Here is a 55,837-nt window from a genome sequence, read left to right as displayed (position 1 = left end):
TTGAAGAGGAATTAGCCGAAAAAAAAGACTGGGAAATCGTTTCTGTGATTCCGCAACTCCACGCTGGTGGAAGTGGTCAAGTTGCCGCCTACCAACTCTTTAAATCTCCAGTTGAGGTAGAACATATTGTTGCCAACGCCGGTTTAGATATTGGTGATACTAGTATTGGAATGCACGTAAAACACGTCCAAATTCCCGTTCGCCCAATTTTAAGAGAACTTGGTGGCGCTCATGTAACAGCTCTTAAATCACGTCCTAAACTCATTGGTGGAGAACGTGCGAGGTACAAATAAATGAAAGAGATGTTAATCATGACCCCAGGTCCAACTGAGGTGGCTGAAAATGTACGATTAGCAAGAGCAAAGGCAACAACGAATCCGGATATTGATTTAGCCTTTTATGACTTTTACAAAAAAACTTGTAGTAAACTTGCTCAATTTTTAAAAACCAAAAACGATGTCAGAGTTTTAGCTGGTGAAGGAATTTTAGGATTGGAAGCGGCTTGTGCTTCGTTAACCGAAAAAGGTGACCGCGTACTTGTGCTTGATAATGGTATTTTTGGTCATGGCTTTAGTGATTTCATTGAGCTTTACGGAGGTGAAGCAATTCTACTGGAGAGTTCAGGAAAAGAAGCATTTTCCTTAGAAATTCTAGAAAAATTTTTAGAAAAAGACCATGACTTTAAATATGCAACAGTCGTTCATTGTGATACACCCTCAGGCGTCTTAAATGACCTCTCAAGCATTTGTCCTCTCTTAAAAAAATATGGAATTCTAACCGTTGTTGATTCGGTTGCGGCAATGGGTGGTGAAGATTTACAAGTTGATAAGTGGCAAATTGACATCGCTCTTGGTGGCTCTCAAAAAGTGATTTCAGCTCCACCAGGCTTAACAATTGCATCTATTTCAACAGAGGCTTATCAAGTGATGACAGAGAGAAAAAGCTCCATCGCAAGTTTTTATTGTAATCTCCTTACTTTTAAAGATTATTATGAAAAAAAATGGTTTCCATATACCATGCCAATTTCTGATATCTATGGATTAGACCAAGCGATAGATAATCTTCTTGCCGACCAAGAAATTTTGAAACGTCATGCGATGATTGGTCATGCGACAAGACAAGCAATTGAAAATTCTCCTTTGGAACTTTATTTGCAGAATGGCTATTCAAACACCGTTTCTGTTATTAAAGTGCCAGAAGGTCTGAATGATCAAGAAATCTTAAGGAAAATGCGTGAGAACTATCGAGTGATGATCACAGGATCATTTGATCATTTAGCAGGTAAAGTTTTAAGAATTGGGCACATGGGAGAGAATGCGAGACCAAATAAAGTGGCTTACAGTCTATATGCGCTTCAAAAAGTATTAGAAGATTTTGGTATTGCATTTAAAAATAATTTACAAGAAGATTTTTTAGAAGCTCTGAATTGAAAAAGAAGTGAAGCTTATAGCTTCTAATACAAATAAAAAGAAAAAATCTGATATTACAATGGTTCATGAAAAATAAAAAAACAGACTTTTGACAAAAAAGGAAAAATCAGATATAATTATTTTCGGGCACTGGTTTTTTATTATAAAAAATCAGTAACGGTAGGCTCCCCTCTGGGGAGCTGTTTTTGTTTTTCCCAGTTATTTCTGTTTTGTAAAAAGATTAGAGGAGATTTAGATGTCAACTAAGTATATTTTCGTCACTGGTGGTGGTACTTCGTCAATGGGTAAAGGGATCGTAGCGGCATCGCTCGGTCGTTTGCTTAAAAATCGTGGGCTTAAAGTCACTGTCCAAAAATTTGACCCATACCTTAACATCGACCCAGGGACAATGAGCCCTTATCAACATGGTGAAGTCTTTGTTACTGATGATGGTGCTGAAACTGACCTTGACCTTGGTCACTATGAACGTTTCATTGACATCAATTTAAATAAATATTCAAATGTTACTTCCGGTAAAGTTTACAGTGAGATTCTTCGTAAAGAACGTAAGGGAGAATATCTCGGAGCAACTGTCCAAATGGTACCGCATGTGACTAACATGTTGAAAGAAAAAATTAAACGTGCAGCAACAACAACTGATGCAGATATCATTATCACAGAAGTTGGTGGAACGGTTGGCGATATGGAAAGCTTGCCATTTATTGAAGCTTTACGCCAAATGAAAGCCGAAGTTGGTGCGGACAACGTCATGTACATTCACACTGTTCCAATTCTTCACTTGCGTGCTGCTGGAGAATTGAAAACTAAAATCGCCCAAAATGCGACTAAGACACTTCGTGAATATGGTATCCAAGCTAACATGCTCGTATTACGTAGTGAAGTTCCAATCACGACAGAAATGCGTGATAAAATTGCGATGTTCTGTGACGTAGCACCAGAAGCAGTCATTCAATCGCTTGATGTTGAACACTTATACCAAATTCCATTGAACCTTCAAGCACAAAATATGGACCAAATCGTTTGTGACCATTTAAAACTTGATGCACCAAAAGCAGATATGACAGAATGGTCAGCAATGGTTGACCATGTCATGAACCTCAAGAAAAAAGTAAAAATTGCTTTGGTTGGTAAATACGTAGAATTACCAGATGCTTATATTTCAGTGACTGAAGCGCTTAAACATGCAGGTTATTCATCTGATGCCGAAGTTGATATTAACTGGGTTAATGCTAATGATGTAACTGATGAAAATGTTGCTGATCTTGTTGGTGATGCTGCAGGGATTATTGTTCCTGGAGGATTTGGTCATCGTGGCACAGAAGGTAAGATTGCAGCCATTAAATATGCGCGTGAAAATGACGTTCCAATGCTTGGAATCTGTCTTGGAATGCAATTGACAGCAGTTGAATTCGCTCGTAATGTTCTTGGACTTGAAGGAGCTCATTCATTTGAATTAGACCCTGAAACAAAATATCCAGTCATTGACATTATGCGTGACCAAGTTGATGTTGAAGACATGGGTGGAACACTACGTCTTGGACTTTACCCAGCTAAATTGAAAAATGGCTCACGCGCTAAAGCAGCCTACAATGACGCTGAAGTGGTTCAACGTCGCCACCGTCACCGTTATGAATTCAATAACAAATTCCGTGAAGACTTTGAAAAAGCTGGTTTCGTATTCTCAGGAGTTTCACCAGATAACCGTTTGGTTGAAATCGTTGAACTTTCTGATAAAAAATTCTTCGTGGCATGTCAATATCACCCAGAATTGCAATCACGTCCAAACCGTCCAGAAGAACTCTACACAGAATTCATTCGTGTAGCGGTTGAAAATAGTAAATAATATAGGCTAAAAAACCTCCGAGATTAGGAGGTTCTTTATTTGTTTTAAATAATCAGAATATTTAAAATATAGCTTGTTTTCCCATACTTTTTGTATTATAATAGATTCAATTTAAATCTGAAGAAAAAGGGGTGAAAAGATGCGTAAAGTAGGTCTAATTGGTTGTGGTCATGTTGGAGCAACGGTGGCTCTTGATATTGTTCAAGGAGGTCTTGTAGATGAGTTGGTCATTATTGATAAAAAAAGAGAAAAAGCTGAAGCAGAGGTTCTAGACCTGCTAGATGCCCTTTCTCTTTTGCCGTTCTATGTCAAAATTTATGTTGGAGAATATACTGATTTAGTAAATGCCGATATCATTTTATCGACCTTAGGCCATATTGAACTAATCAAACCTGGCGGAGACCGTTTTACAGAATTAAAAGCAAATATTCCAGAAATTAAAGAAGTTTCTGAGCAATTAAATAGAATTAATTTCAAAGGAATTCTGATTGCAACAACTAATCCAAATGATGTGATTGTCAATCTCTATTCTCAATTACTGAACCTCCCTCAAAGTCATATTATTGGAACGGGAACATATTTAGATACTGCAAGAATGAAAGCACAAGTAAGTAAAGCATTAAAGATTGATGGGCGGGCTATTGAAGGATATGTCCTTGGAGAACATGGAAACTCACAATTTACCGCTTGGTCAACGGTCAGAGTTGGGGGACAATCTTTTTTAGAGATTGCTAAAGAAAAAAATCTAGATTTAGAAGACCTAGAAGAAAAAGCGCGTCAAGGAGGCTTTGCTGTCTTTAATACGAAAGGTTATACTAATGTTGCCATAGCTGCAGCAACAGTATCTCTGATGAATCTGGTGCTTTCTGATGCTAAGAGTATTGCTATCTGTTCACATTATGATGAAAAGTTTAAATCCTATATCTCTACCCCTGCTTTGATTGGTAAAGAGGGAGTAGAGGCCCTTGTAAAATTTCCCTTAACTTTTGAAGAAGAAGTTAAGCTCAAACAATCAGTCTGTGAAATTCAGGAAAAAATAGATTATTTTAGTTAAAAAAAGAGCCTGTTCATTTGAACAGACTTTTTTAATCAGAATTAGCCATGCCTTCTTCTTCCTCATCGTCAGTATTTTCTTCAATACTGTCAAGAGTTTCTTCAAAACTATCAAAGGTTTCTTCAAAATCATCAAGTTGATCTTCGACATCATCCAAACGCTCACGAATATCTTGGTTTTGTTGATAAACTTCGTTAAGAAGAATTTGGATATCTCCAAGCATTTCGGTTTGAATTTTTTGAATTTGCATATTTGAAGCTTGATCATCCATCATCAAATGGTCAAGTTTTTCATGGAGGGCAGCTACCCCTTTTTCTGATTTAACATTGACTTGGAAGTCATTTTTAGCAGACAAGCGGTCATGGTGTGCAGCACGATTTTGACTCATCATAATCAAAGGGGCTTGCATTGCGGCCGTAATCGATAGAAAAAGGTTGAGGAGAATGAATGGATATTTATCCCACTCGACTCCGAAAATACCAGAAACATTAACAAACATCCAAACGACTAAAATTCCAAGATAAGTTAGAATGAAAGCCCACGAACCGACAAATTCAGTAACTTTATCAGCCACACGTTCACCGATAGTTTCTTGGGTTTGAAGTTGTTCTTCCACGTCATGAATCTCAAAATTTGCCTTAGTTAATTCTTCATTAAGTAAATCATTAACGGTAAAGTTTTTTTGCAGGTCAAGATGAAAAAGGGTATCTAAGACCTCCAAACGGAATTTAACCTGATGTTCATTACAGATGAAATCATGACTGGTTGCTTCTGGGTAATCGCGCATGATAACGGTTTGAAGGCTAGGGTCAAGATTCTCAAGGAAATCTCCTCCTGACCGGCGATGAACACGACCGTTAACAAGACAGACGACTTTATTTTTATTAATTGGAGTTGGAGCCATTTTATAGCATGGTTCAAGCTTGTAAAATCTAATTTCTTATTTTGTGAAATGGGTCAAGTTTTTTGAATTAAAATCAAAAAGTTGGCACAAGAAGAGCGCCAATCTACTCTTGGTCAATTTGACAGAATAAGTAATCATAATAATTGCGGGTTTGGGTCGACCTTTCAAAGCTTGAGCGCTCTCCTTTCATTTAGGTTTTTAAAGGACAGTTTAAATATGTCCATATTAAATTATAAGGTATTTTAAGAAATTTGCAAGCCTCAGGACTAAAATAAAAACTCCTGCAGAGCAAGAGTTTTTATTTTCAAACACTTTTTAGCGAAAGAACCTGATAAAATATCAGTAATTTAGTTTGCTTTAGCCTCTTTTTCCACAGCTACAGCTTGGAAAAGATATACAAAAAGACCAAAGATAAGCGAGATAATCGTTGTCCAAAGTTCAGGGTCTGGAACGCCAGCAAGAGCAGTTGCAACATAACCTACAACTTGTCCAAGAGCAAGCGACCAAAAAAGTGTGACAATAAGTTTCATATTTACGCTTCTTTCCATTATTTTCTATCCGCCTATAGTATAGTACAAATTATGACAAATTTCAAATTTTATATATAAAGGAGAAGATAAAAATAAGCAGGTACTTATCTCTTTACTATTGGTATTTTCCACTATATGGGATTAGTTTAGACTCTAAAAAATCATATTCTTCAACTTGTTCAATCTGGGTGAAGAAAGCTCTATTTCGCTCAGTGAGCATTATATTTGCTGGAATAGTATCTTCAAAACGAATAAGATAGGTTGGTTTTTCTAAAGCAATGGCGTAGCCAAGCTCCCAAGCTGTTCCAGAATCAGTATCTTGATGATCGAAATCAACAATTGCAACAATGATATCTGCTTTATTTACCTCATTTACATCATTTTCCATTGTCGCTTTGGCCCATTCAGGGGTAAAAGCTTCAACTTCTTGTGGTAAAGATTCAGGATGTTGACATCTCATTGGGCTAAAAAAGTTTGCTACTGTTTTATTTTTTGAAAGTGCATTTTCTAAAAGTTCAACTTTTTTTATTTGACTTTCACTAAAAAATGGTGCGGCAAGGTAAACGTTAACTGCTTGATTAAACAACTTGTTCAAGTTTCAAATCTCCTAATAATTCTATGGTTTCTTCGGCGGTATCAACAAGAGAAATGGCATCTATGACTTCTTTAGAAATCATTCCTTCCTTAAGTTGCAAGCGCAGTAGGTCAAAAAGAGGTTGATAAAATTTTCGACCAACAAAAATGACTGGGCGGACAGCGGTTTGGTTGATAGACATCTCAGTTAAAAGTTGAAAACTTTCTTCCATTGTCCCAAATCCACCAGCTAAAATGACAAAAGCTTCTCCTAAATCAATGAGTTTACGTTTGCGCTCATCCATTCCACTTGTTAAATAAAGTTGACTGGCATTTTGACGAGGTGGTTCTAAAGGGAGAATTCCATCAGGATAAACGGCAATAACTTTACCTTGATGACGAATGACTGCATCTGAGACCATTCCCATACATCCTTCTTCGGAACCACCATAGACGAGGGTATGGCCTGATTTAGCAAGTAATATTCCTAATTTTTCGCTTGTATCTTTATAGATTGGATTTTTTCCATCTCTTGAAGAAAGAAAGACGGTGACATTCATTAATTATTTTCTCCTTCAATTTCTTTTAATTTTTCTTTGATTTGTTGCAAAACATGAATTTTTGATTGTTCGTCCTCCACAAAATCATATTTATCGCCATCAATTTGGATTTTGGGACAAATATCAAAGTCTTCAAACCAAGTATCATATCTGCTATTTAATTCTTTATAGTAGTCATATAAACTTGGATCGTATTCCAATTGTTCAAATTGACGTCTTCTTTTTTTGATTCTTTCTAGCATTTTATCAAAAGAAACTTTGACATGAATGAGTAAATCAGGCCTTTTTTTGAAAGATAAACTATCAATTTCTTCCAACATATTGTTAAGTAAGTCATCATAAACCTCGACTTCCGTTTCATCTGCTCGTCCTAAATCGGCGTTCAAATGAAAAAGCAGACTATCTTCATAAATCGAGCGGTCTAATACATTATTATTATCAGACAAGGCTCTTTTGATTGAATCAAATCGCTTATTTAAAAAGTATATTTGTAATAAGAAGGCATATTTTTGAGGGTTCTCATAGAATAATGGCAAAACTTTATTATCGTCAACACTCTCATAAAAAGCTTGTGTTTTCAATTCCTCCGCCAACATCTCAGTTAAAGAGCTTTTTCCTGCTCCGATTGTTCCAGCTAATACTAGCACTGTCATTACACCTTTCCCATTCTATTTTTAGTTTTAGTGATTGTTTAATTAAAAATTAGTAATAAATAAACATGGCTTGCTCATTATAGTGCAAAAAAAAGTTCTCGTCAAATTGCTAAGTTATAACCTATAAATGCTGTTGTTAAAGGATTCTTTTAGTTTTTATAATTTTTTTATTACGATTAATAAAAAGGTGAAACATCTTAGTTTTTTGTAATAAAAACGAATTAAAAATAAGAATGAAAGCAGTTTTAAAATCAAAAAATGTCAAAAATGTTGGACGTTTTCAGCCGTTAAGTTGTTTTTTGATATCAATTTAGTTAAATTTAATTACTTTTGTTTGCGTTTAATAACTAAAATTTGATGCTTTTTTTGTTCTTAGTTTGTCTAAACTTATCCCAAGTTCAAGCTAAAATATAGTATAATAAAATTAATATCTTTTAATTAAGAAATACCAGTCGTTTTAGCAAGAAAGGAGGAAAATATGTTTGCACCCTTGAATACAAAAACTGAATATAGTTTTTTAGATAGTGTCGTTAAAGTTGATGACTATTTGGAAACGGCGCACCGTTTAGGTTATCAAACGGTTGGAATTTGCGATGTTGGGAATCTTCATGCTGCTTTTCGTTTTGTCAGAAAAGCTCAAAAATTTAATTTGCAACCCATTATTAGTATTGAGCTAAATTTTGAATGGCGGGGTTTACCAATTGCTTTTTCTTTTATTGCTAAAGATACTGAAGGTTATAAAAACTTACTTCGGATTTCGACGCTTCATAACTATGGACGCCGTCAATTTTCTGATATTCAAAATCATTTATCAGGAATCGCCTTGATTATTCCTGAAACTTACGGAAGTTTGAGCGAGCTGACAGAACTTTCGTCAGTAGCTGATGAAGCTTTTATTGGGATTGATCAACTGACAGATAAAGGGGCTAAATTTAATTTACCAACACTTCCTTTTCCTGCTATTCGCTATTTGAATTTTGCTGATAATGAAATTTTAGCAATTTTGCATGCAGTGCGTGATGGAGTTTCTTTCGATGAAAGTTTAACAATCAGTTCTAATGAACTTCTTCAAAGACCAGAAGCTTATGAGACTTACTTCCAGAAATATTTTCCACAGGCTTTGAAAAATCTGTCAGCATTAACAGCAAAGATTGCTTATCAGTTCGATGAAAAATTGGAGCTTCCTAGATTCGATAAGAAGAGACAGGCAGTTGAACATTTACGAGAAGAAGCGACTTTAGGTTTGTCAGCTCGACTTGAAGAAAAAAATTTACTGACAGAAGTCTCGTCAGTAAATTTGCAAGATTTGTCAGTTTATCAAGAACGTTTAGAAAAAGAGTTGTCAGTCATTCATCAAATGGGATTTGATGACTATTTCTTGATTGTCGCGGATTTGTTGCGTTATGCCCGTGAACAAGAAATTTATTGTGGAATGGGGCGTGGTTCAGCGGCCGGTTCTTTAGTTGCCTATGTTTTAGGAATTACACAAGTTGACCCTGTTCAACATAATCTTTTCTTCGAACGTTTTTTGAATCCAGAACGTGTTGCCATGCCCGATATTGATATTGACATGCCAGATGACCGTCGTGCTGAATTATTGGCCTATATGAAAAACAGATATGGTTCAGACCATGTCGCACAAATTGTTACTTTTTCAACCTTGGGTAAAAGACAGGCGCTTAGAGATGTTGGTAAAGCTTTTGGAATGACTGAAGCTGAATTATCCAATTTGACTCGGATGCTTGTGCGTCGTTTTGGAACTTTGGCTGATGAGTATGAAAATAATCAACGTTTTAAAGCTGAAGTGTTAAAAAATGGAAAATTGAAAAGAATTTATGAAGTCGCAAGACGAATTGAGGGAATGCCCCGTCAGACTTCAACACACGCTTCAGGTGTCGTTCTTTCTGAAGAATCTTTGGTGAATTATGTATCATTAAAACCGTCAGAAGATTTGGCTTTGACGCAATATGAGGCGCCAGATGTTGAAGCAATTGGACTTTTGAAAATTGACTTTTTGGGATTACGTAATTTAACAATAATTTCTAGATTACGTGATTTGGTGAAAAGACGTCAAAAAATTGATATTGATCCACTAAAAATAAATTTGGAAGATGAAGACACATTGGCCCTTTTTCGGGCTGGAAATACCATGGGAATTTTTCAGTTTGAAAATCCACAAATGCGACGTTTTTTAAGAAATCTTGCCCCAAGTAAATTTGATGATATTGTTGATGCAACTTCAATTTTCCGTCCTGGTCCATCACAGTTTATTCCACAATTTGTTGCTCGACGACATGGGAAAGAAATTGTGCCTACTGTGGATGATTCTATTAGTGAAATCTTAAAGCCAACATACGGAATTATGATTTATCAGGAGCAAATTATGCAGGTGGCTCAAGCTTTTGCTGGCTTTTCTCTTGGGAAAGCTGACCTTCTTAGACGAGCAATTTCTAAGAAAAAAGGGTCTGAGTTAGAAAAGTTGCGTGAAGATTTCTTAGATTCAGCAAGCCATAATGGCCATTCTAAAGAAAAAGCAGAAGAAATCTATGACTTAATTGAACGTTTTGCTAATTATGGTTTTAACCGTTCACACGGTTTTGCTTATGGGGCACTTGCTTTTCAAATTGCTTATTTTAAGGCACATTTTCCTGATGAATTTTATGAAATTCAATTACGTGATCGCAAACGTGAAGTAATGATTTTAGATGCGTTAGAAAATGGGTTTGAAATAGAAAAACCAAGCATCAATCTGATGAAAATTGGCGATTTTGTAAAAAATAAAAAGATTCGTTTAGGATTGGCTCACGTTCAAGGAATTTCTCGTGATTTAGCAAAATGGATTGTTGAAAATCAACCCTACAAAGATTTAGCAGACTTTGTCGAAAAATTACCTAATAATTTTCATAAAAAAGAAAACATTCTCCCTTTGATTCAGATTGGAGCCTTTGATTATGCAGATTCAAATCGAGGGAAATTAGCTTATAATTTGGCTGACCATGCTAATTTATTAAATTATTATAGTGATGATATTTTTATGGCAAGTTCTGGTGGGGGCTTTGCCTATCATGAGGCAGAAGATTATTCAGAAACTGAAAAATACGATTTTGAAAAAAATTTATTAGGAATTGGGGTAACACCACATCCTTTGCAAAATCTAGCTCGCAGATTTGAAGGTAATTTTACACCTCTTGCTCAACTTGTGAAAAATAGGCGAATGACTATCTTGGTTGAAATCAATTACATTAGAACGCATCGGGCTAAGACAGGGCAAACAATGGCCTTCTTAACAGTATCTGATAGTCGTGAAAATTTTGATGTGACACTTTTTCCAGAGATTTATCGTCAATTTTCAAGTGAACTTGAACAAGGAAAATTTTATCTCATCAGTGGAAAAGTAACAGAACGTAATGATGAATTACAGCTGGTTGCTGACCGAATAAGTCCAGCTTTAGAAACGGATAGAAAACTTTGGCTAAATTTAAAAGATGAGAAGTATAATCAAAAAATTTCACAAATTTTGCGTGAATTTCCGGGCTCTCATCAAGTGATTCTTCACTATTCAAATTTGAAAAAAACAATCCAAACAAAAATTTATGTGGAAGAATCGGAGATTTTACAAAAAAGGCTGGAAGGGTATGTTATTGGTATAGTATATAAATAAAATGGTTCTATCAAGGGCCTTTTTATTTATAGTTGTTTAGAAATAGGAAAAGTGGTAATATTAAAAAAAATGAGCAAGAGGGATGTGATGAGAAAAGTAACAATTAAGGATGTTGCGTTACAAACAGGTTTATCCGTGAGTACAATTTCTAGAGTATTTAATAATTATGGCGATATCAGTGATAAAACAATCAAAAAAGTTAATCTTGCAGCTAAGGAATTGGGCTATACTCCAAATAGTGCAGCAAAACAACTCTCGAGTAAGAAGAAAAAAATTATTGCTTTAATTTTAAATGAAATAAATGTTACACCTGGAGTAGCAATGCCTTTAGAGGTCTTAGGTGGAGTGGTTGATAATTTGGATAAGACGGATTATGAATTTGTTTTTTATGCCACAAATTCAACCAAACAAAAGCAAAAAAGTTTGAAGCAATTCTGCAATGAGCGTGATATTACGGGATTGATTATTCAGGGATTACGTATTTCTGACCCTTACTATCAGGAACTGGCAACTTTTGATTTGCCTACTGTTGCGATTGATCTGGATATAGAAAATGATAAAGTTGGAACAGTTTCAACTGATAATGTTAAGGCCGCCTTTGAAATGACTCGTTTATTGATAGATTCAGGTCATAAAAATATTATTTTTATTAATGGAACTAAAGTGGCAACCGTTGCCCAAGAACGTGAGACCGGATATCTTGCAGCAACTGATAATTCACAAATTTTTTATGCAAATTTTTCCGAAACTGAAGCGTATCAATGGGCAATTGATTATGCTAAAAACAAAGGATTTAAAAAGGAAGATGCAGTTTTTGCAGCTTCTGATATTATGGCAATTGGAATTATAAAGGCATTTAGAAAGTTGAATTTAGTCAATCAAGTCGCAGTCGCTGGTTTTGATGATATTACACTTGCGAGTTATATTACCCCTTCTTTAACGACAGTTCGGCAAGATGTTAGTAAAATCACGGAGTATGCAGTGAAGGATTTAATCTGTCAAATCGAGAGTGGAGAGGTTAAACATCGGTTTGTTCCTTTTCAAATCATTGAGCGCGAAAGTACGAATATGAATATGAGTTAATTTAGTAAAAAACTCATATTTTTTTATTGACAAATGAAAGCGATTACTATATAATATTTTTGTGAAACTAAAACGTTTTAGTTGGAGGCGGAAATGAGAATATTATTTTTTGTACAACGTTTCTTAGCAACCTTGATTGATTTAATCATTGTTTATTTGCCAGTTTTACTTCTTGTTCAGCTTATTTTTACCTATAAAGAAGTGGGTGGCATTGGGAATTTTTTGGCAGCTATTCTCTTTGTTTTGTACAATTTAATTTCAGAAAGTAGCTTTCAGGGAAAAACAATTAGAAAATTTTTTGCTAAATTAAAAGTGAAAACAATATCAACAGATTTATTGGAAGTGTGTCAGCGTGAGATGGCTAAGTTACTCTATTTTTTACCAATGGTTGGTTGGATTTTTGTCCTTTTTAGTGTGGTTATGTATTTCGTAAATGGTCAGTTTTTACATGATAAAATTGGAAGAAGTGAGGTGACAGTTAGTGATTAATCAGAACAATCTACCGGATTTTTTTAAAAGTCCAATTTTACCATTAGCTTCAGTTTTTATTTTGACAATCTTAGTTGCTTATTTACTTGCTTGGTTTTATCGAAATGATTATGACCCGATGAAAATGATCAGAGCCTATTTAATTTATGGTTTACCATTTTTCTTACTCGGATTTTTATTGCAGGTAAGATTAATATTAATATTTGGAACTTACATTTTTGGAGTAATCATTTTGATTTTTCGAAATCAACATTATTTTGATCAGTAAAGTTATTAAAAAATTTTAAGAATTCACTAAAACGTTTTAGTTAAGACATCAATAATTTAAGAAGGAGAATAAATTTGAGTTTTATGTATTACAACGAAAAAAATCTTTGGCAGGTTGAGCAAAAAGGATTTGATGAGCGTTATTTGGGAAAATCAGAAGCTACAATGGCTTTGGGGAATGGTTATTTTGGGAGTCGCTCTAGCGAAGAAGAAGCATACATTGGTGAGAAACGAGATACTTTTGTAGCAGGAACTTTTAATTCATTCGATGAAAATGAAGTCACTGAATTACCTAATGTTCCTGATATGTGGGGAATGGAATTTGTTATTAATGACCAACGATTTTCGCTGACACAAGGCCTTGTCAGAAATTATTCTAAACGTCTGAATCTTAAAAATGGCGAACTAAGTCGAGAATTTATTTGGGAATTAAACGATATAAAGTTAAAATTCATATTTCAAAGATTTATATCAAAAAAACGTCAGCACTTGCAGGTCAGTCATTTAGAACTTTCTAATCTTACTGACAGAGCCGTCAGTATAAAAATACACTCAGGAATTAACGGACAAGTTTCCAACGAGGGCAGTCAGCATTTTACTGACGGTGAAAAAGGGCTGATGAATGGCAAATTTATCCAAATGATGTCAATGACAACTCATTCCAAAATTCAATTTGTACAAACGGTCGAGCATAAATTTGACATAAGAGTATCAGAGAGACCAGAAACTGGACGGCGTGCTTTCTTTATGAATTATAATTTTGAACTTGCCGCAGATAGTTCATTCACTGTTGAAAAACGAGGGTCTGTTTATACTTCACTTGACAATGACCTTGAAAGTCAGGATTTGAATGTAATACGTAAACAAGCGGTTCATGAATTAGAGAATATAGAGAAGTTGACTTATCAGGAACTTCTAACAGAATCGCAACTTGCTTGGCAAAAAATTTGGGAAAAACATCCGATAAAAATTGAATCTGAAAATTTCCGTGACCAATTGGCTATTAGATTTGCCAAATATCATTTGCACGTCATGGCACCCGCACATAATGAGCATATGAATATTGGTGCAAAAGGACTTTCTGGGGAGGGTTACAAGGGACATACATTTTGGGATACTGAAGTTTTCATGTTGCCTTATTTTAATTTTACACACCCAGAAATTGCTAAAAATCTTGTCACTTATCGTTATTTGGGACTTGACGGTGCGCATAAAAAAGCAAAAGTCAATGGATATGAAGGTGCCCAATATCCCTGGGAAGCAGCTAATCCTGATGATGGGGAAGTCACTCCTGTTTGGGGAGCAGCCGATATTGTGAGTGGGCAGTCGATAAAAATTTGGTCAGGATTTATTGAGCAGCATATCACATCGGATGTAGCTTTTGGAATCAAGCAATACATTGATGTCACAGGGGATAAAGTTTTTGAAGTGGAAAAAGCTTACGAAATTTTAATTGATACTGCAAAATTTTGGGCCAGTAGACTGGAGTATATTCAGGAAGATGACTCTTATGAAATTCGGAATGTAATTGGACCTGACGAATATAAAGAACATGTCAACAACAACGCTTATACCAATTATACTGCCCATTGGAATGTTAATTTTGCCATAGATTTAATTCAGAAATTAAAAAGTCAAAAACCCGATATTTATGACAAATTAGACCAAAAATTTAATTTGAATTTACTGACAGAAAATCTGTCAGAAAAAGTTGATAAAATTTTTCTACCAAAAGCGACAGCTGATGGAATTATTCCACAAGATGATACTTATCTTAGTAAAAAAATATTAGATTTGCAGAAATATCGAGACTCTGATGGAGTTGATAGTCTTTTTCACGATTATAATTTGGAGCAAGTCAACCAAATGCAAATTACAAAACAAGCTGATGTCTTACTTTTGATGTTACTTTTTGAAGGATTATTTGATAAAGAACAAAAATTGAAAAATTTTGATTATTATGAGCCTAAAACTACTCATGATAGTAGTTTAAGCCTTTCTACACATGCTATTCTTTCGGCGGATTTGGGAAAATTAGAGCAATCTTATGATTTCTTTAACAAAGCCATAAATATTGACATGGGCGAATACATGAAGTCGTCAGACGCAGGCATTCACGCGGCAAGTCTTGGAGGAATTTGGCAAATGATAGTATTTGGATATGGTGGAGTGAGGATGATAGAAAGTCAATTACGCATTGAGCCTCATTTACCAAAGAAATGGAAAGTTCTGGAATATGGGTTTGACTATCATGGAGAGGCTATTCATGTAGAATTAACTAAAGATAAAATGAATTTGTCAAAAGAAAATAATGACCATGTTATTAGTTTTATGAATAAAGGTCAAAAGTATCTTCTAAAAAATCAGTTAACAATCAAAATGTGAGATAAAAATATAAATAATTTCACATCATAAAATTTCCACTAGGAGGAAAAAACATGAAAACTTGGAAAAAAGTTTCGCTCATCAGTCTGACTTTGGTTGGTGCAATAGGATTAGTCGCTTGCGGTAATTCTGCTTCTGGCTCGAAAAATACCCAAACGAAAACGCTGACAGTCGGTTATTGGAAAGGCTCTGATACCGAAAATGCCACTTTTGATAAATTGGTTAAAAATTTTGAAAAAGAAAATAAAGTCAATGTTAAACCCAAAGTCTATACGGATATTACAACCCAACTTCCGACTGATCTTTCTGGTGGAACTGCTCCCGATGTTTTTTACATTGACTCTTCTTTCTGTCCTTATTTGCAAAAGGAAGGTGTCTTAAATGACCTATCAAAAGTTGTCAATAAAGATGATTTTTATTCATCAATTGCTAAAGCATTTGAAAGTGATGGAAAAATTTACGCTGCACCAAAAGATGTATCAACTTTAGCAATTTATGTCAATAAAGACATTTTTGCTAAAGCAGGAATCGATGTAAATTCAATCCCAAAATCTTATGAAGAATTTATCAAATGGGCGCCAAGCGCTCAAGCGAAAATTGATGTAGCTTACGGCAAAGGCAAAATTTATTTGATGAATATGAATGCTGATTTGACCAGAAACTGGCAATTTATCACAGCTGATGGACAAAATCCAATTACAAAAGCTGGCAAAGCAGATTTATCAAATCCAACCATTTTGAAAAATCTGGGAACTGTCGTTGATATGTTCAATACTGGAGCAGTAGCGACGCCTCAACAAGTCGGTGTCGGTGATGAAGGTGCTGGTTTTGGAAATGGAAAATTTGCCATGGCGCTGACAGGAAACTGGAATTTCCAAGTTTTCAATACTCAATACAAAGATCTTCATTACACAATCATTCCTAACTTAACTTACCAAGGAAAAGAAATGACCATGCAATACACGGTCGGTTGGGGTGAATACAAAGATACTAAAGCAAAATCACTTGCTGACAAATGGATTCAATATGTCACAGGAAAAGATGGAATGTCAACTTGGACAAACGGTGTTGGGACACTTGCGACGCGTCCAGATGTTGCTGACAGCTCAACTTTCTTAAAAGCAAATCCTTTACTTCAAGTCCATCAAGATTCAATTAAATTTGCAACCCCTTGGCAAGATGGGACCAATCTGACAACTCTTGTTTCATCATACGGAAACTTTATTCCAAATGTTTTCAAGAAAGGGGCAACCGCTGCCGACTTGAAAGCCGCAATGAAACAGGCAGACCAAGATGCCAATAGCAAAATATCAAAATAAAAGTCATTCTGTCAGTAAAATTTAAGTCCTGTCAGTAAATTCGCTATAGTATAGAAAGCAAAATTTACTGACAGAAGCATGAAATTTACTGACTAAGCTCTATAAAGACAAAAAGAAAGGATTTGCTCACATCATATGGAAAAACAAAAATCGAGTAAAAGAGCCAGAGGTGAAATGATTCAAGCTTATGGATTTTTAGCTCCTGCCCTTCTTGTTATTCTCATATTCTTTGTGCTGTCAATTTTATTTGCAGTTTATTTGTCATTTAACAATGTCAATCTTATTGCGCACAATTATCAATGGAATAATTTTAAAAATTACACTAACCTTTTAGGGGATAAACAACTTCTTCGAGCATTAGAAAATACAGGTTTCTTTGCTTTAGTTGTGGTACCAGTTCAAACGATTATTGCTTTGGTCATCGCTTATATTTTGGCAAATAAAGGCATTAAAGGAAAAACTGTTTTTCGTTTAATTTATTTTTTACCGACATTGACAAGTTCAGCAGCTTTGACTTTAATCCTCATGTTTATTTTTAATCTAAATGGTCCAATCAATGGTCTCTTAGAAAGCCTTCATCTGATTAGCCAACCAATTAATTTTATAAATGACACCAATTGGACTTTAAAGGTAATCATGATAATGAATATTTGGTCAACAGTACCCTATTTTATGACCATTTATCTCGCTTCTTTGGTTGATTTACCAGATTCAATGTATGAAGCTGCTGAAATTGATGGGGCGAACGTTTTTGATAAATTACGTTATATCACCATTCCTTATCTTCGACCAATTACTACCTTTGTGTTACTGACAGGGATTATTGGAACTTTTCAAATGTTTGACCAAGCTTATATTTTTTCGGGTGGAACAGGTGGACCAGCTAATAGTACGCTGACCGTCAGCCTTTTAATTTTCCAATATGCTTTTGGTCAAAATAATCAAATGGGCTATGCAGCAGTTATTGCAATCATTTTGGCAATTATTATCTTTGTAGTCGCTCGAATTGCTGAGAAATTAAACGGAGGAAACGGTTTTGAAAAGAACTAGAAAACAGAGTCTGCTTCGAACGCTGCTCTATGTGATTTTAATTGTTTATGCTTTTATTACTTTTTATCCCTTCATGTGGGCTTTAGCCGCATCTTTTAAACCATTATCTGAGATAACGAGTGGAAGTTTATCACTATTTTCAAAACACTTTACGATTGAGCAATACCGATATCTCTTTAGTCCAGCTTCTGGTTCAATGTTTACGCAATGGTTAGTTAATTCAGTGATAGTTTCGGTTATTGGCACAGCAATCAATATTTTTCTAAATACAATGGCAGGATATAGTCTAGCAAGATTAACATTTCCAGGGCGTAAACAATTTTATTATGGAATTTTAGCCATGATGATGGTACCTGCTCAAGTACTCTTAATTCCCAATTATTTGATTATCAAAAACTTAGGAATGTTAGATACTTTTTGGGCGCTGATTTTACCAGCAGCGATTAATATTGGAAATATCTTTATGATGAGACAATTTTTCTTAAGCTTTCCAAAAGATGTTGAAGAAGCTGCCCGAATTGATGGATTATCTCGTGTTGGAACATTTTTTCGTATTGTAATGCCACTTGCAAAGCCTTCAATCGCAACGCAGGCAGTCTTTGTTTTTATGGGATTTTGGAATAACTTTCTTTCACCAATGTTATATTTACATACACCGAGCAAATTTACTTTAACAGTTGGTCTACAAATGCTCCAGTCAGCTGATCAAGGCGGACAGATGTGGAATCGCGTCATGGCTGCTTCAATCTTAACAATTATCCCAATTATCATTTTGTATATTATATTTAACCGTTATTTCTTACAAGGAGTTCGAATGGACGGAGAAAAATAAAAAAACGTTCATCCGAACGGTTTTTTATCTTATCCCACATAAAGGTAAACAGAGAAGAACATGAGCATTGCAGCCAGTAAAACAAAGAGGTGCCATACCACATGGGCAAAAGGAAATTTAAAGTGATAGATGAGTGCTCCAACAGAATAAACAACGCCACCAGCGACTAAAAGCCAGAAACCTACGGGATGCAGGGCGTTCCATAAAGGATAAATGACAATTAAAATCATCCAACCAAGAACGACGTATAAAACGGTTGATAATTTTGGTGTTTTACCCCATTTTGGTAAGTAGATTGATGTTAAAACAATCCCTAAAATAGAACATATCCAAATAACTGCTAGGACAATCCAACCTAGCCAATTGTTTAAAGCAACTAAACAGTAAGGGGTATAAGTTCCAGCAATCAAAAAGAAAATTCCGTTGTGGTCAAAAACTCGAAAGACTTTGACTGCTTTAGTAAAATGTAAACTGTGCGCTAAAGTTGAACATAGAAAAAGAATGACTAACGAAGCTCCATAGATTGTAAAAGCAACCACTTCAAGTGCAGAACCAGATGCGGCACCTTTAATGACAAGGAGAACTAATGCTGCAATTGCTAGACCAGTTCCTGCTCCATGAGTAACTGCATTGAAAATCTCATTGAGAATCTGATAGGTTTTTGAACCTTGTGTTTCTTCCATTTGGTCTCTCCAATTTATTGATTTATTCAGCTTTTGAGCAATTTTTAATTTCTTTTTGGAATCAAAAAAATAATATTATCAACCTTTTTTGCTCTTTCCAACTGAAAATTTGTTATAATATATGATAGCACAAATTGTATAGAAAAGGAATTGGACTGCCGACTTTCTCCTATGAGAAAAATGGGAGTTCAGATAGTAAATATGCCAATAAAAATTGTGACAGATTCATCCATTACGATTGAGCCAGGAATTGCTCGTGAACTTGACATTACTATTGTTCCGTTGTCAGTAACGATCGATGGAACAATGTATTCAGACGACGACTTGAAGTTTGAAGATTTCATGGTCAAAATGGCTGCATCAAAAAACTTGCCTAAAACAAGTCAGCCACCAGTTGGTGTTTTTGCCGAGGTTTATGAAAAAATTGCTGCTGAGGATGATGAGATTATCTCCATTCATTTAACAGAAGCATTGTCAGGAACAGTAGAAGCAGCACGCCAAGGGGGAATGCTTTCAGGTCGTAACGTAACGGTCATTGATAGTGACTTTACTGACCAAGCACAAAAATTCCAAGTGGTTGAAGCAGCGCGCCTAGCAAAAGCAGGAGCATCTAAAGAAGAAATTTTAGAAAAAATTAAATATATTCGAGAAAATACAGAGCTTTTTATCGGATTTTCAACATTAGAAAATTTGGTTAAAGGTGGTCGTGTTAGTCGAATGACAGGACTATTTGGAAGTCTTTTACAAGTTCGCGTTATTGGAACTTTGAAAGACCGTGAATTGAGTACTCTTTTACGTGGACGTGGAAGTAAAACTTTTTATAAATGGCTTGAAGAACTTTCAGATTCTATTAGTAGTTCTGGACGTAAAATCCGTGAAATTGGAATTTCTCATGCTCAAGGTTTAGAATTTTCACAAAAAGCGAAAGAAGTTTTGCAAAAATTTGTTGAAAAACCTATTTCAATTTTAGATACCAACACGACAATTGCCACACACACAGGTCCTGGAGCTTGGGCAATTATGATTGATTATGAATAATAAATCTAAAAATATGATGAAAAATTTTATACGTACATTTGCCGGCTTGTTGCTGGCAATTTTGCTAATTTTAGGATTCTTTTTGCTTGTTTTTCCAAAGGCAGGTGACCGATTTTCAGCTGACAAAAAAGTTTCAACTCTGTCAGAAAAAAATCTGACTTATGCAGCTTTAGGAGATTCACTGACAGAAGGAGTTGGAGATGCCACAGGACAAGGTGGTTTTGTCCCTTTATTTGCCAAAGATATTGAGAATAAGACAGATAGCTCTGTCAGTAGTCAAAATTTTGGGAAAGCTGGAGATACAAGTACTCAAATCTATAATCGTATGATGAAAAGTAAAAAAATTACTGACGGCTTAAAAAAGGCTGATATCATTACGATTACCATTGGAGGAAATGACGTCTTAAAGGTCATTCGTGATAATGTCAGCAAACTCTCATCAATGACAGAAAAAGATTTTACTAAGCCAGAGCAACTTTATCAAGCACGGGTGAAAAAATTATTAGATAAAATTCGCGAAGACAATCCCAAAGCGCAGATTTATGTCCTCGGAATTTACAATCCTTTTTATCTTAATTTTCCTGAGCTTACAGTCATGCAGAATGTGATTGATAGCTGGAATACAGCGACTGCTGGCGTTGTAAGTCAAGAAAAGAACACTTATTTTATTCCAATCAATGACTTACTTTATAAGGGTTCAGGAGATAAACAAGCGGTTGAATCTGGCAGTACATCCGATGCAGTTTCCAATAACTTACTTTATACAGAAGACCATTTCCACCCAAATAACGTAGGTTATCAACTTATGGCTGATGCAGTATTTGCAAGTTATAAGGAGGTCAACCAAAAATGACTAAGCGCTTAAAGAAAAAAGCAAAACCAGTTGTTTTTCTAGCTCTTGTTCTTGGTTGTGCATTAATTTTATCAGGAGTTCTTGGTTTGGCGGGGCATTTAAACGAACAAGAATCGTCTAAAACAAAAAAGAAAAGTCAATTGTCAGAAACTAAAAGGAGTTCAACTTCCCCAAAAAATATGGATAAAAATATTGAGCAGATGACTTTGGAACAAAAAGTTGGTCAGTTATTTATGACAGGAATGCCAGCAAATAACTATACTCAGGCAACTTTTGATGCGATTGAAAAGTATCAAGTAGGTAGTATTATTTTGACTGGTCGCTCTAATCTCAGTGTCCCAGAAATGAAAGATATTACTGACAAACTACAAGGCTTAGCACCGGCTAATCGCAAACTCTTGATATCCTGTGACCAAGAGGGAGGAAATGTTCAAGTTCTCCAAGGTCAGGGTTTTTCACAGATTCCTGATGGATTAACTCAAGGAAGTTGGACAGCTGATAAATTACAAAAGGAATCACAAACTTGGGGAAGTGAACTTTACGCAGCTGGAGTGAATTTTGACTTAGCACCAGTTGCTGACCAAGTTTTATCTGCCGACTTTGCTCCACAAAATGCTCCAATTGGCTATTGGAGTCGCCAATATGCTTATGATAAAGCAAGTATCATAAGCCATGCTCAAGCATTTACGGAAGGCATGAAAGCAGCCAAGGTTTTGACAACTGCTAAACATTTTCCAGGGCTTGGAGCGGTGACAGGCAATACAGATATCAGTGCAGGTGTTAGAGATGACCAAACGAATTCCAATAGCGAATCTGTTCAAATTTTCAAAGATTTAATCTCTTCTGGGACACCTTCGATTATGTCCGCAACCGCTATTTATGATAAAATTGACCCTAATCTTCCCGGTGCTTTTTCATCCAAAATGGTTGATGGTTTACTACGGAAACAATTAGGCTTTGATGGTTTGGTTATTACAGATGATTTATCAAATGCTGTCCAAGTACAATCATGGACGCCTGGTCAAAGGGCAGTTTTAGCATTGTCAGCAGGAAATGACCTTGTTTTAGCAAATGAGCCTACACAAATTCCAGAAATGATCTCAGAAGTTTTGCAAAAGGTAAAAGCAGACCCAGACTTTGCTAAAAAAATCAGTCAATCAGCCACAAGAGTGATTAAAGTAAAAGAAGAAATGAAACTTGTAGAATAGAGAAGCAAAATGGAAAATAACGAAAATCAAACAAGAAAATCAAAAACAAAAAATTCCACTAAGCCAAAAACTGAAAAAGAAGAAGGCCTTAAAAAACGTCCTATTTGGAAATGGCTCTTTATTATTCTTTTGGCTCTGAATATAGCTGGAGTTGTGTTTATTGCCATTCGCATGACTAGCCCAAGAGATCAAACGGTTCTCAATCAAAAATCAACTAATAGTTCAGACCAAAAGGTTGCTCAGATTACGAGCACAACTTCGCAGCTTAATGAATTGATAAATAGTTATTTAGAAACTTATCAAACTAAAGAAATGACTTATAAGTTTTATATTTCTAATCAACAAGCAGTTCTTGACGCATCTTATAAACTTTTTGGAACCAAAATTCCACTTTATATTTATTTTGAACCTCTGGCACTCTCAGATGGTTCAATTAGTCTATCTGTCCAAAATATTTCTGCTGGAAGTTTGAGTTTACCAACTTCAGAAGTTCTGCAAATTGTTAAGGCATACGACTTGCCAGACTTTGTTCAAGTTGAAAGTAAGAAAAATCAAGTGGTCATTAATTTGTCCAAAATAAATGTCTCAGGTAATCTTTATATTAAAGCGAATCAAATTGATTTAGCCAAAGGGAATTTTGTCTTTGATTTCATGAAAAAAGCCTGAAAAACGCATTAAAATGGCATTTTGACTTGCAAACTAGGCTAAGATTTGCTAAAATGAAAATTGCCTATGTTTAAGGTAAAAAACAAATGGAGGACATTTCTAAAATGGCTAACAAACAAGATCTTATCGCTGAAGTTGCAGCAAAAACAGGATTGACTAAAAAAGATTCAGAAAAAGCAGTTAATGCTTTTGGTGAAGTTGTAACTGAATTCCTTGCAAAAGGTGAAAAAGTTCAATTGATCGGTTTTGGTACTTTCGAAACTCGCGAACGCGCAGCTCGTGAAGGACGTAACCCACAAACTGGTGAAGCAATCAAAATCGCTGCTACAGTTGTTCCTGCATTCAAAGCTGGTAAAGCATTGAAAGACGCAGTTAAATAATTATAGCTATAAAACATCAAGTATCACGCTAGTTCGTGGTACTTTTTGTTTTTTTTAAAATGAAAAATGGGCACAAAAGGGGCATAAAATAAAAGAACTGTCAAAAGCTCAGTTCTTTTTATTTAGTATATCTATTATCGAAGATTTCATATTTTCGGTAACGTGAGTATATATAGCTGTTGTAGTCTTACCTCCGTCTTTATGTCCTACTCTATCGACAATTGCTTTGAGGGGAACATTGTTTTCTGCCAGATAGCTTATTAATGTATGACGGAAGATATGGCTTGATAGATTCTTGTTTATTGGCGATTTAAGGCGAGAATTTGCTCTTTTAATTGCAAGGTTAAAGGAGTTTGTCTGCAACGGAATACCACGCTTAGAAACGAAAATATAGCCCATTTCGTTATAATCGTTTCTTACAGATTTGGACAAATTATTTTGTTCAATTATTTCGTCTAATATCTCTATTTCTCGGTCACTCAAATCTACTGTTCTAAAACTAGATGCGGTTTTAGGAGTTGTTTTAACTCCTTTTGAATAACCAACCGTTTTATCTAAAGTACCGTGAATGTCTATTTTTCGTTCACTTCTTTTATAATTTTCTTTTTTTAAAGCTATCGCCTCTCCCATTCGACATCCATTCAATGACATGAACTCAGCAAGTAAAGCCAATCTACGAGTGTTTGGCCTGCTGTACAGTTCTGAAAGTAGGGCTTTTAATTCGTTTTGTTCAAGGTATTTATTTTGTATCTTCTCTAAATCCTTTACTGTCTGAATCTTTTTTGGAAGTTTAGCTTTTCGAGCTGGATTATATTCAATGTATTCTAAATCAACAGCATAATCAAATATAAGATTTAGGGTTGATTTTGAGCGTTCTAACTTGCTACGAGGACAGTCTGCATCATTTATAAATTTTTGTATAACTTTAGATGTAACATTTGATATTTTAATTTCCTTGTCAAAATAATCAATTATAAAATTAAAAGAACTTTGAAGAGCACTAATGGAGGATTGTTTTATTGATTTTTTATAAAAGCTCCACCATTCTTCAGCTATATCTGTAAATTTAGCATTGGAAGTAGAACTGTTATTAATTTTAGATTCTATTTTTTCAAGGAGTTCTGCCTGTGCAACTTTCTGTGCTCGTGGAGTTTTTTTATCAAGGGTAACAGAAACCTTTTTTAATTTTTCTGTCAATGGGTCTCTATATCTTTCAAAATATTTGTACTTACCATTCGCTAAATCTTCTATCCACATTTGATTTTTATACCTCATTTCTGATAAAATGGTATAGTAAAAAAGCTTCTTAAAAGCTTTTGTACTACTTTATAGTTTAAATCCGCCCGCTCCGTCCAAAGAAAGGGTGGATTTTTATCTATGTTATTTATTAATGTTTGCTATTGCATAGTCAGCTTCAGTTGAGGTGAATTGTTCATAAATTAATTGTTCCCTTAGACCAGCATCGGAAAAAGAATCATAGCTCAAATAATCTTGGGCTTTTTTTAATGCCTGAATATTCCAATCAGTCTTTATATTATCAATTGCGTATTGAGCAGCGGTATCAGGGTACCCTTCGTATAATAGTTGTTCTTTAAGACCCAATTTTGAAAATGCGGTATAGCTTAGATAGTCCTCTCCTTTGCTAAGTGCATCCTTATATTCCCTAGGAAGTGCGGCTTCTCGGGCTGCGGCTTCATCAGCCGCTTTTCTTGCTGCATCCTCTTTTGCTTTAGAGTCAGCCGTGGCTTTTTCTCTTGCTGCGGCATCCTCTTTTGCTTTAGAATCAGCTGTCGCCTTTTCTTTTGCCTTAGCATCAGCTTCGGCTTTAGCTTTAGCTTCTTCATCAGCTTTAGCCTTAGCTTCTGCGTCAGCCTTTGCTTTGGCATCGGCTTCTTTTTTCTTAATTACTTCAGGATTCTGTTTGATAGTAATTTCTTTAGTGGTTTTACCACCACCATTTTTTGCAGTTATTTCAACTATATCTTGATCATTTACTTCGTCTAGTTCATATTTTAAAGTAAAATTACCATCTTTATCAGAGGTCACTTTATCACCTATAATACCATATCCAATTTTTACTTTGGTATTTGGTGTTGTTTTACCAGTAATTTCAGCAGTTTTTGAATTATCTGCGACAACAGACCCAGGAATTTCAAGCGTAGGTTTATTACTTGATTCGGTTGTGCTTTTTTCGCTATTCTTTGACCCCGAATTACTACTCAGAGAACATGCAGCTAATGAAATAGCAGTAAGCATAGTTACTCCAATAAGTGCTATTTTTTTCATAATGTTTATGTTCCTAATCTAGCTTTTTATGAGAATCAAGATATTGCTCGTTTTTATATTTGCATTAAGCATCAAAAATTTTAAAAACTTATTTTATTTATGATTTTCTATAGCTTGTTTAATTTCGTTTTGATATAAAGCGATATCAATGGTGGTATCTATCTCAAATGTACCAGCATCACGAATTTCTATTAGGTTTTTTGTCGCTTTTTGATAAAATCTAAAAACCCATTTTCTATTATTATCATCAATTAAAATTCCAAAATAACTCTTTGTATCACGATAGTATAAACGTGAAGGATCTATGAAGTCTTTGGAAGCAACTTTAAATACGGTGAAAGCTTCAAGTTCTTCAGGAGTCGTAATGATTCCATCGTTAGGAGTATTTTCTGATAATTCTTCAGATTCATCAATTGTCTTTGTTTCTACACTTGTATTCAAAGCTGCCGAAAGTTTTTCATTTACCCTTTCAGTAATAAATTGGTTGAAGCCTTTTTTAATGATTGGAGAAAATTTTTCAAGAGTACTCTTGGTTTTTATTCCGTCGTATATTTGTGATACCAAATAAGCTACAAACCCTTCAGTTGGGTCGTTTAAGTTATCAGATAAGAAATTTTTCAAGTTATTAAGATACTTTAGCTCGGCAGCAGAAGAAGTAATTTTATCTACATCAAAATTTTCTTTATGAAATTTTGCTAATTCTAAAAATTGATTGTCTTTAATATTTGTGAGGTCGATGGTCAAAAAAGGAGTAGAATCCATTTTGTTTTGTTCGTCAAGATCTGTATAAAAGCGATATTCTCTACCATTTGTTAAAAGTCCAAATTTAGAGCTTGTAGTGCCAAAGTATCGGAATAATTGTGAATCATGATTTGTTAAATTTTCATTAATAGACTTACATTCAATTAAAATTTGTGGTGCACCATCAATTACCATAGCGTAATCTACTTTTTCACCTTTTTTAATACCAACATCTGCGGTGAACTCAGGGACAAATTCAAGAGGGTTAAATACATCATATCCCAATGTTTGAAAGAAAGGCATTATAAAGGCATTTTTTGTTTGCTCCTCATTGGTAATGTTTGGTGCAAGCGTCTCAATTCTTGTGCCAAGAGACTTAAGTGCATCTTTTAATTTGTTTATTTCCATGAGACTTCTCCTACCAGTTTAGTGATGGTGCACATTATTTACCTAGCTTTTATTGAGTTTCTGGGCATTGCTCATAAGTCCTATAAAATTAATTGTGATTGATTCTCAGCAGCGATTTGTTCCATCTCCTGAGAGGCCATATCATAAAATTCTTTTACAGATAGTTTAAATCTAGTTAAAAATCGTTCTGGAGTATAGTAGCAAGCGTTATAGTCGATTTCTTCTAAATAATCGACAGCCTTACAATGTATCATGAATCTATTTGCCTTAGCTTCATTAATGATATGCAATTGACTTGGACTTAGTTTAGAAAGTGTACGTCCTTTAATTTTATGTCCGCATTCGTGTAATATTACGCATTCAGTTTCATCTTCACTTAGACCTAGTCTAACAAATACAATTCCGTTTTCCGATTGACACTCTTCGGCATAAGGAACATAAAAACCCTTATCGTGCAACTCAGGAGCCCATATTAAGACTATTCCTGTTTCACGCAAAATATCGTGATAGTCCATATAAACTCCTTATTTTTTGTTCTTACCTGCAAAATAACCAGCTAGAAGGCCTTTTATTATTTCCTTATCATGATCATCCATTGGTTGACCTGAATAACCTTCTGCATTATCAATTGCTTCAAGAAGTTCAGGAGAAAACTGAGGCCCGTCAATTTCTTCTCTACCTAGCAAATAATCTACAGAAACATGGAAGTAATCCGCTATTTTAGCTAAATCCTCACCTTTTGGTTTACGAGTTTTCCAACCGTAAATAGCATTTTCGCTGAGACCGATATCTATTGCAACTTTTTGTAAGCTAATCTTTTGGTTATCAGCTAAATTTTTTATTCTTTCAAACGTAGTCATATCAAGCCTTTCAAGGTATCACAAAAAAATATTTTATAATTTTGAATAAAACACTTGACAATGTTTATGAATTTGTATAAAATAGTTTTTGTAAAGATAAATAGTTATTTTTATAAATGAAAGATAAAGAAAACCTAAATAAATACTAATGAACAACGCCGCCAAGCTAGTTTTATAAAGTGTTTTATAGGCTCTTTAACTATGCTCTTATTTTATGACATTGAATAAAAAAAGTCAAGAGTTAACTACGAAAAATAATAAAAATACTTTACTAATACTTTGAGAGGAGTAAAAAATGACGGAAATTGCATTAGAAAAAATGCGAACAGCAGTGAATAAATACCGTAAAGAATCTGGTATTTCAATTAAAACATTAGCGTTTGCACTTGATGGAATCAGCGAACAACAATTGAGAAATGCACTCAATAAAACTGATGGTGGTCCTAAGGCTATTGAAATGCTTGCAAAATTAATGGAAATTTATCCAATTAAATTTAAGTAAAGAAAGGAATAAAGCATGCCATACGCAAAAATAACATACCTACCTGTAGATAAAGAAGAAGACGCAGAATGGTGTGACAAAAAAGCATCTTATGCAGAAGTGGGAAGGCTTAACTAAAGGCACATTAACAGCTTGGCTCACAGAAATGAGAGATCAACCTGAATTTAAAAAAGGCGTACTCAATCCAACGCATGGTCTTGTCTTTATTAATAAAGAAGTATTTAAAGATTTTGTAGAGTGGAAAGAAGCAACTCGCTATAAAAGTTATAAAAAGTAGGAAGAAATATGCCTCTTGATACAGTAACTATTAAATCCATAATAACAACAAAAAAAGCCGAACATCTCCCCAGATAAACGACTTTAAACTATAAGTAAGGCAAGCCTTGTAGAGCTTTTCTTACTCTAATTATAACAAATTGGAGAATAAAAACAAAATGAATAATACAGCAAACAAAGAAACTTATATCCTTGACGATCCAATCGCTTTTGAACTTATGGACTTATTAAAAGCCAAAGCACGCCACTTTATCCAACTTAATGATTACGTATACCGGTTGTTTGACGGTCAATCAGTTGTGACTTTCACAACTTTAGAAAATGATATTCAAGTAGAAATGGTTAAGGGGTAAGAAAATGGCAACAATAGACGAAAAATTGAATGTACGTACAGAAATCGAGCAGGCAGTCGCAAAGCAATGCGATTATACAGAATTTAATCCATTGTTTGAGAATTTGTTTTTCTCTCTTAACTGGCTTGAAGAACGAGACGGTTTGAAATTAGAAAAAAACGACATCTACAAAGCGTTAATGACCGCTTACAGCGTAGGATTTAATCGTGGTAAAAAAGCTCACAAACCTACAAAATGGCTTGAAAAAGAAACCGAAGAATTTGAAAATTATTGGCAACTCTATGACACCGTAAAAAATCAGGCTATTAAAGATATATCAGGCGGAAGCGTTGCAAGACAATGCCGTGAATTTAATGCTTTAGTCACTCGTAGAATGTACGAAGCAGGAATGTCAGAAGAAAAGAAAAACTGGACTTCTTGGGATAAGTAAGGGGGCAAGACAGGCAAAAAGGATTGAGAAAATGACAAATATTATTAGAGCTTGTCCCTATGTGGCTGGTATTGATAGCTTAGGCGTGCGAAGTTTAAAAACCTATCATGCAGAACTTATAGACAAGCAGATTGAAAAGGTAGACCCATTAAACGCGAATACAGGCACCGTTGATTATTCTTTTAAAGTTCGCAAATATAAGCAAGGTGTCCGATTTGAGGGCGAAAAAGAGGGCGGAGAAATCAGTCTCTTTGATGAGGTGGATAAATGATAGAACACTACCAAGGCTACACGGCTATAAAACGGCACGGACGGAATAGTTTTAGACCGATAGGCAAACACCCGTTTAAGATAATTGACAACGCACGAGCGGTTAAATATGACTTAATACAGCAGTTCGAAGCAAGTACAGGTATTATCTTACCCAGCGGAGTGAAAAGCAACTTATGCACGCAACCAGTCCCCTTTTTAGGTAAAGAGCTGGCTATTATGAAATTACAAATAAAGGAAACTAAACCATGAAAATTACGATTGATGTCCTTGAAAATGAAGGCAATAAGGACAATTTAGAGTATCTTATCAGTGATACAAGCAACGAAGCTATGACTATCTTAATGTTTGCCTTGATTGGCGAAGCTAGACAGAGAGCAAGTTATGAGCAATTCTTAGAAACCATCACTAGAATTTGGGGGTATCTCAATGAAGATAACTGATTTACAGAAAATAGATCAAAACATTATTAAAATACTGGCAGACCATAAAGGGATTGATAAAGCAATTAACGGTAAAATGTTGGCTCAATCTCTAAATGTAGATTTACGGACGTTGCAATCAAGAATTGAATTTTTGCAAGGCAAGGGTTGCGCCATTGGCTCGATTGATAACATTGGCTATTTTTCCCCTACTAATGAAGAGGAGCGCACCAAAGGCATTACGAAAAAAGAAAATATGGCTTATAGCACTCTAAAAGCAGTCATGGGCGTTCGGAGTGCCTCACTTGACTGGTTAGATGAAATGATTGATTAGGGGAGATATGGAACTATTAACAATTCGCCTAAATAAAATAGTAGCTAAAAAATTGATGAAAGGGGCAGGAGAGACACTCATTTTGGAGAAAGAAGATTTCTATCAATATGTTTATCTTGTCCCTAATAATATGAGCTTTAGTGGTCATTTTGATTCAGTGCTTGATATCAGCGTGAGCCAACATTGGGAGATTTTTAACTTTCTAACCTCTAAATATCAAGAACAAGGCTACCAAAAAGTGCATTATAAACATCCAGCGCATCCATCCAATAAATTTATGAAGTTTCTTAATAAGCTGCAGCGTGATCAATTTGAAAAAGTCGCTACCGTTTATCGACAAAATACATTTGAGAAATTTAAAGATGAAATTGTGATGCATCAGGGCTTTTTAAATAGTAAGAACATGATGAAATTCATTATTTTAGGCAAAAAACACGGCTATAACTATAAATATCTCATGATGTGGGCCGTTTCAGAAATTGAAGCGACTTGTGAGGGAACTCAGAAAAAAGCCTTACTGGCTGATTTTATAGGTCTTGCGGATGAATATTTTGATGAAAAAGAAAGAGAGGTGTTGAGTGACTAATGTAGATGATGATTTTCAAACGATGATTAACAGCTACGAGGAAGAAAAAGCAAAAGCAGAGAGTAAGAAGTCAGAACAAAAATCACCTCAGAGCGATAAAATCGTTAAAGTTAAATTTGAAGCTGAAAATTTCGCCGTCAATCAGTATGGTAAACCCAAAGTAAATTCTTTAAAAAACATACGAATCGCCATAGAAAATGACAATATTTTAAAAAATCAATTTGTTTTTAATTCTTTTACACAAGAAATAGAAATCAGAACCCCTTTCAAGTTGAGAGGAGTAGAGATTGAGAATGATGGCTTAAAAGAGGTTTATATTACGGCTATTCTTGAACATTTTGAAGAAAAGTATGATGTTTTATTTGATAGTCGGCTTTTAGTCAATGTGATTAATAAAATTGCTTACGAAAATAAATACAATCCTGTTCAAGATTTCATGGAAGACTGTTACAAAAATTGGGATAAGGTCAAACGTGCAAGAAGTCTGTTTCCTGATTATTTGGGGGCGAAAGAAAGTGATTTAACCGAACGAATGACCAAACTGTTTTTTGTTGGGGCTGTCAGTAAGGTTTATCATCCTTATGATAAGTTTGACTTTGTTTTGGATTTGGTAGGAGGACAAGGCTCTGGGAAGACGACCTTTCTTACTAAAATGGGGCAAGGGTGGTACACAGATTCAATGAAAAACTTTGATGATAAAGACCAATTAGTTATGATGTTACGTGCTTTGATTGTGAATGATGATGAAATGGCAATCAGTAACAAAATACCCTTTGCGGATTTAAAGAAGTTTATCACTCAAACCGTGCTTTCTTTCAGGGCGCCCTATGGCACAAAGGTAGAAAATTATGCCAAAAACTTTGTCATTGCTCGAACAACTAACCATGAAGAATATCAAAAAGATAGAACAGGGGCAAGGCGATTTCTTCCCATTCATTGTTCAAAAGAGTTACAAAAATATCATCCTGTTTCTGATTTAGATGATGCCACCGTCCGCCAAGTTTGGGGTGAGATGGTTCACTACTACAAGGAAGGGTTCAGCTTTAAACTCTCAGAGGAAGAAGAAAAGCAACTCAATTTGGAACGGTCAGATTATGAATATTTTGATGAACAAGAAGAATTACTTGAACAGTACCTTGAAATTCCAATTCCTACAGATTTTTATAAAGTGCAAGGGAATAATACAAGAATGCATGAGCGGAGAGCCTATATTGGTTTTATTCTTCAATCCGGAGAGACTCCTAAACATGAGTTTAGAGGAGAAATCAAACCAAGAGAGTTTGTGACGGCTACATATTTCTATTGGGAAGCGATGGGGATTGAGACAGGGAAAGGAAGTTCAAAAGTAGTAGCCAAATTCAAAAATTCAATGAATAATAAAAATGGTTGGCAAAAAGCAAAAAGAATGGGAACAAGAGGCTATAAAAGAAAATAGGGGCATTTTAAAAGCCCCTAAAAGTTAAATGCCCCTAACAAATGCCCCTAGTTTAAACCATTGATATATAAGGTGTTAGATATACTAAGGGGCATTAGGGCATTTATATCTTAGTAAAATAATAGTTAGTGTTAATTATAAAAAGGGCTTGCTTATCACGGACACATAGTAAAGTTTTCAAAGTAAATGCCACTAATGAAAATATCGCTTTCAAAACTTGTCAAGCGTTGGTGCTATTGAGTTTTCCGAGGGGCATTACTAAATGCCCCCGTGGAATCAAATGCCCCTAAAAATAGGAGAAAAAACATGAATAACAGTTACCCCAAGACATGGTCAAGAATCATGACTCAAACAATCGCAGAGTTAAATAGAAAAAAGAATCTGACTCGGCTAGACTTAAAACGTGGAGCATTAGCCCTTGTAAAAGGCTTGAATGTACGAAACAAGAAAATCAATGCGGAAAGTGAAGCAGATTATATCAAAGCGGTTTGGGATAATTTCCAACTTTATGAAATGGCTTTGTCAGTCATTGGGATGCTCACGCCTAAAGAAATCATTGAAACCTTCCCGATTTACAAAAGATATGATGGCCATAAATACGAGACAAAAGATTACTTTAGTGTACAAAAATCTTTAGCAGCTTATGACCTGAATCAGCCCATCAATGCAGTGGATGATAAAGCTTTTGAATTTCTTTGGGATTATGACAACGATGATTTAGTAGAGTTCACTGTAGATTTCATGGGAGCCATGAGTCATATTAATCGCTTAGAAAAAGGCAAAGATTTGTTTTCTCAATTCTTAGAGGAAACGCAAGGGATAAAATCTCGTGTGATTGAAATTAAAGGGATTGAAGTCATTACTTTTGATAATGATGAGGAATTAGATTAAATAAAAAAGGCTGTCAATAAAACAGCCATAGGGAGGATAAAATGTTAAATTTTAAACCACATTCTAACATTCAGCGATTGAGATTAGAGAATCAAAAGAAGCTAGATAAAATAGATAAGACAATTAATCAATCTAATCACACAAAGCGCCACGGATTCAACGCTCTGTTTGGGGGAGGGATTCCAGTCAGGCATAACCGCTTGTCAAAGCCTGATTGGGTGAGTATCAAACAGACATTAAATCATGCTGCTCAATTACATCTAGAAGCTAAGCATTGCAATACAGTTGAACGTGAGGAATATATCCAGAAAGACATTGCAAAAGATTTAGATAAGATAATTAGAAACCTAGGGTTGTCATAGTACTCCTTTCGATATATCTATTATATCACGGAGGAAGCAATGTATATCAAGAAACCAAAGGCGAACTACTTGGGATTAAGTCATGAGCAATGGTTAAAGCTCAGGGACATCTTAGCTATCATCATGAGACATAAGCCACAGCCTTATCAATCCAATCTGATTATGTCAGCTCTTAATAGGATTGAAGATAAAGCACAACGAAGTATCTTTGAGTGCTACTACTTTAAACGTGAGGGGATTGTTTCTATTGCTAAGAGTAGAGGGCTAACGGAGCGAGTGGTTGGTCAGCTCCTTATACGAGCCGTACAAGCGTTCATTGAACAGTACGACGATGGACACTTACTCTTAATGTTTAAAGATTCCGAACTAGAAAACGAAGAAACAGAATAAATCTTATCTTTTCTGTCAAATATACCCCCGGGTCTAAAATAATTGGGTCTATTTCCAAATTTACCACAGACCGGTTGGGGTCTTTTAACCAAAAATAAAGCTATTTTTTTGATAGGGGGGGGTGTTAACTGAAAACAAAAATACAAATAAACGGCTCTGTTAAGCTATTTATAGTGTTTTTGTTGAAAAATGCGCTGAAAACGTTGAAAACACTCCAAAGTCAATAAAAATAACGATTGAGGAGATTTTGTAATTCTAAAAAATATAAGGGAAAAACCGCCCTAAAATGGTCAATATTGTTAAAATAACTGTTAAAAAACAGCTAAATGTTAACGAACTGAGAACAATTATTTAAAAATGAGGAGAACTAAAATGTTAGAAAACACACAAAAAATTTATCAATTAATTCTAGAGACAGAAAAGAAATTTAACGATGAAAAGGCGAAGCTGGTCAAAAGACGAGAAACGCTTCAGAAGAAAATTGATAGCAAGATTCCTTTTTCAAGTGCAGCCAAAAAACGTGAAGCAAGATATGAAATTGAGGAAATTGATAGTTCACTCGAGGAGCTAGAACGAGATAAAAAACAAGCCGTTCTTGATTTAGAGGTATTGCCTCAGTTGAAAAAAGCTCATGATGAAGATAGTAAGACATGGGAAAGCTCAAGTAATAAAAAGATTGATAAGCTTTTAAATGACCTCAATTCTAAAATTATTCCTCTCATGAACGCTGCTGAAAAAGAGACTAGCGAATACAGAAGTTCAGAACGTGAACTTAGTAGCAACTTAGAAAATAAATTGAAAGAATATGATTTAGAACTTTTACCCTTACAATCTTATAAAGAAGCTCATGGAGAGCGGCATGTATCTGAAAGACTAAAAGGTATTCTCCGTGTTATTCACAAAGATTTTGATCCGAGACTCATCACGATGCGAGAAGTGCAAAAATATTACGATGAGATGAATCAGTATCGTGAAGAATATCGTCAAAAGGAAATTGAAGAGACGGGAGCTTATCATGATGATGGGGGTGGTCTTATCATTCTAGAAGAAACTAAATATAGAGCATGGCTTCGTAAAGAATATGGAGAATAGACGAAAGAAAAATGATATAATAGGAGTGTACTTTTTAAATAAAAAAACCGCTGAGACAACTCTTGGCGGTTTTACTATTTGTACTCTCTCAAGTGGAGTTGAGTGGGTTATGATATAATGACTTTACTATTTTTATGAATGTTAGGAGAGATCGTTATGCTAGATCATATTGATATTACAGTAAAAGATTTGAATCGATCAAAGGAATTCTACAGACCGCTTTTATCAGCATTAGGAATTAATGGTTTTAGTAGTGATGTTAACGGTGTGAAATTCTATGATAAAAAAGATTATATTTGGATTGACCAAGGCATTCCGAAAAGATTTCATTTTGCTTTTTCAGCTCAAGATAAAAAACAAGTTGATGATTTCTATCAATTAGCTCTAAACATTGGTGGTAAAAGTATTGGAGAACCTAAGAATCAGAATGATAACTATTATTCATGTTACATCTTAGATTTAGATGGCTATTTATTAGAGGTAGTTTATAGAAATAAAGATTAAAAATAAAACTCAGTGACTTAAACCCATTGAGATATAGTCCGCACTTCCAAATACTCCCTCATGGATGATATGAACTTTAATAAATTTCTGATAGTTGAGGAGAATTAAAAATAAAAGTATCCATTACGGATACTTTTAACTGCTTTTATTCTCTGATAGTACTGCTTTTACAATCTTATCAACTACCCCATCCAACATTTCACTAACTCGTTTTTGAAACTGCTCACTTGTAGTATAATTTATAATCTGTTGAGAAATAATTTGAATAATTTTTTTCCCAATTTTTACTCCTAAGGTTTGAATATTCATTTATTCCCTCCTTTTGTAAGTTTGCTTATTTTTTCTTTCAAAATTTTTTTCATAAATTTATTTTTGGTTTTTGAAGATAAAAAATTATAAGCAGCTAACTTTAGTTCTTCTTCTGAAATATCAGGATTGAGAGCAGTCTCAGCTTTGAGTGTAAAATAAATCGAAGTAGGATTTAGATCAATGCTATTATTAAGTGCAGTTAATTTCTTTTCAACTTCTTTTTCGACTTCTAAAGATAATTCTTCGTCCCAAATTTCTTTTGAAAAAGAATTTTTAGTTTTAAGAATTTCTTGATTGATATTATCTTTTAAAATAATTTCATTATTTTTTTTGAAATTGTCAATTTGATTTTCAGAACGTGTTATCAAATCCTGCGTATCCATAAGTTTACCTCGCTAAATATTTTACTATTATTTTACCTTAAAACTATTTTAAATACTAGTATCTATTAGTAGATGATGATTTTTATATTAGGAAATAGAAAGTAAGTTCAAGGGATAAGGAATATCAATTACCAATTTTTATGTATGCAACAACGAAATTTTCGGTCTCGCCACTTATGGCAGAAAGCTATACCGACATCACGTAGGTTGTGAACAATATCCAAAATTTACATGTTGTGATTCTTAGAAATTAAGAAAATAATCTCTGACTTCGGTCAGGAATTTTTTTATTTTTCAGAATATGGTATACTTTTTAATAAAACTAAAAAATGGTGGTAGTAATATGAAATTTGAAGGAACTTGGCTTGTTGTTATTATACTAAGTATTGAGGTTTTAGCTTTCGGCGAATTTGAGCAGTCTGATCAAATTCTTTTGATAGGGGGAATTTCTTTTATATTATCTACACTATTCGAAGCTTCTATTTTAATTAGACACTTTATTCAAAAGCAAACTAAAACATAACCCCGCTTCGGCGGGCGTTTTTTGTTTTTTATGGTAATTGCAACGACGATTGAATGCGAATAAACTGTAGTGTTACTTATAAACAAGTTTTTTGTTATAATATAGTTATGTGTAGAATATAAGGAGGTATCCGATATGTTCGATGGTACAAGTTGGCTTTTCAAAATTCTTTATTTTTTGACAGCGATGTCTCCTGCTTATTTCCTTTTTATTTTTACTCAGGTAAAATTAGGTGTGTTAGGTTCTATAGGTTTGTTCCTTATAATATCTTTGTGCACGATTCCTTTGAAGATTATGATTGAAAAGAGTGCAGATGAGGGAGTTAAAACACCCAAATATGAAGTGACTAAAATCGAGACAAAAAATGGTGAAATCCCCTCATTCCTTTTAGGAGTTATTCTTCCTTCGGTAATAGGAGGTGCAGATAACTTCATCATGAATTTAATAATTTTTATTGTTTTGCAACTTTGTTTGTTTATACTCATGATAAAAAGTAGTTCAATCTTGCCAAATGTATTACTAATATTTATGGGTTTAAATATTTTTGAAATGGAAGATGGAAAGTATATTTTTAGTTCTAGAAAAAAACTAGTGGAAATAGATGAAACTACTATTTCAATTACTAGATTGGGCGATTCAAATACTTGTAATACATACGTTAGGAAGAAAGAATAATGGAAATTATTAACATTGGATTAGGAATTAGACAAAAAAATGGGAAAACTTATATTGCTAGTTTATCGAATAGCAAGAAAGTTGCAGAATCTATCGAATCAGAGATATCTGAAAGTTATTCTGAACTGAATTATCAGATTGTAGAACCATTTGACTCGACTTCTTTAATTGACGAAACGGAGTATTATTTGGATCTAGAGGTTATTGGGGAAGAAGACTTATTGTACAACGTGTCTAAATTATTAGGTAAGGAAAATTTGCTACAAGAAGCTGATGTATTGAAATTAGATGAAAGTAGACTTAAAAATTTAAAAAGTAATAAAGAAAGTGTTCGTTTTTTCGTAATTGAATTAGATGAAGAATATTTATTCCTGGCTGTAAACTCAAGAGCTACAATAAAGGGGAGAAATTTCTTAAACCTATCAGTAGGTTCTAAAAATAATACAATAGAGATTGATTATGGAGTTCATATACCTTGTGAAATTACTGCAGTTCTGGAAAAAGAAAACTCACGTCTGTACGTTATGAATGTATTAGGATTTGAGAACATGCTTGGATTAAAATATGCTAAGAAAGAGCAAGCAGAAGAAGTTCTTAAGAGTTTTCTTGCTGGAAATTTAACAATCGGAAAAGAAGAGTATAAAGTATCATTCCAAGAATATGATAAAATCCATAGTACTGATATGGTAAAAGCTAGAAATATAAATAGATTATCTTCATACAAAGATGGACAAGCAGATTTTGAAATAGAAAAAATAAAAAATGCTGTTAATAAACTTCAAGAAAACCAACGAGTGGAATTTAAGGATAAAGAAATCATAGTAAACTCTGAGAATTTCAGAACTTTTACGGCAATACTTCATAATTCGATAGTTCTTAGACTAATATCTGGGGATTATAATATAATTTAAGATATGTTATTTCTCGTCCTCCGGGGCGTTTTTCTTTTGCAAAAAAATCCTACTAGCAGCGGACTAGTAGGATGATTTTAATAATGAAGGAGGTGGGAATTGAACCCACTAAATAAAAATATTCTCCCAACCATTTCGGGTTTCCTTCTTAATTGATAGTTTAAGAATACCAATAAAAGATAGCGTTGTCAAAAGAAATGCTCTAAGCGTTATTGGTATTTTTTCTTTTGTTTGATTTAAGAAACAAGTTTTATAATATAATTATTCCAAATATAAAATTTTTCATAAAGTTTACTCCTAAGCGTCCCTCTCCTAACTGGGGCGCTTTTTTCTTGACAAAAAATAATGATAGCGCTATAATAAATCATCCTGATATTTTATTTCCTTGAGCTTTCTTCATCCATGAGAAGCTCGTTATAAAATTTTTCTTAAATGCCTCCTCCCCCTTATGAGGCATTTTTTGATATAAAAAAGCACTAGCATTAAGCCAGTGCCGAAAAGTGATTAGAGCAAGGTATGAATAATATAGTGCGGAACTAGATTAACTTGCAATAACTTTTATAATATTATCAATTTTATGAACAATTGTCAATAATAATATGCTACAATATAATCGGGATGATTGTGGGATTGCATCCTATTTCTAGAGTTAAGCTGCTCTTCGGAGTGGCTTTTTTATTTTGCTATTGTTTTTAAATTTTAAAGTGTTATGATTAGCATAGGAGCTTAGTAGACTCCTTACTATATATCAGAGCTGCCCTCCTGCGTTTGGGGCGGCCTTTTATTTGCTATTGTATTTAAATTTTAAAGTGTTATACTAAGCCTATAGAGAGTTACTCATCTCTCTTAGGCATATTCCGTCCTCCTGTCATATTGGGCGGTTTTTTATATCAGTTTGACTTTATCTAAGTGTAGTGCTACACTTGCGCTAGGGAGTCAGTCACTCCCAGCTTATTTCAGTCACCCTCCCACATTTGGGGTGACTTTTTATTTACTATTGTAATAACTGATCAAAGTGATATACTTAACGTAAGGTTGGTACTTCGAAAGCACCGCCTGTCATCTTTAGCCGCTCAATTGTGAGTGGCTTTTTATTTTTCAATTAGTAGTTAGTTTGACTTTAACTATGCTTAGTGTTATACTTGCTGGACGGAAAGATTAGTTGCTTTCCTTACAGTTCATAAAACCCATGTCGTAATGATGTGGGTTTTATTAATAAATAGGCAGTTTGACATTGAGTATAATTAGTGTTACTATGAGAAAGTAGATTTTGTCATGAGTAAAATGTTTTATCGATTCACTTTTCGCAAAATGAGATTTACAATTTTGTCGAAAGGAAATAAATATTATGGCAAATGGAACAGTAAAATGGTTTAACGCAGATAAAGGATTTGGCTTTATCACTTCAGAAGAAGGCAAAGATTTGTTCGCTCACTTCTCAGCAATCCAATCTGATGGATTCAAATCACTTGATGAAGGTCAAAAAGTTGAATTTGATGTTGAAGAAGGTCAACGTGGTCTTCAAGCAGTCAATATCACAAAAGCATAATTATATTTGAAAATCGTGCATAAACTGGAGCAGTAGCTTCAGTTTTTTTAATACGATGTTGTAATTCTAGGATAGTATGTTATACTTAGCCAGCAAGAGGAAACACACACTTCCCTTTGCGTAAATTAGGGCCACTCTTTTATAGAGTGGTTTTTAATTAAGGTAGTATGTTATAATGAAAGTCTTAAACATAGGCGGCAGTAATGCTGCCTAACAGTTCTTTAGCTTAGTTGGTTAAAGTCCCCCGCTCATAACGGGGTTAGCGCTGGTTCGAGTCCAGCAAGAACCATAAAATAAAAGGGGCACAAAAGGGGCATAAGTCTTAAACTTCTATATGAATATGACGTTTTTTTGAAAATGTTCTAAATCTATTAAGGCTTATGTATCAATGTTTTAGGATACTTTATGAAAATCAAATATATTTATATCAGAAAGACGCAGTTAAATAATTATAGCTATTAAGCATTAAACACCGTAATTTTACGGTGTTTTTTTCTTGTCTGTCATTAAAATAAAAAACATATCCCGGGATATACTTTTTTAGATTTCCTTTGTAAAAAAAGATTCAGTGATAATTTCCCCTAAATTTTCTTCCTTAACAATTCCTGTGTCAGAAAAACCAAGTTTCTTGTAAAAGTGAATGGCATTTTCATTGCTACTTAGTACCCACAGACCAACTTTTGGATAATTCTTTGTTGAAAGTTTTTCTAAGGCGAATTCAAGCATTTTTCGACCTATTTTATGTTTTTTATAGGAGTCGAGTAAGTATATGCCATGAATTTCACCAAAGTTTTCTTCAAAAGAATTATTCCGAAGAGGGCCCCAGCCGCAAAAACCAATAATTTTGCCTTCAACAATGGCAACCACTGTATTTGAACAAAGATTATTTTTAAAAATATTAATGCTTGATTCAAGCGTTCTGTTTTTTAAGAAACTTTCTGGGAGAAGTCCAGTGTATGTTTCTAACCAGGCTTTATAGTGAACAAAAGCAATTTGCTCATAATCATCTGGGAATGCTTTTCTTAGTATTACTTTCATTGTCAGACCCTTAATCTTTTTTTATATTATATCATTTATCAAGAATGATATTCAAAAAAATGAAAAAGCCAAATAGTGATGTTTTCTGCCTTATTTTTTTGTTATACTATTGAATATAAAAAAGTCGGAACGAAGAGGAGGGGAAAATGTTAACTAAAAAAAAATATCAGTCACCTTTAGGAGAAATAACGCTTTTAAGTGATGAAACTTATTTATTAGGAGTGTGGTTTAAAGAGCAAAAATACTTTGCGGCCAATTATGATTTAAATCAGGCAAAAGAGGATAAGAGTCTTCCAATTATTAATGCTATAGAATGGTTGGACGCTTATTTTAAAGGAGAAAACCCTGATTTTAAAAAAATAAAATTGAAACCAGAAGTAACGGAATTTAGAAAAAAAGTACTCAAAATATTAAGTGATGTCCCCTATGGTAGTCTAATTACTTATAAAGAAATATCAAATCTTCTTCAGGTTAATGAAGAGAAAAAAAGAAATATGTCACAGGCGGTTGGTGGAGCAGTTGGACATAATCCACTTTCAATCATTATCCCTTGTCACCGAGTTGTGGGGGCTGATGGTTCCTTGACAGGATACGCTGGTGGACTAGAGAAGAAAAAAGCTCTTTTGACACTTGAGCAAGCACATTTAAAAAAATAATTGGAGTTTTCATTTGGAAATTACTGACGAAACTTGGGAAATCATTAAAAATAATGATAAAAACTTTGATAATAAATTATGGTATGGCGTAGCAACAACTAAAATATTTTGTCGACCTTCCTGCGTCTCTAGACTACCAAAAAGAGAGAATGTAAGTATTTTTCAAGCAGCCGAGCAAGCCTTAGAAGAAGGTTATCGTCCTTGCAAAAGATGTCGACCAATGGATAAAATTGTACCAAATGAGGTTTGGGTAGAAGAGATTGATTTACTTTTAAAAAATCATTATGATGAGGACTTAAGTCTTGAGGAGCTTGGACAAAGACTTCATGGTTCTTCGTCTTATCTTCGGCATATTTATAAAAAAATAAAAGGGCTAACTCCACAGCAAGAACTAACAAGAATAAGACTTGAGCAAGCAAGAATACGATTGCTTAAAGGAAATGAAGCAATCTCTGAAATTGCGCGTGACGTTGGAATGATGAATACTCCTTATTTTATAAAATCTTTTAAAAAGCGCTATGGACTTGCTCCCAATCAATACCGTAAAGCTTATAATATAAATTCCAAAAAATAGGAGAAAAAACTCTTATTTTTTTATCCCTAAAATTGCTTAATTTATCCCAGACTTTTGGTCAGTACTTTTGATAGATTGAGTTAAAATAGCAATATGAAAATAAAAAATATAAAAAAATCCTATGGTAACAATCAAGTGCTAAATGATATCAGTTTTGAATTAAAAGCTGGTGATAAGGTTGCTTTATTAGGTAATAATGGTGCGGGAAAATCAACATTAATGAATATTATTAATGGAAATGTCAAGGCTTCTTCAGGAAAAATTGAATATGGCAAAATGAAACCGACTTCCAATAATACTGGTTATATCATGCAAAATATGACCTTACCTCCTGATGCTTTAGTCAGTGAAGTTTTAGCTTTGTTTTCAAATGATGAACAATCTAAAGAATATGGCTTAAAACTGGTCAAAGAATTTAAAATGGAATCCTATTTAAAGCAAAGATTTTCAAATTTATCTGGTGGTCAAAAACAAAAACTCTTTTTGGTATCTGCACTACAAAATAGTCCTGAATATTTCTTTTTGGATGAAATTACAACGGGTCTTGACAGTGAGAGCAGAGGAGAGCTTTTTAAATTTTTATCTTCAAATTTGAAAGTAAAAAATTCAACTTTACTTTTGGTAACCCATTATTTAGAAGAAGCATTGCAATTATGCGACAGATTTATCATTCTTAAAGATGGAAAAATTATTGCAGATTTACAAAAATCAGATTTAATTCAAGAAGAATTTTCTTTTGTTGAATTTTTAGTAGAAGTTCCAGAATTTGAAGCCTATAAACTAAAAGAAAAACAGTACAAATTACCAAAGGAATTGGCTGAACAAGCCATCATTAAATTCAATAAAGAACTTGTTTTATATCAAATGACTTACCGTATCAACTTGGAGGAACTATTATCATGAAATTTCTAAAATATTTTACATTTGAACTACGTTTACGCTATCGGAATCCTTCACAAATTTTCTTTGTATTTATCTTTCCCTTATTTTTAATGTTTGCTTTTTCATCAAGTTTTGGAAAAAGCATACCACATTATATTGAAAATAATATTGCATCAATATTATTATACAGTGTTCTATCAGCTAGTTTGACTTCACTGTCAGTACAAATTGCTGACTATCAGTCTAGAAAAATTTATCAATTATTTGTCCAAAGAGGAATAAAAAAATTATTTTATATTATTGCACAAATTGTTAGTTTTATGATTATTATCTTTTGCTCAACGCTTGTTATTCTAGTAGTTGCTCATTATGCTTATGATTATGAGTTTCCTAAGTTGAGTTTATTAATTCTTTTTTATCTAAAACTTTATTTATATTCAATTCCATTTTGTTTATTAGCAATGATTATTGGACTTCTTGCTAAAAACACGGCAACAGCAAGTGCGATTGCTATGCCTCTGATGTTTCTTTCCTTCTTCTTTTCAGGAATGATGATTCCGTTAGCACAACTTTCAGGAGGAATTCGTAAGATTGCTGACAATTTTTTCCTCACTCAGTTACTTTCTGATTTAAACCATACATTAACTTCCAACTATACAGTCGTTCCAAATTGGTCAAGAATATCTTTAAGTGTCGGATTGATTTGTCTCTTAGCCCTATTAGTTTATCGAAGAAAGGCATAAATACTTTAGCTTTTGTTAGTTAAATAATTGTTTAAGTGAGTATTTATTTATATAATGAAAAAGTGAAATTAAAAAAACAAATTGACCCTAATATAGAAGAAGCGGAAATTGTCATTGTTGCTCGAAGGCAAGAAGAATTTTCGGCTATTGTAAAAGAATATCATTTAGAAGATTTGTCTTCTATAGATAACGAAAAACTCTATTTGGCAACAAATAAAGGTTTTGAAATTGTTAATATCAGAGAAATTTTATATTTAAAATCAGAAAAAAATTATCTAGATTTCCATATGACGGATGGAGTGATAAGAGTAAGATCTCCTCTCTATTTTTATGAGAAAAAATTGGCTTTGAATTTTATTAAAATATCAAGAAATACTCTGGTTAATTTTGAACAAATAAGGCGCTTGGAAACAGACTTTGTTTACGGAGTATTGCTTTATCTCGGAGATGAAAAGTTGCCTGTCAGTCGTAGATACTTGGCAAATATCAACAAGAAGTTAGAAGAAGGAGCTAAAAAATGAAATATGTAATTTCGGGACTCAAAGGTGCCTTCATTGCTATAGTATGTGGAGTCTTGCTTACTTTGTATTTTGGTGGAGAAATTGATTTTGAATCAATGACTCTAATTCTTGTTTATGGTTTTGTTCAGGGGGCCATGTCTAAATTGATAGATGAATATGTCACAATTGCCTTGCTTGAATTTGTTAGTCAAGCTTTAGCAAGTTATTTGCTGGCTTGGGGTTACTTATTAGTTAATACTTGGCTTTTTGATAGCTCGTGGCAACATCATATTTGGAGTTTTACTATTACTTGGTTGCTCATTTTTATTTTGGTATATCTTTATTCAATCGTCAGAAATCGGAAAATTGTCAAAAGATTTAATAGACAGAAATAGCGAATGCCAAAAGTTTTTTATGGTAATTTAATCATCATTCTTATATTTTAGTCAAACTTTTCGGTATTTTTTGTGTTAAAATAAGATTGATTTTTAAATATTAAGGATAAAAAATGATATATTTTGATAATTCTGCTACGACAGCAGTTAATCCAATGGTTTTACGAACTTATACAGATGTTGCAACAAAAATTATGGGAAATCCGTCAAGTCTACATGGTTTGGGGACAACAGCGACGAGATTATTAGAGGCTTCTAGACGACAAATTGCTGAACTGTTGGGAGTCGATTCACAAGAAATATTTTTTACAAGTGGAGGGACTGAAGGAGATAATTGGATTTTAAAAGGTGTCGCTTTTGAAAAGCGTCCTTATGGTAATCACATCATTGTTTCTAATGTAGAGCATCCAGCTGTAAAAAATACAGCAGAATGGTTAAAAACGCAAGGTTTTGAAGTTGATTTTGCACCTGTTGATGGGGATGGTTTTGTTATTGTTTCTGAGCTTGAAAAATTGATTAGAGATGAAACGATTTTAGTTTCAATCATGGCAGTCAATAATGAGGTCGGAACCATTCAACCGATTGGTGAAATTTCTGACCTACTTGCTGATAAGCCAACAATTTCTTTTCATGTAGATGCAGTACAGGCCATTGGTAAAATTCCATTAGAGGCTTGGTTGACAGAGCGGGTAGATTTTGCGGTTTTATCTGCTCATAAATTTCATGGGCCACGTGGTGTGGGAATTGTTGTTGCAAAAAAAGGGAAAAGACTGACTCCGCTTTTACATGGGGGAGGTCAAGAGCATAATTGGCGTTCGACTACAGAAAATTTAGCTGGAATTGCTGCGACTTCTAAAGCCCTTCGTTTAGCTTTAGATGATGATGACTTTAAACGTCAAAAAGTACGAGCAATGAAGCAGGTGATTTTAGAAGAGTTAGAAAAGCATCGAAAAGTTCATGTTTTTAGTAAAGTGGAGAATTTTGCTCCTAACATTTTGACCTTTGGGATTCGTGGGGTTAGAGGTGAGGTTGTTGTTCACGCTTTTGAACAACATGAAATCTATATTTCGACAACCTCAGCTTGTTCTTCAAAGAAAAATGCGGCGGCTGGAACTTTAGTTGCGATGAATGTCCCTTCAAAATTAGCAACAAGTGCGGTCAGGATTTCTCTTGATTCAACAAATAATATGGCTGAAGTTGAACAATTTTTGACTGTTTTTCGACAAATTTATCAAGAATTAGAAAAAGTAAGTGGTTAAATATTTTATAAAAGTGATTTGAAGATAATTTCAAATCACTTTTCTTATCCAAATCTTAAATTGTTCTTATTAAGTTATCATTAAACTTGGAGTGGTATAACTAGATATGGAAAAAAGAACAAGAGATTATAAAAAAAATGGCTCTAAAAAAATGAGTAAACAAGGGAAAGTACTTATTCTAGCTTTATTAGCATTTCTAATTTTCTTTGTTGGCTTTAAAATATATCATAGTAAAGATGTTCAGGCCTCAACGATTAAATTGGTTAATAAATCAAATGAGACTTATGCTTACTCTGGGTCAAAAAAATTAACGGGTCTTCAAAAAATTAATGGGAATAATTATTATTTTGATTCAACAACAGGTGTGATGAAGACAGGTTTGATGACTTTGGATGGTGGAACGGTTTATTTCAGTCCACAAACGGGGAAAATGGTTTATGGATTACAAAAAATTAATGGTTATTATTACTATTTCACAAAAAAGACGGGTAAAGATGATGTGGTTAAAGCTTATGAAGCGGTGGCCAGCCAATTGAAATCTGATAATTCAGTGATTGAAAAAACAATTTCATCAGGAATGAAACTGGTTGGGAAAAGTCCATATGTTTATGGTGGAGGGCGCACCGATGATTCAGTAGCTGCTAATGAATTTGATTGTTCGAGTTTTATTGCTCAAATGTTCCGGTTAGGCGGTCAATCTTTGGTTTATCAATTTGCGGCTTCAACCTCCTTGCTAGCTCAAACTGGCGAGGCTGAAGATTGGTCAGATAAGGCGCGTGGTGATTTATTAATTACAGCTGACGATGCAAGTGAGGATGAGCAACATGCGGCTATCTATCTTGGCGGAGGATTTATTCTACATGACTCAACAAGTACTGATGGAGTGAGCATTAGTCGTTTAAATCAGGTCATCAATAAGAAAGTTTTAGGGACAATGACTTGGGGACAACTTTTTGAGCCAGGACATGTTCGTCGTGAAGTTTAAAATTTACTGACAGAATAAAAAAATTACTGACAAAAATTTGTCAGTAAATTTTTTTTATTATTTAGCGATTTCAGCATGACGTAAATCAAAAATCATGGCTGAGTTATAAGTTGAAATTCCTTTAAGTTTTGGATTTAATAATAAAGAAACAGATTCAGTGGCTAAGGGATTGACATTAGCGGCCTCATATAGTGCGTTCTCAGCATCTTTATAATGAGCATAACGTTTATCAGCTGACAGAACGTCAGGAGCTGTAGTCGCTGCTTGATAGGCTTTATCAAAGTTAGGGTTTTTGACTAATCCATGATTCATTGTACTTCCTGATACAAAATTCATCAAGAAATCAGAGGGTTCATTGTAATCTGCACCCCAACTTGTCAGCAGAATTTGGAAATTATTATTTTGAGCATCTTTTTGACGTTGAGCTGAAGAAACGAGTTTCTCATTAATGGTTAAACCTGGTAAATCTTTTTCGAGATTGCCTTTAAGATAGTCAACCGCTGCCTTGGCAAAGGAATTGTCATTTGCTCCTTCAAGTTCAAGAGTAATTGATGTTTTTCCTAATTCTTTTAGACCTTCTTTAAAAAGTTCAGCGGCTTTTGTGGCATCATATTTATAAGGTTGGGCAGCGTAAGTTGCGAAATCTTCTCCATTTGGTGCTTGATCTAATTTTTTAGGAGTCACTGTATTCGTAATTGAAAAACTTGGCGCCGCAATTTCTAACAAGTTTTTTCTATTTGTTGCTAAGTTTAAAGCTTGACGAATTTTTAAGTTTGAAAGTTCGGGAACTTTACCAGATTGATTGTATTCTAAAACATCAATTCTTGGTGAAGTTAGTGCTTTATAATCTTTATTTTTCTTATTTGCAGAAACTAATTCCGGAGTGGCCAAATTAGCGACATCAAGTTTTCCAGATTTGAAAAGATTAACAGCGGTGTTAGGATTATTTACAATTTGATAAGTTGCTCCAGAAAGCTTAACATTTTTGGCGTCATAGAATTGATCATTTTTTACAATTGAAAAAGTTTCATTTGAACCAGTCCAATTATTTTTTCCTTTGACAAATTTGAAAGCACCATTATAAAGACTGGTGTCTGAACTTGTTCCATATTTATTTCCCATTTTTTTAACGAAAGCTTCATTGACGGGATAATAAGCTGGAAGTGTCAGCAATTTATTGAAGTAAGGAGTAGGTGTTGCTAAAGTGATGACTAATTTCGTATCAGATTCAGCTTTAATTCCAAGGGTATCAACTGGTTTTTTGCCAGTCATTATTTCGCTGGCATTAGCAACAGGTGTTAAGGCATATGCGTATTGTGAACCAGTTTTTGGGTCAACGGTTCTTTGCCAACCATAAACAAAATCAGCAGCTCTTAATTTAGCACCGTTTGACCACTTTAAACCGTCACGCAAAGTTACATTATAAGTTTTGCCATCTTTTGAAATGTCAATTGATTTTGCCAAATCGTTGACAACTTGCGCTTTGGGATTCCAACGGACAAGTCCAGCATCAACATTGAGAAGAACATCAATGGAATTGACGTCAGCAGCCATGCTAGTGTCAAGGGTTAAAATATTGCTTGCAAAGCTGTATTTGGCTTCCTGAGCGGAATCTTCAGATTTACTGACAGAATTTCCACAAGCTGTCAGTAAAAGGGCAGCAGAAAGTGAAATTGCAGAGAAAGCAAAAATTTTTGATTTATTCATGAAATTGTTTTTTCCTTATTAAAATTTTCCAAGAGCAAAGCGCTCCCAAAATAACTTTACCCTAAAATAGTGAAATATAAAAATATGTTGTTTGGATTTTAGATAAAAATACTGACAGGAAAATCAGAAAATTTTGTCAACCTTTTTAGCTGATTTATCTTCTCAAATTTCTGTCAGTAACTTTTTTACTTTCTGTCAGTGAAAATTATTTATTTTTCAGACTCAAAATCATAAAGAGCCGTTGATAAGTAGCGTTCTCCATTATCAGGAGCAATCGCTAACACTTTTTTACCCTTACCTAATTTTTTAGCTACTTCAAGGGCAGCATAAATGGCTGCGCCCGAAGAAATTCCAACTAAAAATCCTTCTTTTCCTCCAAGATGACGAGCCGTTAAAATGGCATCATCTCCTTTGACCCGAATGATTTCATCATAAGATTTAGTGTCAAGATTCCCAGGAATAAAACCAGCAGAAATACCTTGGATTTTATGTGGGCCAGCAGCCTCACCCGAGAGAATAGCAGATTCATCAGCTTCGACAACATAAGTTTTGATAGTTGGATTTGCTTTTTTGAGGGCATGCGAAACTCCTGTTATCGTTCCACCAGTCCCTGCACCTGCCACAAAGGCATCAAGTCCAGTTGGCCCAAAAGCATCAATAATCTCAGCTCCTGTTGTTTTTTCATGAATTTCAGGATTTGCGGGATTTTCAAATTGCATGGCAAGAAAATAACCTTCTGTTTCTGAGAGTTCTTTTGCCTTAGCAATTGCAGCTTTCATTCCACCACTAGCGGGTGTTAAAACTAATTGAGCCCCGTAAGCTTGAATCAATTTGCGACGTTCAAGTGAGAATGACTCTGGCATGACAATGACAACTTTGTAACCCAAAGCAGAGCCAACGAAGGCGAGTCCAATTCCTGTATTTCCAGAAGTCGGTTCAACGATTGTTCCACCAGGTTTTAAACGTCCATCGGCCTCAGCCGCCCGAATCATTGCAAGGGCAATCCGATCTTTCACAGAACCACCAGGATTGAAAGCTTCAAGTTTGACATAGACATCAGCACTCTCTGCTGGAACATGTTGAAGTTTAACAATTGGAGTTTGTCCGATTAATTCAGTAATGTTATCATAAATTTTAGTCATTTTTTCGCTCCTTTTACTTTATTATAGCTCAAATAAAAAGATTTGCCTCCTAATATTATAATCATGGCTCTAAAAAAAATTTATGATGTGAAATTTAAAAAATAATAAAGAAAAGACTTTACAAATCGCCAGAAAATTTTTATACTAGTAAGTAACAATAAAAATACAATTGGCATATTTTAGTCAAAAAAATATCTAATATTAAAGAGGAGACTCGATGAAACAGAAACATAAATTAGCGCTTGGTGCGTCAATTGTTGCTTTGGCAAGTCTTGGTGGGATTAAAGCACAAGCTGCATCTGTTCAAGAAATTATTAACGCTGCGGTACCAGTGGCAAATGACTACGGACTTTATCCATCAGTAATGATTGCCCAAGGGATTTTAGAATCAAGTGGTGGACAAAGTGCCTTAGCAAGCAATTATAATAATATTTTTGGAGTTAAATACACTTCTGGTATACCTGTTTATCTACCAACACAAGAGTATTTGAATGGAACAATGACAAATGTTGTTGAACCCTTCCAAGCTTATAGCTCAGTTTATGACGCATGTGTTGCCCAAGCTAAAATGTTACGTGCTTCATCATATTATTCTGGGGCTTGGCGTGAAAATACAAGTTCTTACCTAGATGCGACAGCTTGGCTTGAAGGACGTTATGCCACAGATCCAACTTATGCTTCTAAATTGAATAGCATGATTTCTGAACTTGGTTTAAGTGTTTATGACCAAGGAGGAGAAATATCAGGAGGAACTGCTGTTACAACTAGTTCATCAGCCTCAACAAATTCAGCTGGCACATACAAAGTACAAGAGGGAGATTCATTATCAGCAATCGCTGCTCAATATGGTACAACTGTTGATGCACTTGTGTCAGCAAATAGTTTAGAAAATGCAAACGATATTCATGTAGGAGAAGTTTTGCAAGTTGCTGGTACTAGCACAACTACAACAAGTACCAATACAACTTCCAATGTATCGTCAAGTTCTACTTATACCGTCAAATCAGGAGATAGTTTATATTCGATTGCGGAACAATATGGAATGACTGTTTCATCACTGATGTCAGCCAATGGAATTTATGATGTTAATTCAATGCTTCAAGTAGGACAAGTATTGCAAGTAACTGTAAGTACTAGTGCAACAACTTCAAACACAACGACTTCAAACAGTTATACAATTCAAAATGGTGACAGCATTTATTCAATTGCCACAGCAAATGCTATGACAGCTGACCAATTAGCAGCCCTCAATGGATTTGGAATTAATGACATGATTCATCCAGGACAAACAATTAGAATCTAAATAAAAAAGTTACTGACAATAGAATCAGTAACTTCTTTTTATTGGAAAAAAGGATTATTTTGTTTTTCAGTACCAATACTTGTTTTGGGACCATGACCAGGAAAGACTTGAGTATTTTCATCAAGTGTGAAGAGCTGCTCACGAATTGATTTTAAAAGTTGCGCTTGATTTCCAGTAGGTAAATCCCAGCGTCCTATAGCATTCTTAAAAAGTGCGTCTCCACTAAATACAAAAGACTCATTTTCCAATTTAAAAAGCAGACTTACTCCACCAATAGAATGTCCCGGCGTTTCGAGCACTTGAAACTTGAAAGCATCAATATCGTAAAACTGATTAATTTCATAAAAATAATCAGCTTCAGGGCCAGTCACAGCAGTTCCTAGGAAAAAGAATGATGCATTTAATTTAGGATTTTTCATCCATTCTTTTTCAGCTGAATGAAGATAAATAGGAACATCAGGAAAATGTTTCCTTAGTTCATTCAGCCCTATAATGTGGTCGAAATGAGCGTGTGTCAGTAAAATAGCGGAGATTGTTTTGTCAGTAATTTTAAGACGTTCAAGAAGTGCTGACGAATCACTTCCAGGATCAATAATGAGATGTGAAGTAGAATTGCTCAGGAGATATGTATTCTCCTGAGCAATTTTATTAACAATTTTTTCAATTTTCATTTAACTACCATTAGCGGAGGATTGACTTATTGTTTGACCAGAACTATCTGTTTTAACAAGAGCAGTTCCTTCTTGACTAACACCCTCAGGCATTGTCCATGTCGCAACAGATGAAGGATCAGGAGTAAGTTGAGTCATCATAGCTGAGAAAACTTTGGTTGCAATCTGAGTACTTGTACCATAAATTGGCGTCATTCGATTTGAATAACCGGTCCAAACAGCCATTGAATACTGAGGAGTATAACCAACAAAGTTTTCGTCTGGAGAAACCATACCTGGAAGGGAACCGTATTTCTCAGTGATTTGATCCATTTCACTATCTGTATAGTTAGATGTACCAGTTTTACCAGCGGCTGCTAAGCCGGGAACAGCAGCGTAAGAACCAACAGATTCAGAAAGTGGCAATGTTAAAACACTTTGAAGAATATTGGTCATGATATAAGCGGTTGAGGCTTGCATTGCTCGTGAGCGGACCGGTTTGTATTCAACTGTACGACCATCGGGGAAGACAACTTTGGAAACATAATAAGGTTTAGTGTAAATCCCACCATTTGAGAAGGCAGCATAAGCAGCAGCCATTTTTTCAGAACTTGCTCCACCATTTTTAGAGTTACTAGAGATGGCATTAGAGTATTCCAGAGGATCTAAAGTAATTCCTAGACCATTAACAAATTTGCTAGAATTATCTAGTCCAACATTGATTAAAGTTTTAACAGCTGGGATGTTACGTGAAAGTGCTAAGGCACTTTTGACAGTCATTGAACCAAAATAAGTATTATCCCAGTTTTTTAAAGGCGTTCCATTTGGATAAGTAGTTGGGTAATCGGAAACATAATTATTAGTTGAAGTATAAATATTATTTTCAAAAGCTGGACCGTAGTCGACAATTGGCTTCATGGTCGAACCCCAATCTCGGTCTGTTTGCACGGCTTGGTTAAAGCCAAAAGTAACATTGCTTGGTTGATTACGACCACCAATTTGTGCAATTACAGCACCTGTTTTGACATCAGTAACAGTTGAAGCAACTTGCATTGTATCATCTGGATAAGTGATATAGTTGCCAGTGTTAACAATATTATATAGATTTTGTTGGGCTGTTGTATCAAGAGTAGTATAAATTTTAGCTCCCTCAGTCAAAATATCATCTCCAGCCAAAGTTTTAGCTTGAGCAATTGCCTGTTTGAGGAAATTCTCAGCATAACTTGGAATAGTTACACTTTGTTTTAAAGGTTGAAGTCCATCATCAATTGGGGTAGCCAGTGCTTTCTTTTCTTCTTCCGCTGTAATTTTATCATAGCGACGCATTGCACGGATAACCATATCTCGGCGCCATTTAGCAGAAGTAGGATTAGTATATGGATTGTAAGTATTAGGAGCTTGAGGCATTCCTGCAAGTAGGGCAAGTTGAGCGATTGAAAGCTGAGTTAAATCTTTACCATAATAGGCTTGGGAAGCGGTTCCCATTCCATAATAACCATTTGCCATATTAACCTTATTAACATAAGCTGTAAAAATTTGCTCCTTAGTCCATTTTTGGTCTAATTTTAAGGCCATCCAAGCTTCTTGAATTTTAACACTCAAAGTTTGATCTGATTCATCGGTTGAGAAGAATGAAAGCTTAATGAGCTGCATATCAAGTGTAGAACCACCGTTTAAAGAACCACCTTTTAAATTATTAACAAAAGCCCCAGCAATCCGAATGGGGTCAATTCCACGAGTATTGAAGAAACGATGGTCTTCAATAGAAGTAACCGCATTAACCAACATTACTGGAATATTATCAGTTTTAACCAGATTTCTTTGTTCAGCTCCTAAAGTTGCCACCACTTTTTCGCTAGAGTCATAAACTTTAGTAGAAGGTTTAGATTCAAGTTTGTCCAAAGTGAGTGCAGGTGCATCCTTAGCATAATAAACGAAAACGGCGCCCCCAGCGGCTAAGGCTAGGATAATTAAAGAAAAGAAAGCAATTAAAAATAATTTTACTGCCGTCCACATTTTAGATTTGGCGGAACCGCGTTTCGTACGTTTTTTTTGTTTATTTTTCTTAGAATTCGTAGAAATTTTACTGTACCTCACAAAGTTTATTCACAATTTCTAGATAAGGAATTCTAGGAATGTGGTTCGTTTCAATTTTATAGCCATTTTCGCGAATATGAGAAAGCGGAATTGACTTTAAACCGCCTTTTTCGTAATAAAAAGTAATCAAACACGAAGATGGAAGAAGATATGTTTCATTTAGCCTTGCAAAGTGCAAGAGGACAAAAGCAATTCCCCCTTGAGCGAGAACATTACTCATGTGAACAATTTGATGCTCATGGAAATTTTTTAGAGGGAAAACAGTTTTTTGCTGTGTTTCCTTTGCTTCAAAGTCGATGTAGTGACCTTTATAGACTCCAGAGTAGTCAGTAGTAGATGCTTGCCTGAAGTAAGCTTCTGTAATTTTTGCACGACTCCTTTGTGGATAATCTACTTTAACGATTTGAATTGGTGTTGGCTTTTTGTGGATAACTGCAAGTCCACGAGAAAGATAATACTCATTTGTTGCATTAATTTCAGCTTCAAAATTCATTCCCCGCTTCCCGAAGGCAACCATCCCTTTGGTTTTTGAAGTGCTTTTTTTAGTTACTGACAGCTCTGTCAGTGATTTTTTTTTCTTAGGAACAGTGCTGTAAGCTCGCGACCTTCCATTAGGATAATTAACCATTCTGTCTTCTACCTTTATAAAATTCTCAGTTAGTTATATAATGTCTATTATAACATAAATTTTACAAGGGGAAAATATTTATGAATTCACTACTAATCATGGGTTATACAAGTTTTGACCTAGGTATTTTCAATGAAAAAGACATAAAAGTATCAATAATAAAAAAAACAATTAGAAGAAAATTAATTAATTTTTTGGAGGAAGGCCTTCGTTGGATTATTTTTACAGGTAATTTGGGTTTTGAATACTGGGCGTTGGAAGTAGCAAAGGAACTTCAGACAGATTATGACTTTCAAATTGGGACAATTTTTTCTTTTGAAACATATGGCCAAAATTGGAACGAAAGTAATCAAGTTAAGTTGGCAGTTTTCAAGCAAGTAGATTTTGTGAAATATGCTTTTGAAACTTATGAAAGCCCAAGCCAATTCCGCCAGTACAATGATTTTATACTGGAAAATACCGAGGGAGCTTTTGTTTTTTACGATGAAGAAAATGAGACAAAATTAAAATATATGGTTGAAAAAATGAAACAAAACACTAATTATGAAGTTTATTTGCTTGATTTTGAAGATTTACAAGAAACTTTTGAAGAAATGAATGAGTGATTTCGTAATTTTTAGAAGAAAATAATTACTAAAAACCATAACGTCACTTTTTTTGCGATGTTAATTTTGATATAATACTTAGCAGATGTAAATTAGTTTTTATCCAATGAGGAGAAAAATAAACTTACTGATAATTTTAAAAGGATGGGAAATAGGACTGTGATTGATTTATATTTGTCGCCATCATGTACCAGTTGCCGTAAAGCGCGCGCTTGGTTGCAAAGCCATAAGGTTCCCTTTGTAGAGCACAACATTTTGACACAACCGATGACAACAAACGATTTGCGTCATATCTTGACGAAAACGGAAAATGGAACAGAAGATATTATTTCGACACGGTCAAAAGTTTTTCAAAAATTGGCTGTGGATGTTGATAATTTGACTATTAATGAATTATTAGACTTGGTAACAGAATTTCCAAATCTATTAAGACGTCCAATTATTACTGACTCAAAACACCTACAAATTGGCTTTAACGAGGATGAAATTCGTGCATTTTTGCCACGTGAATATCGTCGAGCAGAAATGTTAAGTACAATAGATTAAGATTTAGGCAGCAAAATTTACTGACAACAATTCTGTCAGTAAATTTTTGCTGAATTTTATAGATTTTTTAGCCTGAACGGGCAGGAGAAACATGAAAGAAAATTATAATTATCCTCTTGATTTAAGTTGGAGTACTACTGAAATGACAGAAGTGCTCTCTTTTTTCAATCAAGT

At 34.4% G+C, this 55,837-nt stretch carries 66 protein-coding genes and 1 tRNA gene (2 of these 67 cut by a window edge); 48 read left to right on the top strand and 19 right to left on the bottom strand.

What is annotated here, in order from left to right; genetic code table 11:
- From PYW37_RS10345 to PYW37_RS10330, 4 genes are all read left to right on the top strand, one after another.
- On the top strand, window positions 1-293 hold the 3' portion of the coding sequence (locus PYW37_RS10345) for a TIGR01440 family protein (protein WP_010905395.1). It extends 250 nt beyond the left edge of the window; 293 of the gene's 543 nt are visible here — the last part of the coding sequence; its start codon lies beyond the left edge, outside the window; the stop codon is at window positions 291-293.
- A complete protein-coding gene (locus PYW37_RS10340; RefSeq protein ID WP_025016892.1) occupies window positions 294-1,430 on the top strand; it encodes a pyridoxal-phosphate-dependent aminotransferase family protein in 1,137 nt (378 codons plus the stop codon).
- A 235-nt stretch (window positions 1,431-1,665) separates the two neighbouring features.
- The gene (pyrG, locus tag PYW37_RS10335) at window positions 1,666-3,273 is read left to right on the top strand and encodes a CTP synthase (protein ID WP_015425877.1); all 1,608 of its coding nucleotides are present in this window, start codon (window positions 1,666-1,668) and stop codon (window positions 3,271-3,273) included.
- Between the two features lie 139 nt (window positions 3,274-3,412).
- Entirely contained in the window at window positions 3,413-4,327 is a 915-nt protein-coding gene (locus PYW37_RS10330) for a lactate/malate family dehydrogenase (protein WP_023188973.1), read from the top strand.
- A gap of 31 nt (window positions 4,328-4,358) precedes the next feature.
- Here the strand turns inward: PYW37_RS10330 and PYW37_RS10325 are convergent, their stop codons facing one another.
- The 5 genes from PYW37_RS10325 to PYW37_RS10305 all read right to left on the bottom strand — a co-directional run bounded on the left by PYW37_RS10325 (window position 4,359) and on the right by PYW37_RS10305 (window position 7,547).
- Window positions 4,359-5,231 (bottom strand): DUF1003 domain-containing protein, encoded by an 873-nt coding sequence (locus tag PYW37_RS10325; RefSeq protein ID WP_012897260.1) that lies wholly within the window; start codon window positions 5,229-5,231, stop codon window positions 4,359-4,361.
- 347 nt (window positions 5,232-5,578) lie between these two features.
- Window positions 5,579-5,779, bottom strand: coding sequence for a YjzD family protein (locus PYW37_RS10320; protein WP_012897261.1), 201 nt, complete (start codon window positions 5,777-5,779; stop codon window positions 5,579-5,581).
- Between the two features lie 97 nt (window positions 5,780-5,876).
- Window positions 5,877-6,356, bottom strand: coding sequence for a nucleoside 2-deoxyribosyltransferase (locus PYW37_RS10315; RefSeq protein WP_010905396.1), 480 nt, complete (start codon window positions 6,354-6,356; stop codon window positions 5,877-5,879).
- A complete protein-coding gene (locus PYW37_RS10310) occupies window positions 6,340-6,894 on the bottom strand; it encodes an LOG family protein (RefSeq protein WP_003131507.1) in 555 nt (184 codons plus the stop codon). The genes PYW37_RS10315 and PYW37_RS10310 overlap by 17 nt, the downstream gene beginning before the upstream one ends.
- Window positions 6,894-7,547, bottom strand: a complete 654-nt coding sequence (locus tag PYW37_RS10305) for a deoxynucleoside kinase (protein ID WP_044009620.1) — start codon at window positions 7,545-7,547, stop codon at window positions 6,894-6,896. Before PYW37_RS10305 ends, PYW37_RS10310 begins: the two co-directional genes overlap by 1 nt.
- A 478-nt stretch (window positions 7,548-8,025) precedes the next feature.
- Between PYW37_RS10305 and PYW37_RS10300 the strand changes: the two genes are divergently transcribed.
- The 8 genes from PYW37_RS10300 (at window position 8,026) to PYW37_RS10265 (ending at window position 18,633) form a co-directional block, all read left to right on the top strand.
- Window positions 8,026-11,208 (top strand): DNA polymerase III subunit alpha, encoded by a 3,183-nt coding sequence (locus PYW37_RS10300; protein ID WP_023188971.1) that lies wholly within the window; start codon window positions 8,026-8,028, stop codon window positions 11,206-11,208.
- A gap of 87 nt (window positions 11,209-11,295) precedes the next feature.
- The gene (locus PYW37_RS10295; RefSeq protein WP_025016893.1) at window positions 11,296-12,291 is read left to right on the top strand and encodes a LacI family DNA-binding transcriptional regulator; all 996 of its coding nucleotides are present in this window, start codon (window positions 11,296-11,298) and stop codon (window positions 12,289-12,291) included.
- 93 nt (window positions 12,292-12,384) lie between these two features.
- Entirely contained in the window at window positions 12,385-12,780 is a 396-nt protein-coding gene (locus PYW37_RS10290) for an RDD family protein (RefSeq protein ID WP_025016894.1), read from the top strand.
- Window positions 12,773-13,048, top strand: a complete 276-nt coding sequence (locus PYW37_RS10285; RefSeq protein ID WP_021721877.1) for a hypothetical protein — start codon at window positions 12,773-12,775, stop codon at window positions 13,046-13,048. The genes PYW37_RS10290 and PYW37_RS10285 overlap by 8 nt, the downstream gene beginning before the upstream one ends.
- An 83-nt stretch (window positions 13,049-13,131) precedes the next feature.
- On the top strand, window positions 13,132-15,432 hold the full coding sequence (locus tag PYW37_RS10280; protein ID WP_032944365.1) for a glycoside hydrolase family 65 protein: 2,301 nt from the start codon (window positions 13,132-13,134) through the stop codon (window positions 15,430-15,432).
- 53 nt (window positions 15,433-15,485) lie between these two features.
- Window positions 15,486-16,751, top strand: coding sequence for an ABC transporter substrate-binding protein (locus PYW37_RS10275; protein ID WP_023188967.1), 1,266 nt, complete (start codon window positions 15,486-15,488; stop codon window positions 16,749-16,751).
- 135 nt (window positions 16,752-16,886) lie between these two features.
- Window positions 16,887-17,801 carry a carbohydrate ABC transporter permease gene (locus PYW37_RS10270; protein ID WP_025016895.1) on the top strand — a complete coding sequence of 305 codons (915 nt, stop codon included), beginning with the start codon at window positions 16,887-16,889 and terminating at the stop codon, window positions 17,799-17,801.
- Window positions 17,788-18,633, top strand: a complete 846-nt coding sequence (locus PYW37_RS10265) for a carbohydrate ABC transporter permease (RefSeq protein WP_032944360.1) — start codon at window positions 17,788-17,790, stop codon at window positions 18,631-18,633. The genes PYW37_RS10270 and PYW37_RS10265 overlap by 14 nt, the downstream gene beginning before the upstream one ends.
- A gap of 29 nt (window positions 18,634-18,662) precedes the next feature.
- Here the strand turns inward: PYW37_RS10265 and trhA are convergent, their stop codons facing one another.
- Window positions 18,663-19,316 (bottom strand): PAQR family membrane homeostasis protein TrhA, encoded by a 654-nt coding sequence (gene trhA / locus PYW37_RS10260; protein ID WP_021464201.1) that lies wholly within the window; start codon window positions 19,314-19,316, stop codon window positions 18,663-18,665.
- A gap of 201 nt (window positions 19,317-19,517) precedes the next feature.
- On the opposite strand from trhA, the gene PYW37_RS10255 reads away from it, so the two are divergent.
- From PYW37_RS10255 to PYW37_RS10235, 5 genes are all read left to right on the top strand, one after another.
- Window positions 19,518-20,354 carry a DegV family protein gene (locus tag PYW37_RS10255; protein ID WP_025016896.1) on the top strand — a complete coding sequence of 279 codons (837 nt, stop codon included), beginning with the start codon at window positions 19,518-19,520 and terminating at the stop codon, window positions 20,352-20,354.
- Entirely contained in the window at window positions 20,347-21,207 is an 861-nt protein-coding gene (locus tag PYW37_RS10250; protein WP_023188964.1) for an SGNH/GDSL hydrolase family protein, read from the top strand. The genes PYW37_RS10255 and PYW37_RS10250 overlap by 8 nt, the downstream gene beginning before the upstream one ends.
- Complete coding sequence (locus tag PYW37_RS10245; protein ID WP_023188963.1) at window positions 21,204-22,415, top strand: glycoside hydrolase family 3 N-terminal domain-containing protein; 1,212 nt, start codon at window positions 21,204-21,206, stop codon at window positions 22,413-22,415. The genes PYW37_RS10250 and PYW37_RS10245 overlap by 4 nt, the downstream gene beginning before the upstream one ends.
- Window positions 22,416-22,424: 9 nt before the next feature.
- Complete coding sequence (locus PYW37_RS10240; RefSeq protein WP_025016898.1) at window positions 22,425-23,081, top strand: YpmS family protein; 657 nt, start codon at window positions 22,425-22,427, stop codon at window positions 23,079-23,081.
- A 104-nt stretch (window positions 23,082-23,185) separates the two neighbouring features.
- On the top strand, window positions 23,186-23,461 hold the full coding sequence (locus PYW37_RS10235; RefSeq protein ID WP_010905402.1) for an HU family DNA-binding protein: 276 nt from the start codon (window positions 23,186-23,188) through the stop codon (window positions 23,459-23,461).
- Between the two features lie 108 nt (window positions 23,462-23,569).
- Here the strand turns inward: PYW37_RS10235 and PYW37_RS10230 are convergent, their stop codons facing one another.
- The 5 genes from PYW37_RS10230 to PYW37_RS10210 form a co-directional block, all read right to left on the bottom strand.
- On the bottom strand, window positions 23,570-24,718 hold the full coding sequence (locus tag PYW37_RS10230) for a tyrosine-type recombinase/integrase (protein WP_023188962.1): 1,149 nt from the start codon (window positions 24,716-24,718) through the stop codon (window positions 23,570-23,572).
- Between the two features lie 123 nt (window positions 24,719-24,841).
- A complete protein-coding gene (locus PYW37_RS10225; protein WP_023188961.1) occupies window positions 24,842-25,747 on the bottom strand; it encodes an Ltp family lipoprotein in 906 nt (301 codons plus the stop codon).
- A gap of 93 nt (window positions 25,748-25,840) precedes the next feature.
- Window positions 25,841-26,896 carry a type I restriction endonuclease gene (locus PYW37_RS10220; protein ID WP_023188960.1) on the bottom strand — a complete coding sequence of 352 codons (1,056 nt, stop codon included), beginning with the start codon at window positions 26,894-26,896 and terminating at the stop codon, window positions 25,841-25,843.
- A gap of 80 nt (window positions 26,897-26,976) precedes the next feature.
- Window positions 26,977-27,411, bottom strand: a complete 435-nt coding sequence (locus tag PYW37_RS10215) for a hypothetical protein (RefSeq protein ID WP_025016899.1) — start codon at window positions 27,409-27,411, stop codon at window positions 26,977-26,979.
- Between the two features lie 9 nt (window positions 27,412-27,420).
- Window positions 27,421-27,756, bottom strand: coding sequence for a helix-turn-helix domain-containing protein (locus PYW37_RS10210; RefSeq protein ID WP_023163790.1), 336 nt, complete (start codon window positions 27,754-27,756; stop codon window positions 27,421-27,423).
- 295 nt (window positions 27,757-28,051) lie between these two features.
- Here PYW37_RS10210 and PYW37_RS10205 point away from each other — a divergent pair, with 295 nt between their 5' ends.
- The 14 genes from PYW37_RS10205 (at window position 28,052) to PYW37_RS10140 (ending at window position 35,603) form a co-directional block, all read left to right on the top strand.
- On the top strand, window positions 28,052-28,258 hold the full coding sequence (locus PYW37_RS10205) for a hypothetical protein (RefSeq protein WP_023188958.1): 207 nt from the start codon (window positions 28,052-28,054) through the stop codon (window positions 28,256-28,258).
- Window positions 28,259-28,349: 91 nt separating this feature from the next.
- Window positions 28,350-28,535, top strand: coding sequence for a hypothetical protein (locus PYW37_RS10200; RefSeq protein WP_023188957.1), 186 nt, complete (start codon window positions 28,350-28,352; stop codon window positions 28,533-28,535).
- 157 nt (window positions 28,536-28,692) lie between these two features.
- Window positions 28,693-28,887: a DUF1655 domain-containing protein gene (locus tag PYW37_RS10195; protein WP_023188956.1), complete on the top strand. Its 195-nt coding sequence runs from the start codon at window positions 28,693-28,695 to the stop codon at window positions 28,885-28,887.
- A 4-nt stretch (window positions 28,888-28,891) separates the two neighbouring features.
- Window positions 28,892-29,317, top strand: coding sequence for a hypothetical protein (locus tag PYW37_RS10190; protein WP_025016900.1), 426 nt, complete (start codon window positions 28,892-28,894; stop codon window positions 29,315-29,317).
- 31 nt (window positions 29,318-29,348) lie between these two features.
- The gene (locus PYW37_RS10185) at window positions 29,349-29,588 is read left to right on the top strand and encodes a hypothetical protein (protein WP_025016901.1); all 240 of its coding nucleotides are present in this window, start codon (window positions 29,349-29,351) and stop codon (window positions 29,586-29,588) included.
- 247 nt (window positions 29,589-29,835) lie between these two features.
- Window positions 29,836-30,030, top strand: a complete 195-nt coding sequence (locus PYW37_RS10180) for a hypothetical protein (protein ID WP_023188953.1) — start codon at window positions 29,836-29,838, stop codon at window positions 30,028-30,030.
- Window positions 30,017-30,343, top strand: a complete 327-nt coding sequence (locus PYW37_RS10175) for a helix-turn-helix domain-containing protein (protein WP_023188952.1) — start codon at window positions 30,017-30,019, stop codon at window positions 30,341-30,343. Before PYW37_RS10180 ends, PYW37_RS10175 begins: the two co-directional genes overlap by 14 nt.
- A gap of 7 nt (window positions 30,344-30,350) precedes the next feature.
- On the top strand, window positions 30,351-30,929 hold the full coding sequence (locus PYW37_RS10170) for a hypothetical protein (protein ID WP_025016903.1): 579 nt from the start codon (window positions 30,351-30,353) through the stop codon (window positions 30,927-30,929).
- Complete coding sequence (locus PYW37_RS10165; RefSeq protein WP_023188950.1) at window positions 30,922-32,364, top strand: virulence-associated E family protein; 1,443 nt, start codon at window positions 30,922-30,924, stop codon at window positions 32,362-32,364. The genes PYW37_RS10170 and PYW37_RS10165 overlap by 8 nt, the downstream gene beginning before the upstream one ends.
- Before the next feature lie 306 nt (window positions 32,365-32,670).
- Window positions 32,671-33,255: a hypothetical protein gene (locus PYW37_RS10160; RefSeq protein ID WP_023188949.1), complete on the top strand. Its 585-nt coding sequence runs from the start codon at window positions 32,671-32,673 to the stop codon at window positions 33,253-33,255.
- 41 nt (window positions 33,256-33,296) lie between these two features.
- A complete protein-coding gene (locus PYW37_RS10155; protein WP_025016904.1) occupies window positions 33,297-33,617 on the top strand; it encodes a hypothetical protein in 321 nt (106 codons plus the stop codon).
- Between the two features lie 123 nt (window positions 33,618-33,740).
- Window positions 33,741-34,007 carry a hypothetical protein gene (locus PYW37_RS10150; protein ID WP_133278216.1) on the top strand — a complete coding sequence of 89 codons (267 nt, stop codon included), beginning with the start codon at window positions 33,741-33,743 and terminating at the stop codon, window positions 34,005-34,007.
- A 372-nt stretch (window positions 34,008-34,379) separates the two neighbouring features.
- A complete protein-coding gene (locus PYW37_RS10145; protein ID WP_023188947.1) occupies window positions 34,380-35,099 on the top strand; it encodes a hypothetical protein in 720 nt (239 codons plus the stop codon).
- Between the two features lie 156 nt (window positions 35,100-35,255).
- Entirely contained in the window at window positions 35,256-35,603 is a 348-nt protein-coding gene (locus PYW37_RS10140; protein ID WP_023188946.1) for a VOC family protein, read from the top strand.
- Window positions 35,604-35,738: 135 nt separating this feature from the next.
- On the opposite strand, the gene PYW37_RS10135 is transcribed toward PYW37_RS10140, so the two are convergent.
- A complete protein-coding gene (locus PYW37_RS10135) occupies window positions 35,739-35,912 on the bottom strand; it encodes a hypothetical protein (protein WP_023188945.1) in 174 nt (57 codons plus the stop codon).
- Window positions 35,909-36,295, bottom strand: a complete 387-nt coding sequence (locus PYW37_RS10130) for a hypothetical protein (protein WP_023188944.1) — start codon at window positions 36,293-36,295, stop codon at window positions 35,909-35,911. The genes PYW37_RS10135 and PYW37_RS10130 overlap by 4 nt, the downstream gene beginning before the upstream one ends.
- Window positions 36,296-36,596: 301 nt before the next feature.
- On the opposite strand from PYW37_RS10130, the gene PYW37_RS10125 reads away from it, so the two are divergent.
- The 5 genes from PYW37_RS10125 (at window position 36,597) to PYW37_RS10105 (ending at window position 40,242) form a co-directional block, all read left to right on the top strand.
- Window positions 36,597-36,818 (top strand): hypothetical protein, encoded by a 222-nt coding sequence (locus tag PYW37_RS10125; protein ID WP_074453842.1) that lies wholly within the window; start codon window positions 36,597-36,599, stop codon window positions 36,816-36,818.
- Window positions 36,819-36,953: 135 nt separating this feature from the next.
- On the top strand, window positions 36,954-37,493 hold the full coding sequence (locus PYW37_RS10120) for a hypothetical protein (RefSeq protein ID WP_023188942.1): 540 nt from the start codon (window positions 36,954-36,956) through the stop codon (window positions 37,491-37,493).
- On the top strand, window positions 37,493-38,404 hold the full coding sequence (locus PYW37_RS10115) for a hypothetical protein (RefSeq protein ID WP_023188941.1): 912 nt from the start codon (window positions 37,493-37,495) through the stop codon (window positions 38,402-38,404). The genes PYW37_RS10120 and PYW37_RS10115 overlap by 1 nt, the downstream gene beginning before the upstream one ends.
- Before the next feature lie 1,348 nt (window positions 38,405-39,752).
- Window positions 39,753-39,953 carry a cold-shock protein gene (locus PYW37_RS10110; RefSeq protein ID WP_010905424.1) on the top strand — a complete coding sequence of 67 codons (201 nt, stop codon included), beginning with the start codon at window positions 39,753-39,755 and terminating at the stop codon, window positions 39,951-39,953.
- 215 nt (window positions 39,954-40,168) lie between these two features.
- Window positions 40,169-40,242 (top strand) — tRNA-Ile (locus PYW37_RS10105).
- Window positions 40,243-40,493: 251 nt separating this feature from the next.
- Here the strand turns inward: PYW37_RS10105 and PYW37_RS10100 are convergent.
- The gene (locus PYW37_RS10100) at window positions 40,494-40,991 is read right to left on the bottom strand and encodes a GNAT family N-acetyltransferase (protein WP_021723467.1); all 498 of its coding nucleotides are present in this window, start codon (window positions 40,989-40,991) and stop codon (window positions 40,494-40,496) included.
- 146 nt (window positions 40,992-41,137) lie between these two features.
- On the opposite strand from PYW37_RS10100, the gene PYW37_RS10095 reads away from it, so the two are divergent.
- The 8 genes from PYW37_RS10095 to PYW37_RS10060 all read left to right on the top strand — a co-directional run bounded on the left by PYW37_RS10095 (window position 41,138) and on the right by PYW37_RS10060 (window position 46,985).
- Window positions 41,138-41,647: a methylated-DNA--[protein]-cysteine S-methyltransferase gene (locus PYW37_RS10095; RefSeq protein ID WP_058222331.1), complete on the top strand. Its 510-nt coding sequence runs from the start codon at window positions 41,138-41,140 to the stop codon at window positions 41,645-41,647.
- Between the two features lie 13 nt (window positions 41,648-41,660).
- A complete protein-coding gene (locus PYW37_RS10090) occupies window positions 41,661-42,221 on the top strand; it encodes a bifunctional transcriptional activator/DNA repair enzyme AdaA (RefSeq protein ID WP_023188939.1) in 561 nt (186 codons plus the stop codon).
- 93 nt (window positions 42,222-42,314) lie between these two features.
- Window positions 42,315-43,124, top strand: a complete 810-nt coding sequence (locus tag PYW37_RS10085; protein WP_012897268.1) for an ABC transporter ATP-binding protein — start codon at window positions 42,315-42,317, stop codon at window positions 43,122-43,124.
- Window positions 43,121-43,846, top strand: coding sequence for an ABC transporter permease (locus tag PYW37_RS10080; protein ID WP_021723464.1), 726 nt, complete (start codon window positions 43,121-43,123; stop codon window positions 43,844-43,846). The genes PYW37_RS10085 and PYW37_RS10080 overlap by 4 nt, the downstream gene beginning before the upstream one ends.
- 62 nt (window positions 43,847-43,908) lie before the next feature.
- Entirely contained in the window at window positions 43,909-44,367 is a 459-nt protein-coding gene (locus tag PYW37_RS10075) for a LytTR family DNA-binding domain-containing protein (protein WP_003131756.1), read from the top strand.
- Entirely contained in the window at window positions 44,364-44,741 is a 378-nt protein-coding gene (locus PYW37_RS10070) for a hypothetical protein (RefSeq protein WP_012897270.1), read from the top strand. The genes PYW37_RS10075 and PYW37_RS10070 overlap by 4 nt, the downstream gene beginning before the upstream one ends.
- Window positions 44,742-44,854: 113 nt before the next feature.
- The gene (locus tag PYW37_RS10065; protein ID WP_023188938.1) at window positions 44,855-46,000 is read left to right on the top strand and encodes a cysteine desulfurase family protein; all 1,146 of its coding nucleotides are present in this window, start codon (window positions 44,855-44,857) and stop codon (window positions 45,998-46,000) included.
- Between the two features lie 106 nt (window positions 46,001-46,106).
- Window positions 46,107-46,985, top strand: a complete 879-nt coding sequence (locus PYW37_RS10060; protein ID WP_012897271.1) for a C40 family peptidase — start codon at window positions 46,107-46,109, stop codon at window positions 46,983-46,985.
- A 57-nt stretch (window positions 46,986-47,042) separates the two neighbouring features.
- Here PYW37_RS10060 and PYW37_RS10055 read toward each other — a convergent pair whose 3' ends face one another.
- Both PYW37_RS10055 and cysK read right to left on the bottom strand, forming a co-directional pair.
- Window positions 47,043-48,692 carry a peptide ABC transporter substrate-binding protein gene (locus PYW37_RS10055; protein ID WP_017864162.1) on the bottom strand — a complete coding sequence of 550 codons (1,650 nt, stop codon included), beginning with the start codon at window positions 48,690-48,692 and terminating at the stop codon, window positions 47,043-47,045.
- Between the two features lie 209 nt (window positions 48,693-48,901).
- A complete protein-coding gene (cysK, locus tag PYW37_RS10050) occupies window positions 48,902-49,834 on the bottom strand; it encodes a cysteine synthase A (protein WP_003131750.1) in 933 nt (310 codons plus the stop codon).
- A 217-nt stretch (window positions 49,835-50,051) separates the two neighbouring features.
- On the opposite strand from cysK, the gene PYW37_RS10045 reads away from it, so the two are divergent.
- Complete coding sequence (locus PYW37_RS10045; protein ID WP_023188936.1) at window positions 50,052-51,137, top strand: LysM peptidoglycan-binding domain-containing protein; 1,086 nt, start codon at window positions 50,052-50,054, stop codon at window positions 51,135-51,137.
- A gap of 38 nt (window positions 51,138-51,175) precedes the next feature.
- Here the strand turns inward: PYW37_RS10045 and PYW37_RS10040 are convergent, their stop codons facing one another.
- The 3 genes from PYW37_RS10040 to recU all read right to left on the bottom strand — a co-directional run bounded on the left by PYW37_RS10040 (window position 51,176) and on the right by recU (window position 54,512).
- The gene (locus PYW37_RS10040; RefSeq protein WP_003131748.1) at window positions 51,176-51,808 is read right to left on the bottom strand and encodes an MBL fold metallo-hydrolase; all 633 of its coding nucleotides are present in this window, start codon (window positions 51,806-51,808) and stop codon (window positions 51,176-51,178) included.
- Window positions 51,809-53,803: a transglycosylase domain-containing protein gene (locus tag PYW37_RS10035; RefSeq protein ID WP_025016908.1), complete on the bottom strand. Its 1,995-nt coding sequence runs from the start codon at window positions 53,801-53,803 to the stop codon at window positions 51,809-51,811.
- A gap of 67 nt (window positions 53,804-53,870) precedes the next feature.
- Window positions 53,871-54,512: a Holliday junction resolvase RecU gene (gene recU, locus PYW37_RS10030; protein ID WP_003131746.1), complete on the bottom strand. Its 642-nt coding sequence runs from the start codon at window positions 54,510-54,512 to the stop codon at window positions 53,871-53,873.
- An 80-nt stretch (window positions 54,513-54,592) separates the two neighbouring features.
- On the opposite strand from recU, the gene PYW37_RS10025 reads away from it, so the two are divergent.
- The 3 genes from PYW37_RS10025 to PYW37_RS10015 form a co-directional block, all read left to right on the top strand.
- Window positions 54,593-55,117 carry an SLOG family protein gene (locus PYW37_RS10025; protein WP_023188934.1) on the top strand — a complete coding sequence of 175 codons (525 nt, stop codon included), beginning with the start codon at window positions 54,593-54,595 and terminating at the stop codon, window positions 55,115-55,117.
- 159 nt (window positions 55,118-55,276) lie between these two features.
- The gene (gene spx, locus PYW37_RS10020; RefSeq protein ID WP_010905435.1) at window positions 55,277-55,663 is read left to right on the top strand and encodes a transcriptional regulator Spx; all 387 of its coding nucleotides are present in this window, start codon (window positions 55,277-55,279) and stop codon (window positions 55,661-55,663) included.
- 91 nt (window positions 55,664-55,754) lie between these two features.
- Window positions 55,755-55,837 carry the beginning of a UPF0223 family protein gene (locus PYW37_RS10015; protein ID WP_003131743.1) on the top strand. Its footprint extends 199 nt past the window's final position, so the window shows 83 of its 282 coding nt (coding positions 1-83); it begins with the start codon at window positions 55,755-55,757; its stop codon lies beyond the right edge, outside the window.

This window comes from Lactococcus lactis, from assembly GCF_029023865.1.
Taxonomy (GTDB): Bacteria; Bacillota; Bacilli; order Lactobacillales; family Streptococcaceae; genus Lactococcus; species Lactococcus lactis.
Note: the sequence above shows the minus strand (reverse complement) of the source record. Positions and strands in the feature narration are given on the sequence as shown.

Excerpts from the sequence above, each read along its gene's own strand:
- PYW37_RS10340 (WP_025016892.1), top strand. The coding sequence starts at position 294 with ATGAAAGAGATGTTAATCATGACCCCAGGTCCAACTGAGGTGGCTGAA.
- pyrG (WP_015425877.1), top strand. The coding sequence starts at position 1,666 with ATGTCAACTAAGTATATTTTCGTCACTGGTGGTGGTACTTCGTCAATG.
- PYW37_RS10330 (WP_023188973.1), top strand. The coding sequence starts at position 3,413 with ATGCGTAAAGTAGGTCTAATTGGTTGTGGTCATGTTGGAGCAACGGTG.
- PYW37_RS10325 (WP_012897260.1), bottom strand. The coding sequence starts at position 5,231 with ATGGCTCCAACTCCAATTAATAAAAATAAAGTCGTCTGTCTTGTTAAC.
- PYW37_RS10320 (WP_012897261.1), bottom strand. The coding sequence starts at position 5,779 with ATGGAAAGAAGCGTAAATATGAAACTTATTGTCACACTTTTTTGGTCG.
- PYW37_RS10310 (WP_003131507.1), bottom strand. The coding sequence starts at position 6,894 with ATGAATGTCACCGTCTTTCTTTCTTCAAGAGATGGAAAAAATCCAATC.
- PYW37_RS10305 (WP_044009620.1), bottom strand. The coding sequence starts at position 7,547 with ATGACAGTGCTAGTATTAGCTGGAACAATCGGAGCAGGAAAAAGCTCT.
- PYW37_RS10300 (WP_023188971.1), top strand. The coding sequence starts at position 8,026 with ATGTTTGCACCCTTGAATACAAAAACTGAATATAGTTTTTTAGATAGT.
- PYW37_RS10295 (WP_025016893.1), top strand. The coding sequence starts at position 11,296 with ATGAGAAAAGTAACAATTAAGGATGTTGCGTTACAAACAGGTTTATCC.
- PYW37_RS10290 (WP_025016894.1), top strand. The coding sequence starts at position 12,385 with ATGAGAATATTATTTTTTGTACAACGTTTCTTAGCAACCTTGATTGAT.
- PYW37_RS10280 (WP_032944365.1), top strand. The coding sequence starts at position 13,132 with ATGTATTACAACGAAAAAAATCTTTGGCAGGTTGAGCAAAAAGGATTT.
- PYW37_RS10275 (WP_023188967.1), top strand. The coding sequence starts at position 15,486 with ATGAAAACTTGGAAAAAAGTTTCGCTCATCAGTCTGACTTTGGTTGGT.
- PYW37_RS10270 (WP_025016895.1), top strand. The coding sequence starts at position 16,887 with ATGGAAAAACAAAAATCGAGTAAAAGAGCCAGAGGTGAAATGATTCAA.
- trhA (WP_021464201.1), bottom strand. The coding sequence starts at position 19,316 with ATGGAAGAAACACAAGGTTCAAAAACCTATCAGATTCTCAATGAGATT.
- PYW37_RS10255 (WP_025016896.1), top strand. The coding sequence starts at position 19,518 with ATGCCAATAAAAATTGTGACAGATTCATCCATTACGATTGAGCCAGGA.
- PYW37_RS10250 (WP_023188964.1), top strand. The coding sequence starts at position 20,347 with ATGAATAATAAATCTAAAAATATGATGAAAAATTTTATACGTACATTT.
- PYW37_RS10245 (WP_023188963.1), top strand. The coding sequence starts at position 21,204 with ATGACTAAGCGCTTAAAGAAAAAAGCAAAACCAGTTGTTTTTCTAGCT.
- PYW37_RS10240 (WP_025016898.1), top strand. The coding sequence starts at position 22,425 with ATGGAAAATAACGAAAATCAAACAAGAAAATCAAAAACAAAAAATTCC.
- PYW37_RS10235 (WP_010905402.1), top strand. The coding sequence starts at position 23,186 with ATGGCTAACAAACAAGATCTTATCGCTGAAGTTGCAGCAAAAACAGGA.
- PYW37_RS10230 (WP_023188962.1), bottom strand. The coding sequence starts at position 24,718 with ATGTGGATAGAAGATTTAGCGAATGGTAAGTACAAATATTTTGAAAGA.
- PYW37_RS10225 (WP_023188961.1), bottom strand. The coding sequence starts at position 25,747 with ATGAAAAAAATAGCACTTATTGGAGTAACTATGCTTACTGCTATTTCA.
- PYW37_RS10220 (WP_023188960.1), bottom strand. The coding sequence starts at position 26,896 with ATGGAAATAAACAAATTAAAAGATGCACTTAAGTCTCTTGGCACAAGA.
- PYW37_RS10215 (WP_025016899.1), bottom strand. The coding sequence starts at position 27,411 with ATGGACTATCACGATATTTTGCGTGAAACAGGAATAGTCTTAATATGG.
- PYW37_RS10210 (WP_023163790.1), bottom strand. The coding sequence starts at position 27,756 with ATGACTACGTTTGAAAGAATAAAAAATTTAGCTGATAACCAAAAGATT.
- PYW37_RS10205 (WP_023188958.1), top strand. The coding sequence starts at position 28,052 with ATGACGGAAATTGCATTAGAAAAAATGCGAACAGCAGTGAATAAATAC.
- PYW37_RS10200 (WP_023188957.1), top strand. The coding sequence starts at position 28,350 with ATGCAGAAGTGGGAAGGCTTAACTAAAGGCACATTAACAGCTTGGCTC.
- PYW37_RS10195 (WP_023188956.1), top strand. The coding sequence starts at position 28,693 with ATGAATAATACAGCAAACAAAGAAACTTATATCCTTGACGATCCAATC.
- PYW37_RS10190 (WP_025016900.1), top strand. The coding sequence starts at position 28,892 with ATGGCAACAATAGACGAAAAATTGAATGTACGTACAGAAATCGAGCAG.
- PYW37_RS10185 (WP_025016901.1), top strand. The coding sequence starts at position 29,349 with ATGACAAATATTATTAGAGCTTGTCCCTATGTGGCTGGTATTGATAGC.
- PYW37_RS10180 (WP_023188953.1), top strand. The coding sequence starts at position 29,836 with ATGAAAATTACGATTGATGTCCTTGAAAATGAAGGCAATAAGGACAAT.
- PYW37_RS10175 (WP_023188952.1), top strand. The coding sequence starts at position 30,017 with ATGAAGATAACTGATTTACAGAAAATAGATCAAAACATTATTAAAATA.
- PYW37_RS10170 (WP_025016903.1), top strand. The coding sequence starts at position 30,351 with ATGGAACTATTAACAATTCGCCTAAATAAAATAGTAGCTAAAAAATTG.
- PYW37_RS10160 (WP_023188949.1), top strand. The coding sequence starts at position 32,671 with ATGAATAACAGTTACCCCAAGACATGGTCAAGAATCATGACTCAAACA.
- PYW37_RS10155 (WP_025016904.1), top strand. The coding sequence starts at position 33,297 with ATGTTAAATTTTAAACCACATTCTAACATTCAGCGATTGAGATTAGAG.
- PYW37_RS10150 (WP_133278216.1), top strand. The coding sequence starts at position 33,741 with ATGAGACATAAGCCACAGCCTTATCAATCCAATCTGATTATGTCAGCT.
- PYW37_RS10145 (WP_023188947.1), top strand. The coding sequence starts at position 34,380 with ATGTTAGAAAACACACAAAAAATTTATCAATTAATTCTAGAGACAGAA.
- PYW37_RS10140 (WP_023188946.1), top strand. The coding sequence starts at position 35,256 with ATGCTAGATCATATTGATATTACAGTAAAAGATTTGAATCGATCAAAG.
- PYW37_RS10135 (WP_023188945.1), bottom strand. The coding sequence starts at position 35,912 with ATGAATATTCAAACCTTAGGAGTAAAAATTGGGAAAAAAATTATTCAA.
- PYW37_RS10130 (WP_023188944.1), bottom strand. The coding sequence starts at position 36,295 with ATGGATACGCAGGATTTGATAACACGTTCTGAAAATCAAATTGACAAT.
- PYW37_RS10125 (WP_074453842.1), top strand. The coding sequence starts at position 36,597 with ATGGTATACTTTTTAATAAAACTAAAAAATGGTGGTAGTAATATGAAA.
- PYW37_RS10120 (WP_023188942.1), top strand. The coding sequence starts at position 36,954 with ATGTTCGATGGTACAAGTTGGCTTTTCAAAATTCTTTATTTTTTGACA.
- PYW37_RS10115 (WP_023188941.1), top strand. The coding sequence starts at position 37,493 with ATGGAAATTATTAACATTGGATTAGGAATTAGACAAAAAAATGGGAAA.
- PYW37_RS10110 (WP_010905424.1), top strand. The coding sequence starts at position 39,753 with ATGGCAAATGGAACAGTAAAATGGTTTAACGCAGATAAAGGATTTGGC.
- PYW37_RS10100 (WP_021723467.1), bottom strand. The coding sequence starts at position 40,991 with ATGAAAGTAATACTAAGAAAAGCATTCCCAGATGATTATGAGCAAATT.
- PYW37_RS10095 (WP_058222331.1), top strand. The coding sequence starts at position 41,138 with ATGTTAACTAAAAAAAAATATCAGTCACCTTTAGGAGAAATAACGCTT.
- PYW37_RS10085 (WP_012897268.1), top strand. The coding sequence starts at position 42,315 with ATGAAAATAAAAAATATAAAAAAATCCTATGGTAACAATCAAGTGCTA.
- PYW37_RS10080 (WP_021723464.1), top strand. The coding sequence starts at position 43,121 with ATGAAATTTCTAAAATATTTTACATTTGAACTACGTTTACGCTATCGG.
- PYW37_RS10070 (WP_012897270.1), top strand. The coding sequence starts at position 44,364 with ATGAAATATGTAATTTCGGGACTCAAAGGTGCCTTCATTGCTATAGTA.
- PYW37_RS10065 (WP_023188938.1), top strand. The coding sequence starts at position 44,855 with ATGATATATTTTGATAATTCTGCTACGACAGCAGTTAATCCAATGGTT.
- PYW37_RS10060 (WP_012897271.1), top strand. The coding sequence starts at position 46,107 with ATGGAAAAAAGAACAAGAGATTATAAAAAAAATGGCTCTAAAAAAATG.
- PYW37_RS10055 (WP_017864162.1), bottom strand. The coding sequence starts at position 48,692 with ATGAATAAATCAAAAATTTTTGCTTTCTCTGCAATTTCACTTTCTGCT.
- cysK (WP_003131750.1), bottom strand. The coding sequence starts at position 49,834 with ATGACTAAAATTTATGATAACATTACTGAATTAATCGGACAAACTCCA.
- PYW37_RS10045 (WP_023188936.1), top strand. The coding sequence starts at position 50,052 with ATGAAACAGAAACATAAATTAGCGCTTGGTGCGTCAATTGTTGCTTTG.
- PYW37_RS10040 (WP_003131748.1), bottom strand. The coding sequence starts at position 51,808 with ATGAAAATTGAAAAAATTGTTAATAAAATTGCTCAGGAGAATACATAT.
- PYW37_RS10035 (WP_025016908.1), bottom strand. The coding sequence starts at position 53,803 with ATGTGGACGGCAGTAAAATTATTTTTAATTGCTTTCTTTTCTTTAATT.
- recU (WP_003131746.1), bottom strand. The coding sequence starts at position 54,512 with ATGGTTAATTATCCTAATGGAAGGTCGCGAGCTTACAGCACTGTTCCT.
- PYW37_RS10025 (WP_023188934.1), top strand. The coding sequence starts at position 54,593 with ATGAATTCACTACTAATCATGGGTTATACAAGTTTTGACCTAGGTATT.